At 69.3% G+C, this 54,797-nt stretch carries 59 protein-coding genes and 3 pseudogenes (1 of these 62 running past the window's edge); 32 read left to right on the forward strand and 30 right to left on the reverse strand.

The window, feature by feature from the left end; translation table 11 throughout:
* Positions 1 to 108: 108 nt before the first annotated feature.
* Positions 109 to 987 (reverse strand): ABC transporter substrate-binding protein, encoded by an 879-nt coding sequence (locus ACLML9_RS03810; RefSeq protein WP_411944152.1) that lies wholly within the window; start codon positions 985 to 987, stop codon positions 109 to 111.
* Positions 984 to 1,253, reverse strand: a complete 270-nt coding sequence (locus ACLML9_RS03815; RefSeq protein WP_411944153.1) for a TetR/AcrR family transcriptional regulator — start codon at positions 1,251 to 1,253, stop codon at positions 984 to 986. The genes ACLML9_RS03810 and ACLML9_RS03815 overlap by 4 nt, the downstream gene beginning before the upstream one ends.
* Here ACLML9_RS03815 and ACLML9_RS03820 point away from each other — a divergent pair.
* Positions 1,252 to 1,530, forward strand: a complete 279-nt coding sequence (locus ACLML9_RS03820; RefSeq protein WP_411944154.1) for an MMPL family transporter — start codon at positions 1,252 to 1,254, stop codon at positions 1,528 to 1,530. The genes ACLML9_RS03815 and ACLML9_RS03820 overlap by 2 nt on opposite strands.
* A gap of 148 nt (positions 1,531 to 1,678) precedes the next feature.
* On the forward strand, positions 1,679 to 2,527 hold the full coding sequence (locus ACLML9_RS03825) for an LLM class F420-dependent oxidoreductase (RefSeq protein WP_411944155.1): 849 nt from the start codon (positions 1,679 to 1,681) through the stop codon (positions 2,525 to 2,527).
* A gap of 273 nt (positions 2,528 to 2,800) precedes the next feature.
* Here the strand turns inward: ACLML9_RS03825 and ACLML9_RS03830 are convergent, their stop codons facing one another.
* The 3 genes and pseudogenes from ACLML9_RS03830 to ACLML9_RS03840 all read right to left on the reverse strand — a co-directional run bounded on the left by ACLML9_RS03830 (position 2,801) and on the right by ACLML9_RS03840 (position 5,955).
* On the reverse strand, positions 2,801 to 3,673 hold the full coding sequence (locus ACLML9_RS03830) for a TIGR03619 family F420-dependent LLM class oxidoreductase (protein ID WP_411944156.1): 873 nt from the start codon (positions 3,671 to 3,673) through the stop codon (positions 2,801 to 2,803).
* A gap of 538 nt (positions 3,674 to 4,211) precedes the next feature.
* Positions 4,212 to 5,056: pseudogene (locus tag ACLML9_RS03835) on the reverse strand (dihydrodipicolinate reductase); the annotation flags it as partial.
* Positions 5,057 to 5,127: 71 nt separating this feature from the next.
* Positions 5,128 to 5,955, reverse strand: coding sequence for an SDR family oxidoreductase (locus ACLML9_RS03840; protein WP_411944157.1), 828 nt, complete (start codon positions 5,953 to 5,955; stop codon positions 5,128 to 5,130).
* A gap of 95 nt (positions 5,956 to 6,050) precedes the next feature.
* Between ACLML9_RS03840 and ACLML9_RS03845 the strand changes: the two genes are divergently transcribed.
* From ACLML9_RS03845 to ACLML9_RS03855, 3 genes are all read left to right on the forward strand, one after another.
* Positions 6,051 to 6,668 (forward strand): TetR/AcrR family transcriptional regulator, encoded by a 618-nt coding sequence (locus ACLML9_RS03845; protein ID WP_411944158.1) that lies wholly within the window; start codon positions 6,051 to 6,053, stop codon positions 6,666 to 6,668.
* Between the two features lie 141 nt (positions 6,669 to 6,809).
* Entirely contained in the window at positions 6,810 to 8,375 is a 1,566-nt protein-coding gene (locus tag ACLML9_RS03850) for an alpha/beta fold hydrolase (protein WP_411944159.1), read from the forward strand.
* Between the two features lie 284 nt (positions 8,376 to 8,659).
* On the forward strand, positions 8,660 to 8,830 hold the full coding sequence (locus ACLML9_RS03855) for a hypothetical protein (RefSeq protein WP_411944160.1): 171 nt from the start codon (positions 8,660 to 8,662) through the stop codon (positions 8,828 to 8,830).
* 102 nt (positions 8,831 to 8,932) lie between these two features.
* On the opposite strand, the gene ACLML9_RS03860 is transcribed toward ACLML9_RS03855, so the two are convergent.
* A complete protein-coding gene (locus ACLML9_RS03860; RefSeq protein WP_411944161.1) occupies positions 8,933 to 9,073 on the reverse strand; it encodes a hypothetical protein in 141 nt (46 codons plus the stop codon).
* Between the two features lie 50 nt (positions 9,074 to 9,123).
* On the opposite strand from ACLML9_RS03860, the gene ACLML9_RS03865 reads away from it, so the two are divergent.
* Positions 9,124 to 10,500, forward strand: a complete 1,377-nt coding sequence (locus tag ACLML9_RS03865) for an NAD-dependent succinate-semialdehyde dehydrogenase (RefSeq protein ID WP_411944162.1) — start codon at positions 9,124 to 9,126, stop codon at positions 10,498 to 10,500.
* 56 nt (positions 10,501 to 10,556) lie between these two features.
* On the opposite strand, the gene ACLML9_RS03870 is transcribed toward ACLML9_RS03865, so the two are convergent.
* From ACLML9_RS03870 to ACLML9_RS03885, 4 genes are all read right to left on the reverse strand, one after another.
* Positions 10,557 to 12,008, reverse strand: coding sequence for an amidase (locus ACLML9_RS03870; RefSeq protein WP_411944163.1), 1,452 nt, complete (start codon positions 12,006 to 12,008; stop codon positions 10,557 to 10,559).
* Positions 12,009 to 12,269: 261 nt separating this feature from the next.
* The gene (locus ACLML9_RS03875) at positions 12,270 to 12,713 is read right to left on the reverse strand and encodes a hypothetical protein (protein ID WP_411944164.1); all 444 of its coding nucleotides are present in this window, start codon (positions 12,711 to 12,713) and stop codon (positions 12,270 to 12,272) included.
* 231 nt (positions 12,714 to 12,944) lie between these two features.
* A complete protein-coding gene (locus ACLML9_RS03880; protein ID WP_411944210.1) occupies positions 12,945 to 13,511 on the reverse strand; it encodes a dihydrofolate reductase family protein in 567 nt (188 codons plus the stop codon).
* Between the two features lie 65 nt (positions 13,512 to 13,576).
* Positions 13,577 to 14,623, reverse strand: coding sequence for an NAD-dependent epimerase/dehydratase family protein (locus ACLML9_RS03885; protein ID WP_411944165.1), 1,047 nt, complete (start codon positions 14,621 to 14,623; stop codon positions 13,577 to 13,579).
* A 172-nt stretch (positions 14,624 to 14,795) separates the two neighbouring features.
* On the opposite strand from ACLML9_RS03885, the gene ACLML9_RS03890 reads away from it, so the two are divergent.
* A complete protein-coding gene (locus tag ACLML9_RS03890) occupies positions 14,796 to 15,791 on the forward strand; it encodes a zinc-binding dehydrogenase (RefSeq protein WP_411944166.1) in 996 nt (331 codons plus the stop codon).
* 36 nt (positions 15,792 to 15,827) lie between these two features.
* Here the strand turns inward: ACLML9_RS03890 and ACLML9_RS03895 are convergent, their stop codons facing one another.
* The 3 genes from ACLML9_RS03895 to ACLML9_RS03905 are packed head-to-tail and all read right to left on the reverse strand — an operon-like array spanning position 15,828 to position 17,586.
* Positions 15,828 to 16,373: an SRPBCC domain-containing protein gene (locus ACLML9_RS03895; RefSeq protein ID WP_411944167.1), complete on the reverse strand. Its 546-nt coding sequence runs from the start codon at positions 16,371 to 16,373 to the stop codon at positions 15,828 to 15,830.
* A 1-nt stretch (position 16,374) separates the two neighbouring features.
* Positions 16,375 to 16,713 carry an ArsR/SmtB family transcription factor gene (locus ACLML9_RS03900; RefSeq protein ID WP_030520940.1) on the reverse strand — a complete coding sequence of 113 codons (339 nt, stop codon included), beginning with the start codon at positions 16,711 to 16,713 and terminating at the stop codon, positions 16,375 to 16,377.
* A gap of 48 nt (positions 16,714 to 16,761) precedes the next feature.
* Entirely contained in the window at positions 16,762 to 17,586 is an 825-nt protein-coding gene (locus tag ACLML9_RS03905; RefSeq protein ID WP_411944168.1) for a nucleotidyltransferase domain-containing protein, read from the reverse strand.
* 100 nt (positions 17,587 to 17,686) lie between these two features.
* Between ACLML9_RS03905 and ACLML9_RS03910 the strand changes: the two genes are divergently transcribed.
* Positions 17,687 to 17,944, forward strand: coding sequence for an ankyrin repeat domain-containing protein (locus ACLML9_RS03910; RefSeq protein WP_411944169.1), 258 nt, complete (start codon positions 17,687 to 17,689; stop codon positions 17,942 to 17,944).
* Positions 17,945 to 17,993: 49 nt separating this feature from the next.
* Positions 17,994 to 18,386 (forward strand): hypothetical protein, encoded by a 393-nt coding sequence (locus ACLML9_RS03915; protein WP_411944170.1) that lies wholly within the window; start codon positions 17,994 to 17,996, stop codon positions 18,384 to 18,386.
* On the opposite strand, the gene ACLML9_RS03920 is transcribed toward ACLML9_RS03915, so the two are convergent.
* The gene (locus ACLML9_RS03920) at positions 18,387 to 18,875 is read right to left on the reverse strand and encodes an FBP domain-containing protein (protein WP_411944171.1); all 489 of its coding nucleotides are present in this window, start codon (positions 18,873 to 18,875) and stop codon (positions 18,387 to 18,389) included.
* Positions 18,876 to 19,109: 234 nt separating this feature from the next.
* Between ACLML9_RS03920 and ACLML9_RS03925 the strand changes: the two genes are divergently transcribed.
* The 3 genes from ACLML9_RS03925 (at position 19,110) to ACLML9_RS03935 (ending at position 23,404) form a co-directional block, all read left to right on the forward strand.
* A complete protein-coding gene (locus tag ACLML9_RS03925) occupies positions 19,110 to 20,576 on the forward strand; it encodes a flavin-containing monooxygenase (protein WP_411944172.1) in 1,467 nt (488 codons plus the stop codon).
* 102 nt (positions 20,577 to 20,678) lie between these two features.
* Positions 20,679 to 21,758 (forward strand): cell division protein ZapE, encoded by a 1,080-nt coding sequence (zapE, locus tag ACLML9_RS03930; protein ID WP_411944173.1) that lies wholly within the window; start codon positions 20,679 to 20,681, stop codon positions 21,756 to 21,758.
* Positions 21,759 to 22,273: 515 nt separating this feature from the next.
* The gene (locus ACLML9_RS03935; protein ID WP_411944174.1) at positions 22,274 to 23,404 is read left to right on the forward strand and encodes a nuclease-related domain-containing protein; all 1,131 of its coding nucleotides are present in this window, start codon (positions 22,274 to 22,276) and stop codon (positions 23,402 to 23,404) included.
* A gap of 174 nt (positions 23,405 to 23,578) precedes the next feature.
* Here the strand turns inward: ACLML9_RS03935 and ACLML9_RS03940 are convergent, their stop codons facing one another.
* Positions 23,579 to 23,743, reverse strand: a complete 165-nt coding sequence (locus tag ACLML9_RS03940; protein ID WP_411944175.1) for a hypothetical protein — start codon at positions 23,741 to 23,743, stop codon at positions 23,579 to 23,581.
* A 581-nt stretch (positions 23,744 to 24,324) separates the two neighbouring features.
* Here ACLML9_RS03940 and ACLML9_RS03945 point away from each other — a divergent pair.
* A complete protein-coding gene (locus tag ACLML9_RS03945; protein ID WP_411944176.1) occupies positions 24,325 to 26,493 on the forward strand; it encodes an elongation factor G-like protein EF-G2 in 2,169 nt (722 codons plus the stop codon).
* A gap of 111 nt (positions 26,494 to 26,604) precedes the next feature.
* On the opposite strand, the gene ACLML9_RS03950 is transcribed toward ACLML9_RS03945, so the two are convergent.
* The 3 genes from ACLML9_RS03950 to ACLML9_RS03960 form a co-directional block, all read right to left on the reverse strand.
* Positions 26,605 to 27,273 carry a lysophospholipid acyltransferase family protein gene (locus ACLML9_RS03950; protein WP_411944177.1) on the reverse strand — a complete coding sequence of 223 codons (669 nt, stop codon included), beginning with the start codon at positions 27,271 to 27,273 and terminating at the stop codon, positions 26,605 to 26,607.
* 88 nt (positions 27,274 to 27,361) lie between these two features.
* Complete coding sequence (locus ACLML9_RS03955; RefSeq protein WP_411944178.1) at positions 27,362 to 28,657, reverse strand: RNA polymerase sigma factor; 1,296 nt, start codon at positions 28,655 to 28,657, stop codon at positions 27,362 to 27,364.
* 9 nt (positions 28,658 to 28,666) lie between these two features.
* A complete protein-coding gene (locus ACLML9_RS03960) occupies positions 28,667 to 29,086 on the reverse strand; it encodes a YciI family protein (RefSeq protein WP_030520953.1) in 420 nt (139 codons plus the stop codon).
* A 265-nt stretch (positions 29,087 to 29,351) separates the two neighbouring features.
* Here ACLML9_RS03960 and ACLML9_RS03965 point away from each other — a divergent pair, with 265 nt between their 5' ends.
* Positions 29,352 to 29,813, forward strand: a complete 462-nt coding sequence (locus tag ACLML9_RS03965; RefSeq protein WP_030520954.1) for a hypothetical protein — start codon at positions 29,352 to 29,354, stop codon at positions 29,811 to 29,813.
* A gap of 148 nt (positions 29,814 to 29,961) precedes the next feature.
* On the opposite strand, the gene ACLML9_RS03970 is transcribed toward ACLML9_RS03965, so the two are convergent.
* Complete coding sequence (locus ACLML9_RS03970; protein ID WP_411944179.1) at positions 29,962 to 30,813, reverse strand: alpha/beta fold hydrolase; 852 nt, start codon at positions 30,811 to 30,813, stop codon at positions 29,962 to 29,964.
* 78 nt (positions 30,814 to 30,891) lie between these two features.
* On the opposite strand from ACLML9_RS03970, the gene ACLML9_RS03975 reads away from it, so the two are divergent.
* Complete coding sequence (locus tag ACLML9_RS03975) at positions 30,892 to 31,515, forward strand: TetR/AcrR family transcriptional regulator (protein WP_411944180.1); 624 nt, start codon at positions 30,892 to 30,894, stop codon at positions 31,513 to 31,515.
* A 170-nt stretch (positions 31,516 to 31,685) separates the two neighbouring features.
* Here ACLML9_RS03975 and ACLML9_RS03980 read toward each other — a convergent pair.
* Together ACLML9_RS03980 and aztA are read right to left on the reverse strand one after the other, a co-directional pair.
* Positions 31,686 to 32,024: pseudogene (locus ACLML9_RS03980) on the reverse strand (phosphotransferase); the annotation flags it as partial.
* A gap of 99 nt (positions 32,025 to 32,123) precedes the next feature.
* On the reverse strand, positions 32,124 to 32,795 hold the full coding sequence (gene aztA / locus ACLML9_RS03985; protein ID WP_411944181.1) for a zinc ABC transporter ATP-binding protein AztA: 672 nt from the start codon (positions 32,793 to 32,795) through the stop codon (positions 32,124 to 32,126).
* A gap of 58 nt (positions 32,796 to 32,853) precedes the next feature.
* Here aztA and aztB point away from each other — a divergent pair, with 58 nt between their 5' ends.
* The 3 genes from aztB to aztD are packed head-to-tail and all read left to right on the forward strand — an operon-like array spanning position 32,854 to position 37,019.
* Positions 32,854 to 34,893, forward strand: a complete 2,040-nt coding sequence (gene aztB / locus ACLML9_RS03990) for a zinc ABC transporter permease AztB (RefSeq protein WP_411944182.1) — start codon at positions 32,854 to 32,856, stop codon at positions 34,891 to 34,893.
* The gene (gene aztC, locus ACLML9_RS03995; RefSeq protein ID WP_411944183.1) at positions 34,890 to 35,807 is read left to right on the forward strand and encodes a zinc ABC transporter substrate-binding protein AztC; all 918 of its coding nucleotides are present in this window, start codon (positions 34,890 to 34,892) and stop codon (positions 35,805 to 35,807) included. The genes aztB and aztC overlap by 4 nt, the downstream gene beginning before the upstream one ends.
* 57 nt (positions 35,808 to 35,864) lie before the next feature.
* Positions 35,865 to 37,019, forward strand: coding sequence for a zinc metallochaperone AztD (gene aztD, locus ACLML9_RS04000; protein ID WP_411944184.1), 1,155 nt, complete (start codon positions 35,865 to 35,867; stop codon positions 37,017 to 37,019).
* 99 nt (positions 37,020 to 37,118) lie between these two features.
* On the opposite strand, the gene ACLML9_RS04005 is transcribed toward aztD, so the two are convergent.
* Positions 37,119 to 39,215 (reverse strand): hypothetical protein, encoded by a 2,097-nt coding sequence (locus ACLML9_RS04005; protein ID WP_411944185.1) that lies wholly within the window; start codon positions 39,213 to 39,215, stop codon positions 37,119 to 37,121.
* A gap of 345 nt (positions 39,216 to 39,560) precedes the next feature.
* On the opposite strand from ACLML9_RS04005, the gene ACLML9_RS04010 reads away from it, so the two are divergent.
* The 4 genes from ACLML9_RS04010 to ACLML9_RS04025 all read left to right on the forward strand — a co-directional run bounded on the left by ACLML9_RS04010 (position 39,561) and on the right by ACLML9_RS04025 (position 42,620).
* Positions 39,561 to 40,871 carry a TerD family protein gene (locus ACLML9_RS04010; RefSeq protein WP_411944186.1) on the forward strand — a complete coding sequence of 437 codons (1,311 nt, stop codon included), beginning with the start codon at positions 39,561 to 39,563 and terminating at the stop codon, positions 40,869 to 40,871.
* A gap of 32 nt (positions 40,872 to 40,903) precedes the next feature.
* The gene (locus ACLML9_RS04015; protein WP_411944187.1) at positions 40,904 to 41,605 is read left to right on the forward strand and encodes a FadR/GntR family transcriptional regulator; all 702 of its coding nucleotides are present in this window, start codon (positions 40,904 to 40,906) and stop codon (positions 41,603 to 41,605) included.
* A gap of 162 nt (positions 41,606 to 41,767) precedes the next feature.
* The gene (locus ACLML9_RS04020; protein WP_411944188.1) at positions 41,768 to 41,905 is read left to right on the forward strand and encodes a hypothetical protein; all 138 of its coding nucleotides are present in this window, start codon (positions 41,768 to 41,770) and stop codon (positions 41,903 to 41,905) included.
* A gap of 70 nt (positions 41,906 to 41,975) precedes the next feature.
* On the forward strand, positions 41,976 to 42,620 hold the full coding sequence (locus ACLML9_RS04025) for a pentapeptide repeat-containing protein (RefSeq protein ID WP_411944189.1): 645 nt from the start codon (positions 41,976 to 41,978) through the stop codon (positions 42,618 to 42,620).
* Positions 42,621 to 42,901: 281 nt separating this feature from the next.
* On the opposite strand, the gene bla is transcribed toward ACLML9_RS04025, so the two are convergent.
* Positions 42,902 to 43,843, reverse strand: coding sequence for a class A beta-lactamase (bla, locus tag ACLML9_RS04030; RefSeq protein ID WP_411944190.1), 942 nt, complete (start codon positions 43,841 to 43,843; stop codon positions 42,902 to 42,904).
* A 163-nt stretch (positions 43,844 to 44,006) separates the two neighbouring features.
* Here bla and ACLML9_RS04035 point away from each other — a divergent pair, with 163 nt between their 5' ends.
* Both ACLML9_RS04035 and ACLML9_RS04040 read left to right on the forward strand, forming a co-directional pair.
* The gene (locus ACLML9_RS04035) at positions 44,007 to 44,882 is read left to right on the forward strand and encodes a LysR family transcriptional regulator (RefSeq protein ID WP_411944191.1); all 876 of its coding nucleotides are present in this window, start codon (positions 44,007 to 44,009) and stop codon (positions 44,880 to 44,882) included.
* Positions 44,879 to 45,775 (forward strand): serine hydrolase, encoded by an 897-nt coding sequence (locus ACLML9_RS04040; protein ID WP_411944192.1) that lies wholly within the window; start codon positions 44,879 to 44,881, stop codon positions 45,773 to 45,775. The genes ACLML9_RS04035 and ACLML9_RS04040 overlap by 4 nt, the downstream gene beginning before the upstream one ends.
* 23 nt (positions 45,776 to 45,798) lie before the next feature.
* Here the strand turns inward: ACLML9_RS04040 and ACLML9_RS04045 are convergent, their stop codons facing one another.
* The 3 genes and pseudogenes from ACLML9_RS04045 to ACLML9_RS04055 all read right to left on the reverse strand — a co-directional run bounded on the left by ACLML9_RS04045 (position 45,799) and on the right by ACLML9_RS04055 (position 47,695).
* On the reverse strand, positions 45,799 to 46,227 hold the full coding sequence (locus ACLML9_RS04045; protein WP_411944193.1) for a hypothetical protein: 429 nt from the start codon (positions 46,225 to 46,227) through the stop codon (positions 45,799 to 45,801).
* 194 nt (positions 46,228 to 46,421) lie between these two features.
* Positions 46,422 to 46,529: pseudogene (locus tag ACLML9_RS04050) on the reverse strand (SDR family mycofactocin-dependent oxidoreductase); the annotation flags it as partial.
* The gene (locus tag ACLML9_RS04055; RefSeq protein WP_411944194.1) at positions 46,520 to 47,695 is read right to left on the reverse strand and encodes an erythromycin esterase family protein; all 1,176 of its coding nucleotides are present in this window, start codon (positions 47,693 to 47,695) and stop codon (positions 46,520 to 46,522) included. The pseudogene ACLML9_RS04050 and the gene ACLML9_RS04055, both read right to left, overlap by 10 nt.
* An 80-nt stretch (positions 47,696 to 47,775) precedes the next feature.
* Between ACLML9_RS04055 and ACLML9_RS04060 the strand changes: the two genes are divergently transcribed.
* A complete protein-coding gene (locus tag ACLML9_RS04060; RefSeq protein ID WP_411944195.1) occupies positions 47,776 to 48,531 on the forward strand; it encodes a TioE family transcriptional regulator in 756 nt (251 codons plus the stop codon).
* 167 nt (positions 48,532 to 48,698) lie between these two features.
* Positions 48,699 to 48,995: a hypothetical protein gene (locus ACLML9_RS04065; RefSeq protein WP_411944196.1), complete on the forward strand. Its 297-nt coding sequence runs from the start codon at positions 48,699 to 48,701 to the stop codon at positions 48,993 to 48,995.
* A gap of 128 nt (positions 48,996 to 49,123) precedes the next feature.
* Here ACLML9_RS04065 and ACLML9_RS04070 read toward each other — a convergent pair whose 3' ends face one another.
* A complete protein-coding gene (locus tag ACLML9_RS04070; RefSeq protein WP_411944197.1) occupies positions 49,124 to 49,561 on the reverse strand; it encodes a TIGR03667 family PPOX class F420-dependent oxidoreductase in 438 nt (145 codons plus the stop codon).
* A gap of 211 nt (positions 49,562 to 49,772) precedes the next feature.
* On the opposite strand from ACLML9_RS04070, the gene ACLML9_RS04075 reads away from it, so the two are divergent.
* The 4 genes from ACLML9_RS04075 to ACLML9_RS04090 are packed head-to-tail and all read left to right on the forward strand — an operon-like array spanning position 49,773 to position 51,477.
* Positions 49,773 to 50,027, forward strand: coding sequence for a hypothetical protein (locus ACLML9_RS04075; RefSeq protein ID WP_030521005.1), 255 nt, complete (start codon positions 49,773 to 49,775; stop codon positions 50,025 to 50,027).
* A gap of 30 nt (positions 50,028 to 50,057) precedes the next feature.
* A complete protein-coding gene (locus tag ACLML9_RS04080) occupies positions 50,058 to 50,237 on the forward strand; it encodes a hypothetical protein (protein ID WP_411944198.1) in 180 nt (59 codons plus the stop codon).
* Positions 50,238 to 50,270: 33 nt separating this feature from the next.
* Positions 50,271 to 50,951 carry an alpha/beta fold hydrolase gene (locus tag ACLML9_RS04085; protein ID WP_411944211.1) on the forward strand — a complete coding sequence of 227 codons (681 nt, stop codon included), beginning with the start codon at positions 50,271 to 50,273 and terminating at the stop codon, positions 50,949 to 50,951.
* Between the two features lie 4 nt (positions 50,952 to 50,955).
* Positions 50,956 to 51,477 (forward strand): DoxX family protein, encoded by a 522-nt coding sequence (locus tag ACLML9_RS04090; protein ID WP_411944199.1) that lies wholly within the window; start codon positions 50,956 to 50,958, stop codon positions 51,475 to 51,477.
* Positions 51,478 to 51,990: 513 nt separating this feature from the next.
* On the opposite strand, the gene ACLML9_RS04095 is transcribed toward ACLML9_RS04090, so the two are convergent.
* A complete protein-coding gene (locus tag ACLML9_RS04095; protein WP_411944200.1) occupies positions 51,991 to 52,593 on the reverse strand; it encodes a TIGR03086 family metal-binding protein in 603 nt (200 codons plus the stop codon).
* Between the two features lie 69 nt (positions 52,594 to 52,662).
* Here ACLML9_RS04095 and ACLML9_RS04100 point away from each other — a divergent pair, with 69 nt between their 5' ends.
* Positions 52,663 to 53,115 carry a MarR family winged helix-turn-helix transcriptional regulator gene (locus ACLML9_RS04100; RefSeq protein ID WP_411944201.1) on the forward strand — a complete coding sequence of 151 codons (453 nt, stop codon included), beginning with the start codon at positions 52,663 to 52,665 and terminating at the stop codon, positions 53,113 to 53,115.
* Between the two features lie 330 nt (positions 53,116 to 53,445).
* The gene (locus ACLML9_RS04105) at positions 53,446 to 53,649 is read left to right on the forward strand and encodes a ferredoxin (RefSeq protein WP_411944202.1); all 204 of its coding nucleotides are present in this window, start codon (positions 53,446 to 53,448) and stop codon (positions 53,647 to 53,649) included.
* A 15-nt stretch (positions 53,650 to 53,664) separates the two neighbouring features.
* Here ACLML9_RS04105 and ACLML9_RS04110 read toward each other — a convergent pair whose 3' ends face one another.
* Positions 53,665 to 54,687, reverse strand: coding sequence for a zinc-dependent alcohol dehydrogenase family protein (locus tag ACLML9_RS04110; protein ID WP_411944212.1), 1,023 nt, complete (start codon positions 54,685 to 54,687; stop codon positions 53,665 to 53,667).
* 101 nt (positions 54,688 to 54,788) lie between these two features.
* A protein-coding gene (locus ACLML9_RS04115) for a type 1 glutamine amidotransferase domain-containing protein (RefSeq protein ID WP_411944203.1) crosses the window boundary here: on the reverse strand, positions 54,789 to 54,797 show its 3' portion. The gene runs 684 nt beyond the window's last position; the window shows 9 of its 693 coding nt (coding positions 685-693); its start codon lies off the right edge, out of view — the gene reads right to left on this strand; the stop codon is at positions 54,789 to 54,791.

The following is a 54,797-nucleotide window of genomic DNA, read 5'->3' on the forward strand; positions in this document are numbered from 1 at the left end:
AGAACCCCACACCGTTCGTGTGGACCAAGACCTCTGATGAGATCCTCGAACGACTCGCCTCATATTTACAACGAATTCCAGGCGCGGAACACTAGCTTGAGTTTTAAGCTAGTCGATGGCTTCGGTCAGTCCCTTTGCCGAGATCCAGGACTCGGCGGCTTCGGCCGGGGTCTTGTTCTCGGGCCCGGTGACCAAGTGGTTCAGGATTTGCAGGTCGGCGGTGGTGAGCTTTTCGGAGGCCGCGTCGAGCACGCGTGCCGCGTCGTCGGAGTGTTTGCGGGTGTTGAACACCGGGATCACATGCTGGGCGGCGAAGGTGTTGCGTGGGTCGTCGAGCACGACCAGGTCGTGTTGTTTGATCAGCGCCGAACTCGACGACAGCGTCGTGACCGTGACCTGCCCGCTGGTGAGCATCTGGACTGCGGCTTCGCCGGTGCCGTCGTAGGTGACCGGGACGAACGCCTCGGGCGCGAGATTCAGCCCGTAGGTTGCGGACAGTTTCGGCAACCCACCCGGCCGGTTCCCGAACTCCGGCGGCGCGGCGAACCTGATCTTTCCGGCATGCGCGACCAGGTCCGCGATGGTCTTCACCTTCCATTTCTGTGCGGTGGCTCGCGTGACGACGAGGGCGTCGCGGTCCTGCGCTGCTGCAGGGGTAGCGACCACCAGCCGGTCGCCGAGCGCGGCGGGCAGGGCGGCGTCGATCTGTTCCTGTGATCCCGCGGTCACCGTCGGATCCAGATGTTGCAGCAAGTTGCCGGTGAAGTCCGGCGCCACACGGACCGAGCACTGCGCCAACGCCGGCAGGACCGCGTCACGGCCACCGAGACCCAGCTTCGTTTCGACGTCGAATCCGTTGATCCGCAGCATCTGGGCGTAGATCTCGGCGATCGTTTCCGATTCGGGAAACGCCGCCGAGGCGACGGTCAGTTCGTCGGTGCCCCCGCGCCACCCGTCGATTACCCGGCCCTGGACCCATGCGGTCACACTCGCCGCGACCGGAACCAGTCGAGGTGCATCCGCGCCAGCGCGCGCACCAGATCAGACTTGGTCGGGTAACTGCGGTAGACGGTCGCCTTGCCCACGCCGGCGCGTGCGGCCACCTGCGTGATGGTGGCCCCGATGCCGTACTCGGTGAACATTTCGATCGCCGCGGTCAGCACGCGTTCGTGGTTCTGCCGGGCATCGGCCCGCCGCCCGGCCCAGCTCTCGGCGTCGTAGGTGTTCGTCGCGTCCCGCTCGGAAGTCTGCATGGTGGTCGGCGTCTTCGCCGGGTTCGCGCTCACCGACGATGTCATCCTCGAGACCATCGGTTTCGCGCTCGCGGTCGGCGTGCTGGCCGATGCCTTCCTGGTGCGCATGCTCATCGTGCCCGCGTGCATGTTGATCGTGGGCGAGCGGATCTGGTGGATGCCGAAGTGGCCGGCGCCGCTCGTACCCGCCTTCGATATCGAGGGCGAGAAGCTCACCGAACGGCTCGACGGCGCCTCCGGTGAGCCCGCCGAGGAACGGGTCCCGGCCGTCCACTGATCCGGCCTCCATTGCCCGACCGGTCGGATCGGCCTGCTCGCCACAGTGTTTTGCTGCCGCGGTCGCCTTCGACGGGGCGACCGCGGTCCGGGTGGAGTACCGCGATTCGGCTTGACCTGGAGTGCACTCCAACTTCTAGCCTGTGAGCATGCGATTCGCGTTCAAGACCTCACCGCAGGACACCACCTGGGCCGATATGCTGGCCGTCTGGCGGGCCGCCGACGATATCGAGATCTACGAATCCGGATGGACCTTCGACCACTTCTATCCGATCTTCTCCGACCCCACCGGGCCGTGCCTGGAGGGCTGGACCACGCTGACCGCACTGGCCCAGGCCACCGAACGCCTGCGGCTCGGCACCATGGTGACCGGGGTGCACTACCGGCATCCGGCGGTGCTGGCCAATATGGCCGCCTCGCTCGACATCATCTCCGGCGGTCGCCTGGAACTCGGGATCGGCGCCGGCTGGAACGAGGAGGAGTCCGGCGCCTACGGCATCCCGCTCGGCACGATCACCGAGCGCATGGACCGGTTCGAGGAGGCCTGCCAGGTACTCGTCGGGCTGCTGAGCCGGGAGACCACCGATTTCGACGGCAAGTTCTACCAACTGACCGGCGCCCGCAACGAACCCAAGGGGCCGCAGCGGCCGCATCCGCCGATCTGCATCGGCGGCAACGGTGAGAAGCGCACGCTCCGGATCACCGCCCGCTACGCCCAGCACTGGAATTTCGTCAACGGCACCCCCGAGGAATTCGCGCGCAAACGCGATGTCCTGGCGGCGCACTGCGCCGATATCGGCCGCGATCCGAAGGAGACCCTGCTCTCGGCGCAGCGACGGCTCGACCCCGGTCTCGGCTACGGAGAGCTGATCGAGTGGGCGGCCGCGCTGGGTGCCGAAGGGCTGGATCTCGCGATCGTCTACCTGCCGCCGCCGCACGATCCGGCGGTGCTGGAGCCGCTGGCCGAGGCCATCCGGGATTCCGGGCTCGCGTCGTGAACCGGGCCCGGACGGCTCGCCCCCGTATCTGCTGAACAGTTGTGCGCCGTGGGGGCGAGCCCGCGGCGGGATCGAAGGGGGCGGTGTGCCCCTGAGGTTCGGCCGGAGAGCACGAACAGGTGTCCGGCGACGGCCGACCCCGCCGAGCGGTCGAGCGGCGAGCGACCGAGCGACCGAGCGACCGAGCGACCGAGCGAGCGACGATTCGGCACGGCACCTGCCGGGCCACGGCGGACGATCGGATCGCCCCACGCGGCCTGGACGCCGACCCGTTCAGGTGGTGCGGGCGATAACTTGCTCGGCGAACCGGGACAGGTTCGCGATCTTGGTGTCCAGGCTCTCGGTGTCCTGCTCACGGGTGTAGGGGTTGCGGAAGCCGACGATCACATCGGTGACGCCCTTGTCCTCCAGACGCTTCACGCCGTCCACGGTGAAACCGTCCAGCGAGATGACGTGCACCTCGAAATCGTCGCGCGTTCCGTATTCCGCGCGCAACGCGTCGAGTTCGGCGAGTAGCCGGTCCAGTTCCGCCGGATCACCGCCGGCGTGCATCCAGCCGTCACCGAGCCGGGCCGCACGGCGCAGCGCGGGGCGGCTGTGCCCGCCGATGAGCAACGGAATCGGTTCGGTGGGCACCGGCGCGATCTTGATCGGCGGCAGGTCGTAGAACTCGCCGTGGAATTCGAAATAGCCGCCGGCGGTGAGCCCGCGGACGATCTCGAGGCATTCGTCCATGCGCTTACCGCGCTTGTCGAACGGCACATCGAAGATCTCGAAATCATCGGGCCACGGGCTGATCCCGACACCCAGCCCGAGCCGGTTGCCACTCAGCGCCGCCACCGACGCCGCCTGCTTGGCCACCAGGACCGGCGGGCGGATCGGCAGCTTCAGGACGAACGGGGTGAACCGCAGGGTGGTGGTGGCCGCGGCCAGGGCGGCGGCCAGCACGAAGGTTTCGACGAAGGGCTTGTCCTCCAGGAAATCCCGGCTGCCGTCCGGGGTGTAGGGGTAGGTGGCATCGGAATCGCGCGGATAGGCGATGCTGTCGGCCAGCACCATCGACGTGTACCCGGCCGCCTCGGCGGCCTGCGCCAAGGGGATGTAATAGGACGGGTCGGTCATGGTCTCGGCGTAGGTGAACCGCATAATCGGCCTTTCTGCTGATCGGTCGGGTGAAGTAGAACACGTGCTAGAGAGTGTCCTCAAAGCTTGCGGGTTCGAGGTGCGGGTTTGATTTGATGTGTGGTCGACCTGGCCACCCTGCTCTTGTGGCTTTGAGGACACTCTCCAGCGGCGGGCACCGGCTACGCCGTGCTTCCGCCGGCCTGGGGTGATCCGCGCCGCCGCCCCCATCCCCTGGCCTCGTTCGTGCAGAAGGTCCGGCTCACCGGTGCCGTCGACCAGGTGCGCCGCCGCTAATTCGTCTACTGCTCCGGATGGGAAGACCGCACGCCCTTCACCGGCCTCCGCACCCGGCTCCGAACCGATCCGGACTGGCAGGTGCACGACCTCCCGACCGGCCACAATGCGATGCGTGAGGCCCCGGAGGCCGTCGCCGGACTACTCACCTGAGCCGTCCGGCGGGAGGCGGTGATCTCGTACAGCCGCTGTGCGGACCGCGCGGCACGGACGGCCGCGTGTGTCCGGGCCCGGTCGGCGAACCCGTCCGGCTCAGCGAATCGTGCCCGCCCCCCGCGATCAGCGGTAGATCGAGGGGCGTGACCCAGCCGGGCGGCAGTTCGTTGACGGCCGGGACGGCGTTGAGGGCGCGCATACCGGTGGCCAGGCAGCCCGCGATCGCCGGGGTGCGGCCCGAACCGTCGGTGAAACGGAACGAGGTCTCCTGCGAAATCGACGGACTGCCGACGATATCCACGCGATAGACGTCGTCGCGGGTGCCCGACGGCCAGTCCGGCGCGGCATCGTGACCGGTCCGGTTGACGTGTTCGAGGGTGATCACCTCGCGGCCACGGTGGATACCGTCGACGGTGAACCGGATGGCCGCGACCGTGCCCGCCCGGACGGTGCCCTTCGCCGACAGGCGGTCCACGGGGGTGACCCACTTGTCCCACGTCGTGGTGATGCTGTCCAGCTGTATCCCTCCCCGCACAGGCCCATCAGGGTCATCGGGAACAGGTCGTTGGCGAACCCCGGATCGATACCCGTGGTGAAACAGGAGGCCCCGCCCGCCAGGCAGGCCTCGGTGATCGGGTCCCGCCAGGCGCGGGGCGTCTTGTCCAGCGCCGGCCAGACCCAGGGCGTCATGGCGGTGGAACACACATCTATTCCGGCGCGCAGGAATGCTTCGATCACCCGGATGTTCTCGTCGGCGAACTGGGCGGTGGGGCCGTAGTGCACCACCGCGTCGGGTCGCAGGGCGATCAATTCGTCGATCGAATCCGTCGCTACCGTCCCGGTGTCCGGGGCACCGCACAGGTCACCGGCGTCGCGGCCGACCTTCGCCGGGTTGCTCACGCCGACCCCGGCCAGCTCGAATCGCGGGTGGCGCAGGATCTCGGCCGGCACCATCGATCCGACGGTGCCGGTCCCCCACAGCACGATCCGCTTGTTGTCCTCGGTCACGGTTGCTCCTCACCCGGTCAACGATGGAATTCGCCGCAGTCCACGGTCAGCATCTGCCCGGTGACCGCGCTGGCCAGATCGCTGGCGAGGAAGAGTGCCGCGCGGGCGACTTCTTCCGGTCCGGCGAGACGCAACAGGTCCGTGGGCGCGGCCTTCTCGCGGTAGATATCGTCGTGGGTCACTCCGGCCTGGGTGGCCAGCCAGTCGAAGTACGCCTTGTTGATGTCCTCGTACACGTACGAGGGCGCGACGCTGTTTACCCGGATACCGCGCGGACCCAGTTCCGTCGCGAGCGACGAGGCGAGGTGTGCCAGTGCGCCTTTCGACAGTTTGTACCCGGAGTACTCGGGTTGCGAACTGTAGGACACGCACGAGTTGAGCATGATGATCGAGCCCCGGGTCGCCGCGAGCCCGTCCGCGAACAGCGCCGACAGACGCAACGGCGCGAAGACGTTCGTCTCGTTGGCGGCGCGCAGCGCGGCGAGATCGATCCCGGTGATCGGGTCCATGGGCGGTATAGCGAAGGCATTGTTGATCAGGCAGTCGACCCGGCCGAATTCGGCCTGGACCCGCTCGGCCAGACCGGCCCGCTGTTCCTCGTCGGTGATATCGGCCGGGACCGGCAGCACCGTAGTACCGTCCGCCCGGATCTTCTCGGCCAGCCGCTCGAGCTTGCGCTCGGTTCGGCTCACCAGGACGAGGTGGGCGCCCATGGCGGCGGCCTCCACGGCGAGCGCGGTGCCGAGGCCCGGACCGACGCCGGAGATCACGACGACTCTGTCCGGTAGCAGGGGCACCGGCCGATAGGCCCGATCGGCGGTGGCGGTGGCGGGGTCAGCGGACACGCCTGCTCCTCCCAGTACACAGCGGTTACACCGTGTAACGACTTTGTTGTGACAGACTGTAACGACTCCCGCTCCCGTGAACAAGGACCGATTCTGTGACCGCACGCCATCGTCTGGGCCCGCACCGCGACCCCGCCGTGGACCGGGCGGTACTCGAGGCCGCCCGCGATCTGTTGGTCGAGCGGGGTTACACCGCGACCTCCATCGACGCGATCGCCACCCGGGCGGGCGTCAGCCGGCCGGCGATCTACCGGCGCTGGCCCTCCAAGGCGCACCTGATCGCCAAGGCCGTCTTCCCGGATGTCGGCACGGCGGAGGTCGCCCCCGATCTGGTCACCGAGGTACGCAAGGTCATCCGCGGGACGATCCAGTTGTTCGGCTCGGCCGAAGCCCGCGCGGCCATGCCCGGGCTCATGTCCGATATGCGCGCGGATCCGAGCCTGTACGAAAAACACTCGGCCCGGCTGGATACGCCCACCCGGCAGGAACTGTCGGACTATCTGGCAGCGGGCCGCACCGCCGCCGGACCCACGGCGGATGCGGACACCCTGCTGGACACCATCGCGGGCGCGGCCCTGTTCGCCATGTGTATCCGCGATATCGACGATCTGGACGGTTTCGCCGCGTCGCTGGAAGATCTGCTGCTCCACGGGATCGCCGGACGGCGCGACGAGGCCGCCCGGTCCGGCGATCACGGTGACGCAGCGGGCTAGCGGGCCGGCGACGTCCTGCCGGTCAACGGCTCGCGAGCCGACGCACCCGGCCGCCACAGCACACCGTCCGGCGCGGAATTCGCCGGTGTGACAGGATCGTTCGGTTCGTGACGCCATACCGAGAAGGGCCCTGGATTGGATTTGCGTTTCGGAGCCGACACAGTGCACCGGGTCCGGCGCGCCGTACTGGCGCTCGCGGTCGGCGCCGGGGTCCTCGGTGCGCCGGCGCCGGCCGTGGCCGAGGACGGTATCGACCCCTACCTCGACCGCGCCGCCGAATCGGCGGACACCCCGTCGCTGCACTGGTCCGACTGCCAGGACGGGTTCCAGTGCGCGACGGCCCAGGTGCCGCTGGACTACAACCGGCCGCGGGACGACCGGATCGACTTGGCGGTCATCAAACTGCCCGCCACCGATCCGGGCCGGCGCATCGGCACCCTGTTCGTGCACTTCGGCGGTCCCGGCGCGTCCGGGGTCGACCGGCTGCGTGAACGAGGCCGGTGGCCGTGGCTTTTCTCCGAGGACCTACGGGCCCGATTCGACGTGGTCTCGTGGGATAGCCGCGCGGTGTCGCGGAGCGCCCCGGTGCGGTGTTTTCCGACGGAGGACGAACAGACGGCCTTCCTCGCCGCCATGCCGGCGATGCCGGCCACCCCGGCCGAGGAGCCGCCGTTCTACGACTGGTCCGCCCGGTTCGCCGAGCGCTGCGCGCAGCAGGCGGGGCCGATCCTGAACCACGCGTCCACCGCCGACACCGCACGCGACCTCGATCTGTTGCGCCGCGCGGTCGGCGACCCGCTGCTCACCTATCACGGCATCTCCTACGGCACTCAGGTCGGCGCCGTGTACGCGAATATGTTCCCCGGCCGGGTCCGGGCCATGGTGTTCGACGGATCGATGGACTTCGAGGGCAATGTCAACGGCCACGACGGGCAGGGCGCCGAGGTCCCGCTGGACACCCGGCAGAAGGTGGCCGACGCCATCTCCGCCACCTTCGACGCTTTCCTGCGCCAGTGTTCGGAGGCGGGTCCGCGCTGCGCGTTCTCGGCGGGCGATCCGAAACTGAAGTGGATCGCACTCATCGAGCGGGCCCGGCTCGCTCCCATCGAGCTGGACGGCCACGCGTGGACGTATTCGACAATCGTCAACGCGGCCGCCGGCCTGTCGCAGCCGTCCACGTTCCCCGACCTCGCCACACTGCTGCAGCGATTGTTCGACGCGGGCACCGCCCTCCCGGGCCTGCTGCCGGCCAGTGCCGCGTCCATGGGCAACCGCACCGAGGCCTACCACGCGATCCAGTGCACCGACAGCACCGTACCGACCGATACCGGCATCTACAGTCGCGCCGCGATATCGGAGGACCAGCGGGTACCGTACTTCGGCCGGGTCGCGGTGTTCAGCAGTATCACCTGCGCGTTCTGGCACGGTCACGCCGCCGACCGGTACACCGGGCCGTGGAACCGGCACACCGCCGCGCCGATCCTGGTGCTCAACAACAGGTTCGACCCGGCCACGCCGCTGGCCGGCGCCTACGACGGCGCCGGAGAACTGGCCCGCGCCGAGGTCGTGGTCACCGAGGGGGTGGGCCACAGCAGTATGTATGTGCCCAGTACCTGTACCGAACTGGTCAAACGGGAGTATCTGTTCACCGGCGACCTCCCGCCCGAGGACACCCACTGCGCGGCCGACGGGTCACCGTTCGACTAGGTCCGTCGGCGCCGGCGCCGCCGATACCACACCCGGCGGCGACATCCCGCCGTACTACAGCAGTCCCCGGGCAGCCAGGCTGCGGAACAGGTCGGCGGTGCCGAACTGCCACGGTTCGCAGTCGTCGCTGGTGCGGACCCGGTTGATCAGACTGCCCAGGGCCGGGGTGCTGATGGCGACCAGATCGTCCAGGTGATGGGTGAATCCGAGTCCCGCTCGGCCCGGTCCCGGACCGGGGCGAACATGGTGCCGAGAAAGAGGACCACACCGTCGGGATACTGGTGGTGACGGCCCATGAGCTGGTGGATGAGATCAGCAGCACCACTTCGGGTTCCGGGTTGTTCCAGGTGGAACGCGGATGGACCCCGATATCGGTGGCGGTCCCGACACCGGCCATCGGCGCGGATTCGGTGAAGATCTCGGCGTCGGGACCCAGCCCGGCCTCGAGGTACTGACTCCGCCAGCCCTCGGCGAGCAGTAGCTCCTCGAGCCGGGCGGTTTCGGCGGAGCCCGGGATCAGCTCGGACAGGTCGGTGCCGATGTGTTCGGCGATCTGCTCACGCACCCGGTCGGGCGCCCGCGTCGGCGAGGTCCCGGCGCAGGGCTTCGCGCAGATCCGGGGAACGGCTGCGCCACGACCCGTAGCCGCCGACCTTGCGCACGGCGTCGACAACGCAGGTCACGAATCGAATCGACATAACGGAATCGACCCACCTGTCGCTCACGCGCAGATCCGTAGCATCGTGACATGAGTACTTATGTGACGACGAACCCGACCACAGGTACTACCGAACAAGAATTCACCGGACTGCCCGGCGACCAGATTTCCGTTGTCGCCGAACGTGCGGCCGAGGGATTCGAGGAATGGCGCCGCACCCCGGTGGCCGAACGTGCCCGGGCGCTGGCGCGCACCGCGGATCTGTACGAGGAACGCGCGACCGAGCTGGCCGCGGTCATTACGAAGGAAATGGGTAAACCGGCGCAGGAGGCGGCCGAGGAAGTACAACTCGCCGCCGATATCTACCGCTGGTACGCCGAGCACGGCCCCGATCTGCTGACCACCGAGCGGCTCGACCCCCAGGGCGCCGCGGAATCGGTGGTCCAGACCTTGCCGATCGGGCCGCTCGTGGGCGTGATGCCGTGGAACTATCCCTACTACCAGGTGGCGCGCTTCGCCGCGCCGAACCTGCTGCTGGGTAATTCGATCATCCTGAAGCACGCCTCGATCTGCGCGGCCTCATCGAAACTCATGGCCGATGTGCTGCACGAGGCGTCCGTCCCCGAGAACGCGTATATCAACGTGTACGCGAGTTCCGGTCAGATCGCCGAACTCCTGGCGCATCCGGCGATCCGCGGGGTGTCGCTGACCGGTAGCGAACGGGCGGGCGCCGCGGTCGCGACCGAGGCGGCGAAGAATCTGAAGAAGTCGGTGCTCGAACTCGGCGGTTCCGACCCGTTCATCCTGCTCGACACCGACGATATGGCGGAAACCGTGCGCGTCGCCGCCCGGGCGCGCCTGTCCAATGCCGGTCAGGCGTGCAATTCACCGAAACGCTTCATCGTCCTGGACGACCTCTACGACGACTTCGTCCAAGGGCTGGTGGCCGAGTTCGAGCGCGCGGTCGTCGGCGATCCGTCGGACCCGGAGACCGAGGTGGGGCCGTTGTCCTCGGTCACCGCGCGCGATACCGTCGCCGACCAGATCAGCACCGCCGTGCGGCAGGGGGCGACCCTGCACACCGGCGGTAAACCGTTGGAGGGCGACGGGGCGTTCCTCGCGCCCGCCGTTCTCACCGGTATCACCCCGGAGATGGACGCGTACTCGGAGGAGATCTTCGGCCCGGCCGCGATGGTCTACCGCGTGTCCTCGGCCGACGAAGCGGTGCGCTTGGCCAACGATGTCGAATTCGGGCTGAGCGGGTCGGTGTGGAGCACCGATACCGCACGGGCCGCAGAGGTCGCCGATCGGCTCGATGTCGGGATGGCCTACATCAACGAACACGGGACGACACTGCCCGGTCTGCCGTTCGGCGGGGTGAATCGTTCCGGATACGGTCGTGAACTGGGACGCTGGGGAATGGGCGAGTTCGTCAATGCCAAACTCCGGCGGACCGCCGCTCATTAGCCGTGCCGGGCAGGCCGCCGGGGCCACGAAGAACCGATCTCCCCGGTAGGACGGGCCTACTCCGGTGCCCGGAAGCCGCCGATCTTCTGCTCGAGCAGTTCGGCCAGCCGCAGCGGGGTGCGGTCCTCGAGCATCGGACCGATGAGCTGCACTCCCACCGGCAGCCCCTCGGGGGACCGGCCCACGGGTATGGCGGTGGCGGGCAGGCCGGGCATGGTGGCCACACCGGCCCAGACGAGCTGGTCGAAATACGGGTACTCGACGCCGTCGATGTCGATGCGCCGGTCCTCCAGACCTCCGTTGTGGTCGTGGGGGAAGGCAGGAGTCGGCGTGATGGGGCACACCACGGCATCGAACTCGGTGAAGAGCTGCCGCCAGCCGTGGCGGTGGAGTTCGCGACGGTTGTTCGCCTCGACCCACTCGCGGTGGCCGAGCACCATGCCGCGCAGCCGCGCCGCATCGAGACTCCGGTGATCCGCGCCGAGGGCGGCGGCGTGGGTCCGCAGCTGTTCGTACACGTCGACGGGAAGACTTGCGGCGGCGTTCGACAGCATCAGCGACATGTAGAGCGTCGCCGCCTCGGTCGGGTCGGGCAGCAGCGGACTGCGGCGTTCGACACGGGCGCCTTCGTCGACGAGCGCCTCGGCGACCCGGTTCACGCCCGCCCGCACCGCCGATCCGGTCGGAATGAGCGGATGGTCCTCGACGATCAGGACACGGAAGTCGGCGAGCCGCTCGTGGCGCGCGGGCGGCAGTGCGACGTCGTAAGCGACGCCGTGGGTCAGCGGGTCCGGTCCGGCCATCACATCGAGCAGCAGCGTGAGGTCGCGGGCGGTGCGCGCCATCGGGCCGACGACGGCGAGGTCGAGGTCGATCGGCAGGGCCGGTGCGGGCGGCGCGACCATGCCGCGGGTCGGCGCCAGCCCGAGTGTCGGCTTGTGTGCGTAGATGCCGCAGAAATGCGCCGGGGTGCGCAGCGAACCGGCGAGGTCGGAGCCGATGGACAGCGCGCCGAATCCGGACGCCAGGGCCGCCGCCGAACCTCCGGACGACCCACCCGGCGTGCGGCCGTGATCCCACGGATTGCTGGTGGTGCCGTAGATCTCGTTGAAGGTCTGGATATCTCGCAGAATCAGCGGCACATTGGTCTTACCGAGCACTACCGCGCCGGCGGCCTTCAGCCGTGACACCTGTACCGCGTCCTCGTCCGGCACATAGTTCGCGTGCTGCGGCATGCCCCAGGTGGTGGGCAGCCCGGCCATGTTGTACGACTCCTTGACCGTCACCGGAATACCGAGCAGCGGCCTATCCTCGCCGCGGGCGCGCGCCCGGTCGGCATCGCGCGCGGCGGTCCGCGCCCGGTCGAAATCCGGTACACAGATCGCGTTGATCACCAGATCGTCCCGCTCGATACGAGCGATCGCCTCGGCGGTCAGTTCCGCCGAGGTCACCGCACCGGCCCGCAATGCCGCCAACATTTCTTCTGCCGACCGAAGATTCCATTCCATGAATTCGACGCTATTGGTCCGCCGGGAAGGGCATAAAATGCCGCTTCGCACAATGGAAAGCCGACCGGACCACCTATGCCGGTGAAGTCATCCGCTCGTTCTGCCATCGAGGACGTCCCCTCCCAGGTCACAGCGCCGGAAGCGGACCAACTCCATCAGCACAGGGCATAAGAACGCCGCGCCGGCAACGGGATAGATGTCTCAATACTCGTCCCGCATCGTTTCGGGCGAGGGTTTGAAGTAGCGGCGCAGGTTCTCCGGTCAGAGGGTTTCCGCTCGGGCCTCCACAGCGTCGGCGGCTTCCTTCAAACCGGCGGCGGGGTCCAGTTCGCGGAAACGCTTGACCGCCTCGATCTTCTTGTTCATGCGCAGCAGATCATCGATTTCGGTGAAGTCGAGGGCTTCGGGATCCTCGATCTTCAGATGCTGCATGATCAGATCGAGTTTTCGCTCGAGACGGTTGATCCTGAGTTCGAGGCGAGAGTTGTTACCCAGCACGACAAAACCGTAACAAGTTGCCCATAGCGCGCCAACCGGGGTTCGCTCGCCACCCATCATTACGTCGACGCGGTGCAGCACCCATCGGCCTCCGGTCATCCACTCGTATTCGTCTGTGCCCTCGATATTCACCGTCTGCCGGCCTTGCTCGTCGAGGACGACACCGGAGGTCTTCCACCTGCCGATGAGCGGCTCGAACCGGAGCATCGCGGGGATGAGTGTGGCCATTCGAGGTTCTCTCTTCGGCAGCGGGATGCACCCTCGGCCCCGGGCACGGCATTACATAGATGCCCGGGTGGTGCGCTCGATGAGTAGACGAGCCGGGCCGGTCGAACTCATCGGTACTTTCGATTCTCCCAGCCGACACGGGGCACTGCCGAATGGGCCGGCGAGGCCACTCCCGATGCGCGTAGTGCGTCCGTCGCGCGCCTGGCTGTGTCAGTCGTGTTTCGCCTCGTAGCGCAGCAGGACCGTGCCGCACGGAAAAGTGCGGTTCTCCGACAGTCGCAGCGGTATCCGTGACGGCAGTGTCGGGAAGAACGGGGTGCCGCCGCCCACGGCGGTGGGAGCGATCACGATCCGGTACTCGTCCACCAGTCCGGCCCGCACGATCGGTGCGGCCAGCGTCGCGCCGGCCACCTCCAGCCGGCCGGCGGTTTCGGCTTTCAGCTTCGTCACCACCTCGACCGGGTCACCGCGTTCCAGGCGGGAGTTCCAGTCGACCGACTCCAGGGTGCGGGAGAACACGACCTTGGGCATATCGCGCCAGATGCGGGCGAAGTCGACGGTCCGCGGGGTGGCGTCCGGAGCCTTGTCGGCGGTCGGCCAGTACGCGGACATCAGTTCGTAGAGCCGCCGCCCGTAGAACGACAGGGCGGTCTCCCGCTCGAAGTCGTTCCAGTACCAGAGGAGTTCATCGCTCGGAGCGGACCAGTCGAGATTGCCTTGCGCGTCGGCGATGTACCCGTCCACCGAGACGGTGAACCCATAGATGAGTTTGCCCATGGAGATCAGACTGCACCGGCGGGCAGAACTCATCGCGACGCCACACGAATACTGTCGGATCCTTGTCAGCCGATCGCGGCGCCCGCCGCGGTCGGCCGGAGTGGAGCGGAGGCGAATTCCGCCAGCCCGGCGGCCGGGTCGATACGCGCGGTGAAGCCGAGCAGCTGCCGGGCGCGCGCGGGGTCGGCGACGATATGGCGCACATCTCCCGACCGCACCGCACCGGTGACGACGGGTTCCGGCCCGCCGTGGGCGGCGGCCAGGATCCGCGCGACGTCACCGATGGTGATCGGATGGCCCGAACAGATGTTCAACGGTTGAACCCCGGGCAGCGCGGCCTCGACGGCGGCCACATTCGCCGTGGCGATATCGGTGACGTGCACGAAATCCCGCATCTGCCGGCCGTCTTCGAATACCTGCGGCGCCCTTCCCGCCGCCAGGGCCGACCGGAATATCGCCGCGACCCCGGAATACGGCGTGTCCCTGGGCATTCCGGGTCCGTAGGCATTGTGGTAGCGCAGTGCGGTGACCGTCCCGCCGGTGGCCGCGGCCCAGGCGGTCGCGTAGTGCTCTTGCGCCACCTTGCTCGCCGCGTACAGACTCCGGGGCCGCGCCGGCGTGTCCTCGGGAACCGGAGCCCAGGTGAGTGCTACGCCGTGCCGCCGGTGTTCGAACCGGCCGGCCGCGAGGTCTTCGGGCCGGCGCACGGCCACTTCGACGATCCCGTCCGGCCCTCGGTAGAGCCCCTCGCCGTACACCACCATCGAGGAAGCCAGGACGAGCCGGCCGCATCCGGCGCGGTCCATCGCGGCCAGCAGTACCGCGGTGCCGTAATCGTTGTGTCCGGCATAGGCGGGCGCGTCCTGGGCATCGACACCGGCGCCCACCACGGCGGCCTGATGACACACCACGTCGACGCCGGATAGCAGCACGTCGAGTCCGGCGGGATCGCGGACATCCACCCGCCGCACCCCCTCCGGCGGCCGCGCCCCGGGTCCGTGCGCCGCGGGCAGCATCAGGTCGACCGCCACCACGTCGTGGCCGCGGGCCCGCAACGCCGCGTGGATATGGGAACCGATGAATCCGGCCGCGCCGGTCAGCAGTACTCGCATACCCCGATCCTGCCTCTCCGAGGGCGCCGGACCGGGCAGCCGGACGTGGGTGTCCCGGTTTCGTCGTTCCCGGCCGCGCGCACCCGGCTCCGCCGCTCCGCCTTGACCTGAACCTATGTGAAGGTTTCAGACTGATCGAGTTCACCGGTTGTCGAACCCGAGGAGTGACATCGTGCAGGCAGTACAGGCAAAAGAATTCGGCGGACCCGGTGTCCTCGAGCTGCGGGAGCTTCCGGTCCCCGAACCGGACACCGGCCAGGTCCTGATACGCGTCGCCGCGGCGGATGTGATGTTCCTCGATACCCGGCTGCGGTCGGGATGGGGCACCGACTACTTCGCCGTACAACCGCCTTACGTACCCGGCGGCGCTGTCGGCGGGGTCGTCACGGCCGTGGGATCGGGCGTCGACCCCGCACTGCTCGGTACCCGGGTGACCGCACGGACCGTGGCCAGCGGTGTCGGTGGCGGTCTGCCCATCGGCGGCTACGCCGAATACACGCTCGCCGGCGCCGGGCAACTGAACCGGATACCGGACGGTGTGGGCATCGACCGGGCGACGGCGGTGGTCCACGACGGCCATACCGCGCTCGCGGCCTTCGAACGCGCCGGTGTCCGGCCCGGGCAGCGGGTGCTGATCACGGCCGCGGCCGGTGGTCTCGGCACCCTGCTCACCCAGCTGGTCCACCGGGCGGGAGCTCGGGTGATCGCCGCCGCCCGCGGGGAAACGAAACTCGCGCTCACCCGGCGCCTGGGGGCCGAGACCGCGATCGATTACTCCGAGACCGGCTGGACGGACCGAATCCTGGCCGCGACCGGCGGCCAGGGACCCGATGTGGTGTTCGACGGCGCGGGCGGCGACCCGGGCGATGCCGCGCTGCGGATCGTGGCCGACGGCGGTCTCTTCATCGGGTACGGAGCCGCGGCCGGTGAATTCGCCGCCGCGGGAGCCGACAGCGCCCGCGAGCGAGGGGTGGAGGTACTCAGCCTGTACGACCTGAACACCGGCAACGACAGCCGGGCCCGCTACGCCACCCGGATCCTCGAACTGCTCGCCACCGAGCAGCTCGAGGTCGTCATCGGACAGACCTTCCCGCTCGCCGACGCCGCCGCGGCCCACGCCGCCATCGAGAACCGCTCCGCGCTCGGCCGCACCATGCTGCGGATCTGACGTCCCGCCGCCGAATACTGCGCGGCCGCCGCCGATTCAGCCGATGATCTCGGCGTATCGGCGCTCGAGCGCGAGGATCAGCGCCCGATCCGGCTCACCACCCGAGCCGGTATCGAGCGAATCCACCAGCGCGTCCAGGCAGACGTGGTATCCGGCGGCGGTCCCCGGTATCCCGTGCGGCCCCGGGGTACCGAACCAGACCGTGCACAGCAGCCGGGTTCCGGCACCATCCGGCACGATCTCGAACAGCAGATGCTCGTCGTCCCAGAGGAATTCGAAGAGACGTGGCGGTTCCCAGGTCAGGATCCGACCCGGCAGTACCGGGTCCTCCTGGGCGATTCCCGCTTCGGTCAGTTCTTCGCTCGCCCGCTCGACCGCCTCCGGCCAGAAGCGGAATCGCACCTCCGCACCCGGGCAGCGCTCACCGATGATGTCCGCGGGGAACCAGTGCCGCAGGTGTTCGGATTCGGTGAGCGCCCGCCAGACCTTCTCCGGTGGATGCGCCAGGACGCGTTCGTAGCGGGTGCCCACGCGATCGCCGTCGCGCAGGACTTCACCGAGACGCCGGGTCACGTCGGTCATATCACTCCTCGGGTTCGTGGGGTCCTTCGTCGTCGGGCACCGTGTCCAGATATCGCTCGAACTCGTCGAGACGATCGGCCCAGATCTCCCGGAACGGCGCCAGCCACAGATCGATCTCCCGCAGCCGGGCGGGCGCGAGACCGTAGTGCCGGCGCGGACCGTCCACCCGGACGCGCACCAGTGCCGCCGCGTCGAGCATCCGCAGATGTTTCGACACATTGGGCTGGGCCGCGCCGAGCGCACCCACCAACTCACCGACGGTGCGCTCACCGTCGCGCAGCAGATCGAGAATCCGCCGCCGGGTGGGGTCGGCCAGCACTTCGAAGACATCGCGTACCACCCGGACAATATTTCCCTAGAGGAATATTCCTGTCAAGGCATATTGGACTCAGGGTTCCACGGGCCTCTCGGCGGCCTCGCGTCGTACCGTCGCGGCCACCGTCCGGCCCACCCAGGCCGAGAATTCACCGACCTGCGCCGCGGGCAGCTCCGCCGCCCGTGTCCGCGGCCGCTCGAAACTGCGCAGCGCCTCGCCCACGAGCGCACCGACCCCGTCCCCGGCCGCCGCGATGACCCGACCGGCTTCCCGTTTGGCCACCCAGCGGCCGGTGCGGCAGAAGTGCACGGCCCGGCAGCCGTTGAGCACCCGATTGTCGGCGAGGTGCCCGGTACCGGACGCGTGCTCGTCGACGGACGCCGCCACCGCGGCGAGCAGATCGAGCCGGCGCGGCGCGGCGAGCACCTCGTGCACCGCCCGCCCGAACAGCGGCAGCCCACTCTGGTGGGCGACCGCACGATCGATCACGTACCAGAACGCCGGTGCCCCCGCGGTATCGAAATTCGCGACCGCGGGCAGCAGCGGGCCGGTGTTCAGGTTCAGCAGGTAGCCGGGTTCCGGCGACCCCGACGCGGCGAAATCCGCGTCGTAGACGACCAGCTCCAGTCCCGGGGCGGGGCATTCGAACGCGGGGTGGGCCAGTTCTTCGGCGAGGTCGCGGACCAACCGCTCGGGCCCGCCGGGGGCCGCGACCACCGTGATATCGATATCGCTGCGACCGTGCCGGTAATCCCCGAGGGCCAGGGACCCCACCGCGAACACGCTGAGAAGCCGATCGCCGTAGACGGCGTGCGTCCGCCGGACCAGTTCGGCAAGATACGGCCCGACCTCGACCGGTGTCGGCCGGGAAGTCACCGCCGCGCCGGGGCCGGTCACAGGTCGCGAGGGAGGCGTCCGGTTACGCGGAACACTCCTCGGCGTCGATCGGTCATACCGCCCAGGCTAAACCGTCACCACGTGGGCGGGTACGGAGCGCGTGCGAGCGCTGCTGGCCGCCGGAGCCGATCCGAATACGCCCGAGCCACCACATCCGCAACAGACCGGGCCGGGAACGCCACCGCTGCTGTGGGCGGTCCGCAACGGGCACCGCGAAACAGTGGAGCTCTTGCTGGCAGCGGGAGCCGACCCCGAGATCCCGGGCACTCCGCTGACGATCGCCGCCCAGGGCGGACGCTACGGCATTGTACGGTCACTGCCGGCCCGCGGCGCGGACCCGCGCAGACGCGCGAGGTAGCACTCCCCTGGCCATCGCGACCGGCCTCGCGTCCGCCGACCCGGTCGCCTTGCTCGCGGAGCAGTGGGCCGCCGGACCCGATCGGGAGTACAGCGTGCACCGCCGCCCCGCCGGTGACGGCGCCGACGTGATCACGCTGCGTTACGGGGAGCAGGGACAGGGCGGAGAGACCTCGATGCAGGACGGGCACGCGGCGATCGCCCGACTGCTCGGTGGCCTCGGCGAAAGGCACGAAACCATCGACCCGGGCAAGATGTCCCCGGGCGCATCCTCCCCGACCGGCGCGGACCGGCACGGCCGGGCCGCCTCGGCCGGGGAGGATGCGGAAGGCTCCGGATTCCGCTCTCATGGGGCGGGATCCTGGAACACTTCCCGGGCGGGGTCTCGAGTATCGGCGCATAGCCACTACCTCTTTCTCGTCGAGCGGTATCCACCGCGGTGATCAGCCGCGGACGCGGGTCAGGAACGCGGTGATGTTCTCCCGGATCTGCTCGATCCGGAACTCGGGATCGAAATCGTCGCGATAGGCACGGCCCATCGCGGGCGTTTTCTTCCGGCGCGCGTACAGCGAACACGCCAGATCGTCACACATATAGGTCCCGGTCGAGTTGCCGCGCCGACCGGCCTCGCCCGCCTTCCGTGCCGTCATCAGCACCACACCGCCGTTGCTGTGCGTGGTGGAGCAGATCGTGCACATCTGCGAACGCCGTGGTCCGCCCGTTTCGTACCGCAGTGCGATACCGGCCGGGCCGTGCTCCTCGGGGATCACGAGATAGGCGCGCCCGGCGGCTCCGGGATCGGACCAGCCGAGGAAGTCCAGGTCGTCCCAGGGGCGGACGGCCAGATCGGTGGGTATGGACAGCCGTTTGGCGTCGCCCTTCGAGCAATTGACGAACGACGCTCTGATCTCGCGTTCGGTCAGCGGTTCCATGACACTGCATCTCCTTCGACAGCCGGGAGGGACAAACCGCGATAATTTATCGGCCACGCGGCCGGCGGGCAATCGGTTTTCCGGCGGCGATCGAGGCGTACCCGCCCGGACCCCCGCGCCACGCGCGGCGCCCGCACGCGGCGTCGGCCCAGAAACCGTTCGGCCGAAAGAGCCGATCCGGACCCCCGGCACCGTCCTACAGTGAGGAAAACCACAGCGGCGACAGGAGTCGGTATGAATGCGCGACGCCCGGTGTCCATCCTGATCATCGGCGCCGGATTCGGTGGTATCGGCGTGGCGATCGAGCTACGCCGGCACGGATTCGACGACATCACCATCCTCGAAAAGGCCGCGGACCTCGGCGGCGTATGGCGGGAGAACACCTACCCCGGCGCGGCCTGCGATGTACCGTCCCCGCTGTACTCCTACTCCTTCGAGCAGAAGCCCGATTGGCCACAGCGTTACTCCGGTCAGGCCGCCATCCACGACTATCTGCGCGGCGTGACCCGCCGGCACGGCCTGCTGGAACGAATCGAGTTCGGCATCGCGGTCACCGGCGCGGAGTTCGACGAGCAGGCCGGGAACTGGACGGTGCACACCGCCGACGGCGGCCGGCGGACCGCGCAGGTGCTGATCTCCGCCTTCGGCCAGCTGGCGCGCCCGCAACTGCCCGCCATCCCGGGCGTCGGCAGTTTCGCCGGCCCCGCCTTCCATTCGGCCCTGTGGGATCACGAGGTCGACCTCACCGGGAAACGGGTGGCCTGTATCGGTACCGGTGCGAGCGCCATCCAGTACGTTCCACAGATCCAGCCGGTGGTCGAGCAGCTGACCCTGTTCCAGCGCACCGCGGCCTGGGTGCTGCCCAAGTTCGATACCGACTACTCCCCGGTCCAGCACAAGCTGTTCGCCAAGATCCCCGGCATGCTGCTGGTGGAGCGGCTCGGCTGGTGGCTCGCCGCCGAGATTGCCTCGCTGGGTCTGGTGGAACTGCCGATCATCAGCCGTCTCGTCGCGCGGATCGCCGCCCGGAACCTGACGGAGAACGTGGACGATCCCGACCTGCGGGCCGCACTCACCCCCGACTATCCGATCGCCTGTAAACGCGTCCTGTTCTCCAGCGACTACTATCCCGCGCTCACCCGGCCCAATGTGGAAGTCACCACCTCGGATATCACCGAGATCACCCCGCAGGGTGTGCGGACCGCCGACGGCACCCTGCACGAAGTCGATGTGATCATCTACGGAACCGGGTTCAAGGGCACCGAGTTCCTGTGGCCGATGCGTATCACCGGCCGCGACGGGCGCGAGCTGGCCGAGGTGTGGTCCGCGGGCGCGCACGCCTACTACGGGATCACGGTGCCCGAATTCCCGAACCTGTTCATGGTGTACGGACCCAATACGAATCTGGGCGTCGGATCGATCATCTACATGATCGAATCGCAGTCCCGCTACATCCGGCAGGCGGTCGAGTTGCTCGCCGGCACGCCCGGCCATGCCCTCGAGGTCCGCGCCGACACCGAGCGCGCTTTCAACGACGCCCTGCAGAAACGCCTCGAACGCACACCGTGGAATTTCTGCTCGAGCTGGTACCGCAACGCGGCCGGCAAGATCACCAACAACTGGCCGGGCACGGTCACCCGGTACCGCCGCCGCGTCCGCAGACTCGACCCACGGGATTACACGCTGACACCCGCGGCATGACGCCCGGTCCGGCGGGCGATCATCCTCACATGTGCTCCTGATCTCTGGGCTCGGTGGCGTCGTCCTGCCAGGCTGACCTCCGGGACCGAGGAGGTGGCGAAGGTGGCCGGAACACCACCCGGTTGGACACCGGATGTTTTCGAGGCGGCCGCCCGGACGGCCGGATTCGAACTGGACGCATCGCAGTACGCGGCCGCCGCCCGGCTGGTACAGCTCGGCGACGAGATAGCGCGTCGCCGGAGGCTCTTCGGCTCGACGCCGCGCGGCGTGTACGTCTGGGGACCGGTGGGGCGCGGTAAGAGCTGGCTGACCGATACCTTCTACTCGGCTGTGCCCAGTACCGGGAAACGGCGCATGCACTTCCACGAGTTCTTCCGCGAATTCCACACCCGCTACGCCGCCCACCGCCACGAGAAACACGCCGGGGACCGCGCTGTCCGCGAACTCCTCGGCCACTCCCGGCTGGTGTGTTTCGACGAATTCCACGTCCATGATCCCGGCGACGCCACCATCATGGCCCGAGTCGTGCAATCGTTGCTCGCCCAGCGGATCACACTCGTCGCCACTTCGAACTATCCGCCGTCGGGCCTGCTGCCGAACCCGCTGTTCCATCATCTGATCGAACCGCTGGCCGCGACCCTGCACAGTGCACTGGATATCGTCGAGGTCGCGGGTCCCCGCGACTACCGGCGGGCTCGCCGGCCGGGAACATCCGCCGCCGAGTTCGAACGCGGCGGCTACCTCTGGCCCGGTGCCGACGCCCAGCTGGCGCGAGCCGGCCTGGTGCCGCCGGCCCCGGCCGAACGGCAGCGCGTCCGGATCGGTGCGCGTGCGGTGACCGCCCGGGCGGTGCGCGGCGACGCGGTCTGGTTCGATTTCACCGATCTGTGCGACGGTCCGTACTCGACCATCGACTACCTGAGCCTGGCCGACCGGTTCCGGGACTGGACGCTGTCGGGTCTGCCCCCGCTGGCCACCACCGGCCGCGACGCCGCGCAACGTTTCGCCAATCTGGTGGACGTGCTGTGCGACCGGGACCGCCGCCTGCATCTCGTGGCCTCCGTACCGCGCACCGAATGCCTGACCGGTGATCACCTGCCGCCCGATATCCAGCGCACGGCCAGCCGCCTGGCGCTACTACCGGAGATCGGCGGCGCACCGGTCGCCGTGGCCGATCAGTAGTCGGGGAAGAGCCAGAGGCCCTGCGCCGCGGCCGCCCGCAGGAACACGGCCGGCGACCGCACCCGGGTCAGCGCGGTGCCCGTCGTCGCTGTCGTGGCCGAACAGCGGCACCGGCACCGCGCCGCTCTCCGCCCGGACAAGCCATTCGTCGAGGCCGGCCCGGTGGCCCGTCACGAACGGAACCTCGCCGTGGTGGAACGGAAGAACTCCTGTTCAGCGGTTGTTTCGAACAGCATGCGGTCCTCCGTGCGGCCTCGTGTCGGCTGCGGTGCAGCGCGGGCGAACGCCGCGACGACGGACGGTCCGAATCGGTGCCGCCACCGTCGGCGCTCCCTGGAGTCGAATACCGTACGTCGGGCCGCCCCCGCAATACCCGGCGCTGATGATGCAGGTAGGAGGCCCGGCCGGACGGGCGCGCCGAGGATGAAGACTCTCTGTGGCAAAGGGTTTCGCGTCCGGCGGTGCGACTACCGATATCGTGTCCACATCACCGGCGACAGGGAGGGGGATTCGGGATGCTCGTCATCACCGACAAACTCAGATCGGGCGCGGAGAGACGGGTTGTCGGCTGGCTCCGGAAATGGGAAGGGGACTACCGGGTTCCCGGAGTCGCGATCACGAACTGCTTCATCTCCGGACAGGAGGTGGACCTGGTCATCATCACCCCGTACACGACCGTGGTCGGAGAGGTCAAAGGTGTCGACCCCGAGATCACCGGCAGCGTCCTGCAGTGCACCACCAACAGCCGCTGGCGCGTTCCGGGCTCCGCGGGCGACCCGGTCAGCGTGCGGGACAACGACACCACGCCCTACGACCAGGTTCGCGACGGGGTGTTCAAACTGAAGGCCGCCGCCGGGCAGGTGGGCGGGAGCGCGTTCGTCACCGGTCTCGTGGTGGTGCTCCCGCCGCGCGGATCGACCATGCGGCTCGAGAAGAAGTCGGCACCGCCGCCGGGTTGCGATGTGCTGCTGTGCAACACCCAGAATCCGCTGCGCGCCTGGTTCCATCGGGCTCATCACCGCAGCGCCGTGGTCTGGACCGCGGAACAGGCCTACGCGGTGATCGAAGCGCTCGAATACGGTGACCGCACCACCATCGCCGAACTGGCCGAAGAGGGTTTCCCGCTGGATTCGGCCCTTCCCGCGATCGAACCGCTTCCGCCTTACGCACCGGATCCGGTACCGGCCCCTCCCCGTGCCGTCGCCCCGCCGCCGTCCGCGCCGGCCCGCGAAGCGGTTCCGCCGCCCGCGGTCGAGGCAGACAGCCCGTCCGCGGCGGCCCCGGCCGACCCCGCCCGCCCGCCGGAACCACCGGCTGCCCCACCACCGCCGCCACTCGAACCGCAACCGCGACCCCGGCCGGTGAACGAACCGCTCCCGGAGCCGGAATCCACCGATCGGCGTCGGGCTCATTGGCAGACCGCGGCGGCATTCGCGGTGATCGCCGTTCTCGGTGGCGGCTTGTGGCTGGTGGCCCGCGGCGGCGACGATCCCGCACCGCGGGAAACCGGGAATCAGCAACAGACCAGCTCCGTCGCGGAGGTCCCCGCTGCCCCACCGCAGCCCGCGGCGGGAGTCCCGCAGCCGCCGCCGCGCCCCGCACCGCCGGCGACACCGGTCTGCTACCCGTTCCAGCCGCGCTGCTGACCTGTCGAACCGCGCCGGACCCCGGTCGGTCTGCACCCGATCCGCCGTCCGTCGACAGAAGCACTGTCGCGCACGTTTCCGAGATCGGATCCTTGCGGTCCGAGCGCGATGACCGGCCGTGCGGTACCGGAGACCGGCTGCCTACTCCCCGCCCGCGGCCCCCGAACACCCCGCCTACGCGTACGGACCGGTGGAGGTCTGTTCGGAGACGAGCCGGCCGCCGATGAGGATCCGGCAGGTCACTTCCCCGCCGTCGCCGTCGTTGACGGCGATCAGCGAGACTATCGTGCCGAAACTTTCGATGAGCACATCTCGCCGCCACGGCAGTCCGGCCGCCATTTCCCGGGCCCTGCCGAGGTCGTGACCGAGGTAGGGATCGAGACCTCGCCGGCCGTACCCGCGACCTCGTAGCTCACCGCGACCTCGCGGTCGGCGTCCTCGCCGCACTTGTTCGCGATCCACGCCACCACCGCGAGGCACCCTCCGACCAGACACACGACCGTCAGGACGAGCCCCGCCACGACCCACGGCCATCGAGAGCGCCCGCGCCGGGACCGGCGACCGGCGGGCGAGGGGCCGGCGTACGGGTCCTGCCGGTACGCGGGGGCCGGGCGTTTCCCGGAGCGGCGCCGGTGCTCGCCGGGCGGTTCGATCAATGCGAACTCCTCGGGTCGGGGGACGGCCGGCGCACCACCAGGAGGTGGATCACATTCGGGCAAATTGATGTTACATAGCTATTTCTGCTGCTCGATATCCCATTACAGGGCCGTTGAGGGCCCGCTCTCACAGCCCTCTGCCGACTCCTCCGGGGTCCGCGCGGGCACCGCGGGAGGGGCCGGGCGGAAGAGACCGTGGACCACGGGCAGCGCCGGTGGGAAGCTCATAGATGACCGCATGCCGATTGCCGAGGACGGTGAGTCATGGGTGTCAGAGCGAACGGGGTGACGAGCCCGGAGAACATCCGGAACGTGGCACTCGTCGGAAGTAGCGGATCGGGTAAGACCACTCTGGTGGAGGCGCTGGCGCTGGCCACCGGCGCGGTGAACCGGGCGGGCCGGGTCGAGGACGGGACCTCGCTGTCGGATTACGACGAGATCGAGCAGCGAAAACACCGGTCCGTGCAGTTGTCGGTGGTGCCGGTCCGGTGGAACGGAGTGAAGATCAACCTTCTCGACACGCCGGGCTACGCGGATTTCGTCGGCGAACTGCGCGCCGGACTGCGGGCGGCCGACGCCGCACTGTTCGTGGTGTCGGCGGCCGACGGCGTAGAAGGCGTCGGCGGGGCGACCCGGGCTCTGTGGGAGGAATGCGCGAGCGTCGGAATGTCGCGGGCGATCGTGCTGACCCATCTGGACACCGCGCGCGCGGATTTCGAGGAACTGCGCCGCACCTGCCAGGCGCTGCTCGGCGGCGGGTCGGCGGAAAACGTACTGGCACTCCATCTGCCCGTGTACGGGCCGGCGGGCGCGGACGGGCACCGCCCGGCCACCGGCCTGATGGAACTTCTCGAACAGCGGGTGGCCGACTACTCGGGTGGCGAGCGGACCTTGGTCGATCCGGCACCCGCCGATCGGGCTCTCGCCGAACAGGCCCGGGAGCGGCTCATCGAGGGCATCATCGCCGAAAGCGAGGACGAGACCCTCATGGACCGCTATCTGGGCGGGGCGCCGATCGAGCTCGCCACCCTGGTCACGGACCTGGAGCGCGCGGTGGCACGGGGTAGCTTCCATCCGGTGCTGTTCGCGGCCCCGGCCGCCGCCGACGGACGGCACGGCCTGGGCACCCTCGAACTGCTCGACCTGATCACCGCGGGGTTTCCCGGCCCGGCCGAGCACGCGGTACCGGCCCGGCGGCTCGTCGACGGGTCCACAGCGATCACCCTGCGCTGTGATCCCACCGCCGATCTGGCCGCCGAAGTGGTCCGGACCTCGTCGGACCCGTACGTCGGCCGGGTCTCGATGGTCCGCGTTTTCTCCGGCACGCTGCGCGCCGACGACACCGTCCACATCTGCGGGCACGGCTCGGGCGCCGAGCACGACGACGACGAACGGATCGGCGGACTCACTGCCCCGTTCGGCCGGGAACAGCGGCCGATGAACGAGGCAGTGGCCGGTGATATCGCCTACGTGACCAAACTCGGCCACGCCCGGACCGGCGATACTCTCTCCGCTACCGGCGACCCGCTGCTCATCGATCCCTGGCCGATGCCGGAACCCCTCCTGCCCACGGCCATCCGCGCCCACGGTAAGACCGACGAGGACAAGCTCCCGCAGGGGCTGGCACGGCTGGTGGCCGAGGATCCCGCCCTGCGGGTGGAGAACAACGAACGAACGCATCAGCTGGTGCTGTGGTCGCTGGGGGAAGCACAACGCGATGTCGCACTGGAACGGTTGCGCAGCCGATTCGGCGTCGAGGTCGACGTGGAGGAGACCCGCGTGCCGCTGCGGGAAACATTCGCGGAGAAGGCCGATGGGCGCGGGCGGCATGTGAAACAGTCCGGCGGGCACGGCCAGTACGCGGTCTGTGAGATCCGGGTGGAACCGCTCACCGAGGGATCCGGGATCGAGTTCGTGGACAAGGTCATCGGCGGCGCGGTGCCGCGGCAGTTCATCACCTCGGTGGAGAAGGGCGTGCGCGCCCAGGCCGAACGCGGGGTGAGCAGCGATAATCCGCTGGTCGATGTGCGGGTCACCCTGCTCGACGGTAAGGCGCATTCGGTCGACTCCTCCGACGCCGCCTTCCAGACCGCCGGAGCCCTGGCCCTGCGCGACGCGGCGGCGGGCAGCCGGATGGCGCTGCTCGAACCCATCGCGCTGGTGGAGGTCCGGGTTCCCGACGAGCACCTGGGCGCGGCCCTGACCGATCTGTCGGTGCGCCGCGCCCGGATACTGGGCACCGAACCGGCCGATCGGGGTCGCACACTGATCCGCGCCCAGGTACCGGAATCCGAGCTCGTCCGCTACGCCACCGAACTGCGTTCGCTCACCCACGGGGTCGCCCAGTTCACCCGCGAATATCTCCGGCACGACCCGATGCCCGCCCAGCTGGCGGAGAAGGTCCGCGACCGCTCGCCCGCGGCCCGCGCCTGACCCGGCCGGTACCCCGCCGGGCCTCGACGCGCTGCCCGGCCGCTCGACCGGGAGCCGCCGCTGCTGCGCCCTCACCCGTCACGGCCCCCACACGCGACAATGCCGACAGCCCTACTCCGGTGCGGCACGCAACTCCTCGATCCGCTGCCGCAGCTGTTCGAGGAACTTCTCCGGGTCCGTGCATCCCGCGGGATCGAGTGGGGTGCCGAAACGGACTGTCATCACCCACCGCCGGTCGAAGGCCGGACGGTCACCGCGCAGCCGCCGCATCGGCATGACCTCGTCCGTGCCGGCGGTCCCCACCGGCACGACCGGAACTCCGGTCGCCAGAGCCGATTTCGCCACTCCGGGCTTGTACGGTTCCACCTCGTCGGGCGCGACCAGCCGGCCCTCCGGGTAGATGAGGAGGACTCCCCCGTGGCGCAGGATCTGCTCACCCTGGGCCAGCGCGGACTGTCCGGACGCGCTGTCGCGGCGCACCACCGGGATCTGCCCCAGTCGCCGTACCAGCCACCCCACGACCGGCCACGACCAGAGTTCGGCCATGGCGATGGCCACCGCCCGCCGTCGCAGCGCGCCCCACAGGAAGACCGCGTCCAGCATGGAGATGTGGTTGCTCGCCACGATCACCGGACCGGTGCGGGGTACCAGTTCCCGTCCGACCACGGTGACGTGGACGAACTTCGACCACGCCAGTGCCCGCAGGACCCGCCGGACCAGTTTCGTGGTCACCCACGCCCGCTTCCCGAGACCGCTGGGCCGCCCGGCTCTCTTCTCCATATCCACCCCATCACTCGCTGCCGCCGCATCCCGCACGCCGGTACGGGTCCATCATCGTCGCGCGGTGTGGGGCAGCGGAACCGGGAAACTACTCACCGCATCGGTCGAGCGACTCGATCTTGCGTTCGAGCACGATCCGTTCGCCCGCATTGGCGCAGCGCGCCACCGCCCGCTCCAGTTCCGCGCGTGCCTCGGTGTTCCGGCCCAACCGGATGAGCAGTTCGCCGCGCACGCTGGCCAGCAGATGGGTGTTCGCGAGTTCGCCCGCCGCCTCCAGCTCGTCCACGATCGGGAGGGCGGCCGCCGGCCCCCGCGCCATGGCGACCGCCACCGCGCGGTTCACCTCGACGACCGGCGAAGGCGCCAGGCGGCCCAGTGCTTCGTAGAGCAGGACGATCCGATCCCACTCGGTGTCCCCGACCGACAGCGCCACCGCGTGGCATTCGGCGATCGCGGCCTGCAACCCGTAGAAGCCCAGCCCGCGCCGGGCCCGTTCGGCGCGGGCCAGGGCGGCCCGCCCGCGGCGGATCGCCGACCGGTCCCAGCGCCGGCGATCCTGGTCCTCCAGCAGGACCGGCTCCCCGCCGGGTCCGGTGCGCGCCGGGAAACGGGCCGCGGTCAGCTCCAGGAGCGCCAGCAGACTGTGCGCCTCGGGCTCGTCCGGGACCAACCGGCTCAGCACGCGGGCCAGCCGCTGGGCCTCGGCGGCCAGGTCGAACCGGATGAGATCGGTACCGGAACTGGCCGACGACCCTTCCGTGAAGATCACGTAGATCACCCGCAGCACCGAGACCAGGCGGGCCGAGCGGTCCGCGGCCGGCGGGATCTCGAACGGCACCCGCGCCGCGGCCAGGGTTTTCTTGGCCCGGGTGATCCGCGCCTGGACCGTAGCCGTCGGGACCAGGAAGGCGCGGGCGATCTCGTCGCTGGTCAGACCACCGATCACTCGGAGGGTGAGCGCCACCCGCGCCTCCGGGGAGAGCACTGGATGGCAGGCGACGAACATCAGGGCGAGCACATCGTCATCGATGCGGTCCGGATCCCACAGGATCTGCTCGCCTCGCGCCGGGTCCGCGGGATCGCTGCCCGCGGCGACGCCGCCCTCACCCAGGTCCCGGGCGAGAGCGGCGTACCGATCGTCGAGGGCGGCGCGCCGCCGGAATCCGTCGACCGCGCGCCGGCGGCCGACGGTGAGGAGCCAGCCCGCGGGATTGCGGGGCACCCCGTCACGGGGCCAGGTCACCAGGGCCTCGGCCAGGGCTTCCTGGGCGAGATCCTCGGCGAGGCCGAAATCCCCGGTGTAGCGGGCGAGCGCACCGACGATCCGCGCCGATTCGATCCGCCACACCGCGGCCACCGCGGCCCGGCCGTCGTGCCCTGTCACGGCCGCCGGTCAGAGCTGGCCGGTGGCTTCGCGCCAGGCCCGCTCCTTCTGGATCCAGATATTGTCCTGGGGAAATTCGTCGATGGTCGGGACCCGGCGGATCTCGGTCTTGAAACCCGCGCCCGTCATCGGCATCCGTTTGGCCCATTCCACGGCCTCTTCCTTGGACGCGACGTTCAGGATGTAGTACCCGTTGAACAGTTCCTTGGTCTCGCCGTACGGCCCGTCGGTCACCACCGGATCTGCCGACGAATAGTCGACGACGACCCCCTCGGCGGCGTCTTCGAGGCCCTCCGCGGCGAGCAGCACCCCGGCCCGGATCAGTTCGTCGTTGAACTTGCCGATCGTCTCCAGCATGTCGGTGAAGTCGATATCGCCCATCGCGGCGAAGGCTTCGTCGGTGGCGCGCATGATCAGCATGTATTTCACGGTTCGGTCTCCTTGTCTCGGGGTCCCTCCTGGACCCTTTCACCCATTGGTCGAACGGGGTGGCCGGCGGATCGACAACCCGCGGGATATTTTTTCGCCGAAAGTCGCGACTCGGTTCCGTTTCGTCGTCGAACCGGTTCGAACGCACCGGCCGGTGGCATACTTTTCGATCAGGACAAAGGAATCGAAGTGTGGCGTATGAGGGCGTCACCGGCGATCAGTTCTCCAGGTCCGGTGTGGCCCCTCCCATCCGAAGGGAGTTGTTATGACCACCGACCCCGCAGCACCGACGTCCGGAAGGCCCGGCACCACCGGGGCACATGCGGCATCGACCGCCGATAATTCCACCAAACAGGCCGTCGCGACCGGCACCTCCATCGCGGCGGCGGCGCTGCTGCTCGTCGCCGGGTTCATCACCCTGTTCCAGGGCATCTCGGCGGCCGCCAACGACGACGTATTCGTCGCCGGGCCCAACTATGTCTACGAACTGGACCTGACCAGCTGGGGCTGGATCCATATCGTCTTCGGCATCCTGTTGATCCTGGCGGGCCTGGCGCTGATGACCGGGGCGCTGTGGGCGCGGATCGTCGGGATCGGCCTGGCTGCTCTGTCCATCATCGTCAACTTCCTGTGGATCCCCTGGTATCCGCTGTGGTCGATCCTGATCATCGCCATCGATATCGTGATCATCTGGGCCATCGCCACCTGGCGGCCCGAACGGGTCTGAACCGATACCGCCCGGACCGGCGTCGCAGCGCGCCGGTCCGGCCGGCACGAACCTCCACCGAGCGGGTGGCCGAGCTGTTGGCTTCGGGTACACCCTGCCGCTGGTCGCCCGCTACGCCGATGTCTGGAACTTTCCCGGACGGCACCGGTCACCGCTCGCTGCCCGCCCGGTCGGCGGTGAGGAAGTCGGCCATTGCCGCCGCGACGGCCTCGGGCCGGTCCAGCATGGACAGCACGTAAGCGTCGGAGATCTCGACCAGCCGGGCACGGGGGATCAGTTCCGCGAGGCGGCGGCCGTGTTCGCGGGGCATGACCTTGCCGGCCGACGACCAGAGGATCAAGGCGTCGCCGGTGAACCGGCGCAGCGCCTCGGTGTCGGCGATCAGTTCGCGGGCGTGGAAACCGGACCGCGTATAGGTCAGCAGGTCCCGGCGGATGCGACGGTCCCGTAGGCCCGGCTCGGTCCAGCCACGTACGAGTTCGTCCGGCAGCGGTTCACGAGCCATCCAGCCGAAGATCAGCGGCAGACTGCGCAGCCGGCGGATCCGCAGCTGCCGTAGGGCGAGAACGACACCACCGGGTAGACGAGTCGCGACCGTCGCCGTCTTGCCCGGCAGGCCGGGCGGGAAGTTGTCGAACGCTTCGCAGGGCAGCACGATCAGCCGGCCGACCCGGTCGTCCAGACCGTAGGCGGTGAGGAACAGGGCCCCGCCCCAGTCGCTGTGCACCAGGACGATGTCGTCGAGGTCCAGTGCCGCGAGGAAATCGGCGACGAGCCGGTTCAGCCCGCGCAGGCTCAGGTCGGTCCCCGGTTCGAGCGGGATCGGATGCGCGCCCAGCGGTAGGTCGGGCCGGATGTACCGGAACCCGGTAGGGAGCAGGTCGAGCACTGCGTCCCACACGGTGTGGTTCATCAGCAGGCCGTGCAGGAGCACCACCGGCGGCCCCGACCCCTGCTCCACATAGTGCACCCGACCTGCGGGAATTTGTACCGTCGGCATCTGCTGACCCTTTCGAGCGATCGCTCTAGAGTGATTGCTCTAGAGCGATTGCTCTAGTCTGGAACGGTGACGGAGAAGATGTCAACCAGCACTCGTGACCGGTTGATCACCGCGACCGCCGAACTGCTGCGCACCCGCGGCTACAGCGGCACCGGCGTCAAACAGATCACCGTGTCGGCGGGTGTGCCGATGGGATCGCTCTACCACCATTTCCCCGGTGGTAAGCCCGAACTCGCCGCCGCCGCGCTGCGCGCGGCCGGCACCGCCTACGGCGAATTGATCCCGCTGCTGCTCACCCCCTACCCGGATCTGCGCGACGCCCTCCCGGCGGCTTTCGCCGCGGCGGCCGAGCAGATCGAGCAGACCGGGTGGATCAATATGTGCCCGGTGGGGACGGTCGCCGGGGAGATCGCCGACGCCGAGCCCGCGCTCCGGGAGGTCCTCGCCGAGATCATCGGCGACTGGATCAGCGGCGGCACCGCGTATTTCGCCGAGCGCGGACTGCCGCCGGATACCGCACGCGAGCTGATCCTCGGTATCGTCACCGCACTCGAAGGGGCTTTCGTCCTGAGCCGCACCCTGCGGTCCACCGAACCGCTGCTGGCCGCGGGCCGTGCCATGAGCGCGCGGCTCACGGAACTGCTCTCCGACCCGGCACGCGCCGGAGCCGTCGACACCGGGCCGGGACGCGTACCGGGGTAGCGCTGGTGGGATACGACCGACGCAGCTCCTACCTCCACTCCGGCCCGGCTCCCACGCGGGCCCGGGACGACGCTACGTCGCGCCGCCCCGCCGCGTCCGCGGTGCGGTATCCGCCCCGTCATCCCCGTTCGGGCTGCCCGGATCCGACGCCCTTCACGCGCGCGGGCGGCGGCCTCGACCTCGGCGTTGCCGGACGCAGCGAGCGTTCGTAACACTCTACGCGGCACCGTTTCTCCATCGATGTGCGCGGAGACGACGAACGGTTCGCCGACGTAGCGGGTATCGGTGCAGACCGCGACCACCGCCGGGACCGGGACACCGTGCGCGCGGGCCAGTTCGCGGACCCCGGCCTCGCCGTCGACCGGCATCAGTTCGACGGCGGGCGGCACAATGGTCGCCACCAGCCGCCGCGGTGTCTGCGCGACGGTGGCGGTGAAGGCGATATTGCGGCGGCGCGCTCCGGCGGAGAGGAACTGGAAATCGGTGATCGTGACCGGACCGCCGAGCACGCCGGTCAGATAGTCGGTCAGGCCCCCCGACCGGATCGGCGCTCATTCGCCCTCCCAGCTGTCATAGCCGGGGGGATGTTCTCATCGTCGCACCAGGAATCAGGCGGCTGCGGCCAGGACTGCCACGGGTTCGCCTTCTTCCACCACGCGTCCGTCCCGCAGCAGCACGCAGTGATCGGCGTCCCGGGCCGCGGCCGGATCGTGCGTGGCGTGCACCACCGTGACCCCGGCGTCGGCGGCTTCCCGGATCGCCGCGCCGATCGCCGCGCGCGCGGCGGCGTCCAACCCGGTACCGGGTTCGTCCAGCAGCAGCAGCCCGGACTGCTGCGCCAGCGCGCGGGCGAGCAGGACGCGCTGCCGCTGCCCGCCGGACAGGGTGTCCAGACGACGCCCGGCCAGATCGGTGATATCCATCCTGGCCAGGCAGTCCGCCACGATCGCGCGATCGGCCCGGGTGATCCGGCGCCACAGACCCCGGTGCGCCCAGCGCCCCATGGCGACCGTTTCACCGGCCGTGATGGGCAGCGTGGCCGGGACCGCCTGCTGCTGGACGACCAGCGCCGGACGGGATCCACCGATCCCGGTGACCGTGCCGGCGGTCGGCGCGATGATCCCGCCGAGCACACCGAGCAGGGTGGATTTTCCGGAGCCGTTGGGGCCCAGCAGCGCGGTGACCCGCCCACCCGGCACTACGGCCGTGACCTCGTGCAATACCCGGTTTCCCGGGTAGCCCGCGGATAAGCCGGTGATCTCGATTCCCGCCGTGCGCATTCTGTGACTCCCGCCAACAAGCTTGTAATGACAATCGTTATCAGTTTAAGTCTTGTCCATGGATTGGCTGATCGCCCCGTTCGAAGTCACCTTCGTACAACGAGCTCTGTGGGGCGGACTGCTGGTCTCCTGCCTGTGCGCACTGGCCGGAACCTGGGTTGTGGTGCGCGGCATGGCTTTTCTCGGTGAGGCCATGGCACACGGCATGCTGCCGGGAGTCGCCGTCGCGGCCCTGCTCGGCGGTAATCTCCTGTTGGGCGCGGTGGTGAGCGCCTCCGCCATGGCGGCCGGCGTCTCGGTACTGAGCCGGAACCGGCGGCTGTCCACCGATACCGGCATCGGACTGCTGTTCGTCGGCATGCTCGCGATCGGGGTCATCCTGATATCGCGATCCCAATCCTTCGCGGTGGACCTGACCGGATTCCTCTTCGGCGATGTGCTCGCGACCCGTCCCCGTGATCTGCTCTTCCTGCTGACGGCACTGGGCGCGGCCCTGGCGATCACGATCCTCGGGCACCGGGCCTTCCTCGCCCTCGCCTTCGATCCGCGTACCGCGCAAACCCTCGGATTGCATCCCCGCCGGGCGCAGATCGCACTACTCGCCCTGCTGACCCTGGCGATCGCCGCGTCGTTCCACGTGGTGGGGACCCTGCTGGTCTTCGGACTCCTGGTCGCACCACCCGCGGCCGCCACCTATTGCACCCACCGCATCCCGCGGATCATGCTGCTGGCAGCCGGTTTCGGTGCCCTGGCCACCCTCGCTGGCCTGGTCATCTCCTGGCACGCGGGTACCGCGGCGGGCGCGACCATCGCCGCGACAGCGGTGGGTCTCTTCTTCGCGGTAGCGACCGGCGCCCGGCTGCGCGCCGCACTGCGCGACAGGTCCTCCGGCGGGCCGGGCGCCGGGCGCGCTTCCCGCTGGATGAGCACTACCAAGAACCAGGACGGCCGGACAGCCGCAGTGGTTTCCGCGGCACTGCTGCTCGTTCCGGTCGCCGCGTGCGGGGGCGAAACCGGCGAGGCGCCTGCCGAATCGGTGCCGCACGGCTATATCGCGGGCGCCGAGGAGAGCGCGAGCGCCCAGCCGCGACTGGTGCTCGCCGACCGGTCCGCGGGGTCGGTGCGCATCCTCGACCTGGTGACCGAGGAAGTCCTCACCCAGGACCCGGCGCCGGGCATCACCCATCTCGCCGACGACGGCCGCTACGCATATCTGGCAACGGCCGGCGAGACCACCGTGCTCGACAGCGGCAGCTGGGTGGTCGATCACGGTGATCATGTGCACTACTACCGCGCCCAGCCGCGCCGGACCGGCGCACTACCGGGATCGGTCCGGTCCGCGCACAGCGATCCCGTCGTCGCCGCGGCGGTGCGGCGGGACGGTTCGACCGTCCTGGTGGACCGTGCGGCACTCGACGAAGGCACTCTCGCGCCCGGCCCGGTGCTCGGCGGAGCCGCACTCCCCTACGGTGGTCACCTCCTCGTCCCGGACGCCGGGCGTATCCAGGTGCGCGACCGGGAGAACCGGCCCGCCCAGACCCTGGAACCACGCTGCGAACAGCCGGGCGGGCAGACGGTGACCCGCCGCGGCGCCGTGTTCTCCTGCGCCGACGGTGCGCTGGTGGTCACCGAACGCGACGACCGGTTCACCGCGGAGAAGCTGCCGTACCCGCCGGGTACGACCGGCAGTGCCGCACAGTTCTTCCACCGCCGGGGCAGCGATGTGCTGGTGGCCGTCCGGGATTCGCGGGCCCTCGTCCTCGATATCGCCCACCGCGCCTGGCGGCCGATCGGCCCGGGGCCCGTCGTCGCGGCGACCACGGCGGGTGCGGGCACCGATGTGCTGACCCTGGACGCCGGTGGGGTCCTGCACTCCTACGACCCGGAGACCGGGGCCGAGACCGGGCACCGCGCGCTCCCGTCGGGGCCCGTGGACCCCGCGACACCACCGGTCCTGCTGGTCGACGCGGAACGCGCCTACGTCAACGACCCGGCCGGGCGGCGAATCCATGAGATCGACTACGCCGACGGACTGCGCATCGCCCGCACCTTCGATCTCGACATCACCCCCGACCTGATGGTGGAGACCGGCCGATGAACACCGCACTCCGAATCTGTGTAGCACTGCTCGTCGCGCTACTGCCCGTCGCCGGATGCGGCGTCACCGACTCCGGTGGCGGCGGAATCGTCGTCACCACCGATATTCTCGGCGACATCACCCGGACGGTGGTCGGTGACGCGGCAGCGGTCACAGTCCTGATGCCGCCGAATTCCGACCCGCACTCCTTCGCCCTCTCGGCGCAGGAAGCCGCCGTCCTCGACGACACCGACCTCATCGTCGAGAACGGCCTGGGCCTCGAAGAAGGATTGGCCCGCCATGTGGCGACGGCCGCGGACGCCGGAGTCGCGACCCTGCCGGTGGGCGCCGAGATCGATCCCCTCCCCTATCGCGGCGGGGACGCCCCGGGGCAACCCGACCCGCATTTCTGGACCGACCCGCAGCGGGTGCACCGCGCGGTCGAGGTGATCCGCGACCGGGTGATCGACACGGTTCCCGGGATCGACGCCGAGACCGTGCGCGCCAACGCGGACGGCTACCTCACCGAACTCGACCGGTTGCAGCAGTGGATGTCGGACCGGTTCGCCGGTATCGCGCCGGAGCGCCGCAAACTGGTCACCAATCACCACGTGTTCGGTTATCTCGCCGCCCGGTTCGACTTCGAGGTGGTGGGCGCCGTCATCCCCGGCGGGACCACCCTCGCCTCGCCGAGCGCCGCCGATCTCGCGGAGCTGGCCGCGGCCGTGCGCACCACCGGCGTACCGGCGATCTTCGTGGATTCCGCCCGGCCGGACCGGCTGGCCCGCGCCCTCGCCGAACAGGCGGGTGTGCAGGTGCGCATCGTCGGTCTGCACTCGGAATCACTGACCGCGCCCGGTGCCGGCGCGGCCACCTACCTGGAAATGATGCGCGCCAACACGACCGCCATGGTCGAGGGTCTGGCTTCCGCGTAACCGGGAACGCTGCGATATCTCGCTGCCGCAGCCAGCAGAAAAGAATGAGGGAGCGTTATGCACATTCGGACCGGCCCGATCCGGGCCGCGGCCCTGACCGGCCTGCTCACCGTGGTCGTCGCCGCGAGCGGCTGCGGTACCGGCACCACCGGGGAGACAGCGATCGCCGATCCGCTGGCGGTGACCTATGACGGTGGTATCCATCTCCTGGACGGCAACACACTGGTGCGCGGCGGCGGTGTCGAACTCGCGGGATTCAACCGGGTCAATCCGGCCGGCGACGACCGGCACATCATCGTGTCGACCTCCGCGGGCTTCCGGGTGTTCGACGCCGTAGGCGGACAGTTCACCGATATCGAGTTCCCCGGCCCGAAACCGGGACACGTGGTGCGGCACGCCGGTCGCACGGTCCTGTTCGCCGACGGTACCGGCACCGTGACCTCGTTCGACCCGGCCGAACTCGCCGAGGGCGCCCCGAAGACCAGCGAATACCGCGCCGCCGAGGCCCATCACGGGGTGGCCGTGGAACTGGAGAGCGGCGAACTGGCCGTCACACTCGGTACCGAGGAGGAGCGGGTCGGGCTGGCGATCCTGGATGCCGATCGCAAGGAGATCACCCGCAGCGAGCAGTGCCCGGGAGTGCACGGCGAGGCCACCGCGGCCGGCGATACGCTGGTCGTCGGCTGCCAGAACGGGGTCCTGGTATACCGCGACGGCAAACTCACCAAGGTCACCGGCCCGGACTCCTACGGGCGGATCGGCAACCAGGCCGGTAGCGAGGAGTCGCCGATCGTGCTCGGTGACTACAAGAAGGACGAGCACGCGGAACTGGAACGTCCCGAACAGATCTCGCTGATCGATACCCGAACCGGCACCATCCGCCTGGTCGATATCGGCACCAGCTACACCTTCCGGTCGCTGGCACGCGGACCCGAGGGCGAGGCGCTCGTCCTCGGCACCGACGGCGGGCTGCGGGTGATCGACCCGGAGACGGGCAAGGTCGTCCGGACGATCGATGTCCTCGACCCGTGGCAGGAACCCATCGACTGGCAGCAGCCGCGTCCGGCGCTGTTCGTCCGGGACGGTATCGCCTATGTCAGCGATACGGCGACCAAGCAGATCCACCGCATCGATCTGGCGTCCGGCACGGTGACCGCGTCGGTGACCCTGGCGGAGACCCCCAACGAGATCAGCGGCGTCGTCGCCTCCTGATCGGGGCGCGGAGGTCCGCCCGGCACGGCATGAGGGGCCGGGCGGGCCTCCCTGTCGCGGGCTCCCGGGATCGGGACCGCCTGCGACCAGGGGGTGTGGTCACGGATGCCACGGATCGAGCCCTTCCGCGGGAACCAGGTGATCCAGGTTGGCGACCCGCATGGCCGAACGCAGCAGCCGAGCGCGGTTGACCTCCGTCGGATCGTCGTAGTAGGCCTGTGCCGCCCCGAGATGTTCCGCCGACAGCCGGCTACCGATCGACCATCGGGTATCGCGCCCCACGGTATTCCATTCGCCGGGTGAGATCGCGGCGCGCAGCGCGCTACCGGAATCCCAGGTCCGCTCGATCCGGCGGATGAAATCCCGGTCCAGAACGGCCGTTGCGGCGGGTGCGTTGCTGTGCCGGGCGAAACCCTCCGCCGCGACCACCGCCTGCGCCGCGAACGCCCGCGCGCCCGGTTCTCCCGCACGGTTGTATGCCGCGTACGCGGCGGCCACGGCCTTCTGCAGGGGCAGGAATCCGTACGGTCCCTGCGATCTGGTCGTCTCCTGCACCGAGAACGCCGCCAGCGCACCGGTGACCAGATGATCGGGCACGCCGATCGCCCGCAGTACCGGGACCAGCTGGGAGTCGGGGATCCGGTTGTCGCGCATCATCTTCAGCGTCCGCGCCACCCCCATCTCACTGCCGGTGCCACCGAACCGCTCCGCTTCCCGCAGCGCCACCAGGCGCCAGTTGTGCCGGGCCAGATGACTCCACCGGAAGGATTCCTCCATGCTCGGGCCGGAGGCGATAGCCGCCCGCTGCGCCTTTGCGCGGCCGCGGGCCAGGGGGTCGAACGGACGCACGGTGCCGGCCGCCGCCCACGCCACGAGGGGCGAATCGTCGAGGGTGTTCAGGCCCCCGAGCGCCCTGATGATCCCGGGCTGCGATCCACCGGATCGCCCGCCCGCACCACCGGCCGACCCCGGCGTGGCGCGACCTCCGAGCGCCACACCGATCCGCTCGGTCACCCGGACCGAGCCCCGGGAGAGTCCGCGACGGAGCCGGGACAGTTGCGAGATCGCCACGACCTCGACGAGTGCCGCGAGCATGAGCACCGGGATCACCTGCCCCGGGGCCCGGCGGAAAAGGTTGCCCAGGAAGAGCAGGTAGACACCGAGGAACACCGTGAACGCACACATCCGGACCGCCGCGAAACCACAGGTGACGAGGTTGCGGACGAGGAAGGTCTGGGTGGGCCCGTAGATGTAGCCGCCGGCGGCGAATCCGAAGATCGCCAGGAACCCGTGGTAGATCGCGTCCAGCACGCACCGCAGTACGAGCCCGGCCAGCAAGACGGCGAACACCAGCAGCACGGTGGCACAGACGAGCAGCAGCAGACCCGCGCCGAGCTGACCCATCGTCGGCCGCGCGATCCGTTCCGCGGCGGCGGGATCGCCGCATCCCGCGATACCGGATTGCAGGGCGTCGATATCTCCGGCGGTGACGCCGGCGCTCCACACCGCGTCGCACCGGTCGTCGAGCACATGCCCGAAATTCCAGACCTGTACCGGATGCCGGGCGAAATCGTCGGACATACTCGCCGACAACGTCTCGACGAGCCGGTCGGGCTCGGTGCGCGCACCGTTCAGGCCCGCCACGATCGACATCCCCACATCACGACCGCGGGCCGGCAATCCGTCCGCGGACAACAGGTCCGCCCCCGGACCGAAAACCAGCAGCCCGCCCAGCCCGGCGACCGCGAGCATCGTCACGGTTTGCCGGGCCGCCCTGCCCGGACTTCCGCGAATTATGAACCACGCCACTATAAATGCGCCCAACGTTGCCGCGGTGAGCGATATCACCGGATCGGCGAGCTGCCGGGAAAGCGCTTCGGCGACACCGTGTATTGCCGCCGAAAAAAGGTCCAGCCAACGGAAACTCAACGAATATCCGATGAACCATATCGCCGTCGTCACGATAACCATGTAGCCGACGAATTCCAGGCCGATCAGCGTCCACAAGACGGTGGCACCCGGGTTCGACAGTCCGCCGCGGTCGACCAGGAACGGGTAGTCGGCCAAGGCGACGCCGTCCGAGTCCACCACCCCTGTCCAGGCAAGACCATCCATACGGGAGAGCGCCGGGCCGGGTTCCGCGGCCGTCGCCACGGCGCCGATGCCGCCCGGAAGAATCAGTATTACGTAAAGCAATGCAGCGCAATACTTCCCACGCCGCCACCATGCATTCGCCGCAGATATCCGCCCGCGAAACGACGGAGATTTCGGACCCACTCGGGTCAACGCTCGAACAGAACTGACACGATATAAGAGCTCTTTTCCACATTCGACCCCCGTTTCGGCGTACCGAAGGATTATCCATTTCGATTCCGGCTCGGCAATCAATGAATTCTCGGTGGTGGAAATTGTTGCCGGATGGGCCGGTGCGTACGTACACCGCGATGAGCGCCCGCGGGCCCGGTGCCGGGAAGCCCGCACCGGGGCGAGCGCCGGGACCTAGGCTGGATGGGACAACCGAGTCGAGCGACCGGAGTACAGATGTCCCGAGTGATCAGCAAAGGCGGCAACGTCGCCGTCGCGGGCGGCCCGTTGCGGATCACCGCGGCGCCGGCCGGTATCGACCTGACCGTGCTCTGTCTGCGCGCGGATGGCAAGGTCGGCAGCGACGACGATTTCGTCTTCTACAACCAGCCCGCGTCCCCGGACGGCGCCGTCCGGCTGGCCGGTACCGCGATCGAGATCGACCTGCCGCGGGTCGCCGCGAGTACGGACCGGCTCGTGGTCGCCGCCTCGGTCGACACCGGAACCTTCGGCGGTATCGCGGTGAACGTGGCGATCACCGAGCGCGACGGCGAGACCTACGATCTGCCCATCACCGGGCTCGACACCGAGACGACGGTCGTCCTCGCCGAGGTGTACCGGCGGACCGGTGCCTGGAAGCTCCGCAATGTGGGTCAGGGATACGCCAGCGGCCTGGCCGGTCTGGCCACCGATTTCGGGATCACCGTGGACGACGACGCACCGGCCCCGGCTCCCGCGCAGGTCGCCGCACCCCCACCGGTGACACCTCGCACCGCCCCGGCATCCGGATACCCATCGCCACCCGTTCCGCCTCCGCCGTCCGCACCCTCGGCACAGCCCACGGTCCCGCCCGCGGCGCAATTCGCCCCGCCCGCGCCGGGTCCCGCCCCGTATCCCCCGCCCACCACCTCGCCGGCGTCGGGGGTGTACTTCTCCAAGGGGGCCGTCACTCTCACCAAGGGCGCACCGCCGGTGCTCCTGGAGAAGGCGCCGCTGGTCCGGCTGCGGGTGGCCTGGGCCAGCGGGACCGACTACGAGGCCTACGCGCTGGTCGTCCTGGCCGACGGGAACATCGTGCACGTCGCGACGTTCCCGGCCGCCGGCATTCCGGCGAATCCCCGGTACGGCGATCTGGTGCGCCATCTCGGGGACCGTGGCCGCGGTGACATCCAGCGCGGCGGCGGCCACACGGAGGAGATCATCGAGGTCCGGCTCGCTCCCGAGATCGTGGCGGTGATCCCGGTGGCGTATTCGGCGATCAACAACGGCACCGGATCGTTCCACAAGTACCGGGTGACCCTGGCGATCGAGAACGGCGCCGACAGTGTGTCGATTCCCGCCGATCAGGCCAAGAAATCCAGCTGGATCTTCACCTGTGTGCCGGGCATCGTCTACAACCGTCCGGAGGGTGTGCTGATCGAACGGCTCGAACTCTACAGCCGGCGGTTCTCCGAGCACCGGCCCGCCGCCGTCCTGCAACCGGACGGACGGGTGGAGGTGCGGATGGACAAGGGCCCGGTGAACCAGTTCAAGGCGGACAGTACCTGAGCTCCCACCTCAACGGCACCGACGACTACCGGTTGCCGACCCAGGATCAACTGGTCCAGGAGTTCGGTGTCTCCTATCCCTCGATCCGGGAGGCCATCCGCATCCTGGAAACCGAGGGCCTGGTCACCGTGCGGCGGGGAAACGTCGGCGGCGCGGAAGTCCACCGCCCCGACGAGACCTCGGCCGCCTACCATCTCGGGCCGGCCCTGCAGGGCGGCCGGGTGACGCTGCGAGATCTGGCCACCGGCCTGCAGATGCTCGAACCCGTGTGCGCCGCGGAATGCGCGCGCCGCGAGGATCGGCTCGAGGTGGTGGTTCCGGCGCTCACCGCGAATATCGAGAAATCCGCGGAAGTGATCGACGACGGTGTGGCCTTCACCCAGACCGCCCGCGAATTCCCCGATCTCGTGGTGTCCTTCACCCCGAACGCGACGGTGCGATACGTGGTGAGCAGTCTGGTCACCCTGTGGTCGGCGCAGGAGGAGGCCTGGGCCGAGGCCCTGACGGGCCGGGGCGAGTATCCGTGGCCGGAGCAGGCCCGGGCCGCGGTACGCACCCACCAGAAAATCGTCGACGATATCGCCGCCGGGCAGGCGTCGGCGGCCGAGCACATGGCCTGCGCGCATCTGGCCGCCACCCAGTCACTGCTGCTGCAGCGGTTCGACGACGGCCTCGTCAACGCGTCGTCGACGCTGGCCCAGCAGGCGATCCGGCCCGGTTCGGGCCGGCGCTGACTACAGCCGGGCCGCGCTGGGGATCTCGCGTACCGACGAGGTGTCGAACGCGCGAATCATGGCGTCCTGCGTGAACGACGCGATCAGCGATCCGGCCCAGCCCCGGAAGCGGCCGCAACGCGGTGGAGATTCCGAGATGACCGGTGATATAGGACGACAGCTGTGAGAGCAGAACAGCACCGCGCCGGCCTGTTCCGCGGGCCGGCCGCGGCGACCCATTACGAATCGACCACACTGCGCGGCCATTTCGCCTCGGCACGACCCGATCACGCGCCCACGGTGACCGCGGCACGGCGCTGAGCGCGGCGCCCGCAGGTGTAGCGTCGCGGAGGTCCACCGCGTTCGTCTATTGCGATCTCGTGAGGGTGCCATGCCGCGGGAACTGACCGACCTGCCGTTCGCGAACCTGCTGGAACCGGCCGGTGCGATAGAGAGGGAGGGTGAGTACGACTGCCTCCGCTTCGACGACACCGTCCTGACCGCGCCGGACGCCGCGCACACCGTGTTCGACCAGTGCACCTTCCGGTCGGTGCAGGTGGACGGCGGTTCGCTGCGCGGCGCGCGGTTCACCGAGGCCTGGTTGCACGGGGTGCGGATCACCGGCACCGATCTGGGGGACGCGGCCTGGATGGACGCGGAGATCGTGGAGGGCGCCTGGTCCGGCGTCGAGGCGAGCGGCACCGAACTGCGCCGGGTGGAGTTCCACAACTGCAAACTCGATTCGGTCAATTTCCGGGGCGCGGCCTTGACGAAGGTCCGGTTCGTCGACTGTGTGCTCCGGCATGTCGATTTCGGCGGGGCGACACTGAACGAGGTCGGCTTCGCGGGGTCGGAGATCTCGGCACTGATGGTCCGTGCCGCGCGTTTGACGAAAGTGGACTTCCGTGGGGCGGAGGCACTGCGGGTCGCGGAGGGGGTCACCGCCCTGCGCGGTGCGATCGTCACCCCGGACCAAGTGCTCGACCTCGCCCCGGCATTCGCCGCGTCCGTCGGACTGCTGGTCCAACCGGAGTAGACCGACGCCCGTCAGCGCGGCGCGTGGGTGACGGCACGGGCCACGGTCGCGGCGATTTCCGCGTCGGTGAGACCGCTGTCCTGGATGAGCGCGTGCGAGAGCACGGTCCGGACCACGACTTCGGCCGCCAGGCGCGGCGGCCGGCGAGCACTCGATGTGGTCCGAGCCGATTACCGCGCCGGCAGCGCAACGGTGACGGCATGCCAGGATGAAGGTTCATTTCTCGTCGGCTTCGATTCATTGCGACCGCCGGTTCGGTAACAGACGATGGCGTGCCGAACTCACTGCGTCATGGTGCCCAGCACCGCCGCCGTCGCGTCGGCGACCGCGGCATCGGCGCCCGCGGCCATCGGATACCCCGTGGTCGAGCGGCTGAAGACGACCAGCACCAGTGAGCTGCCGGTGGGACTCCACACCACACCGGCGTCGTTGGCCGTACCGTAGGCGCCGCTGCCGGTCTTGTCCGCCGCCACCCAGCCGACCGGAAGACCCGCGCGCAGGCGCTGGCGTGAGGTGACGCTCGACCGCATCCAGCTGGTGAGCATGCGCCGATACTCGATACTCAGGCCGTCACCGAGGATCAGCTTGCGGTAGCCGGCGGCGAGCGCGGCCGCGGTGCCGGTGTCGCGGGGATCGCCGGCGCGCGCCTCGTTGAGCTCCGGCTCCCACCGATTCAACCGGGTCTGCGAATCGTTGATCGACCGCGCGAATTCGGTGACGGCGCCGGGCCCGCCGAGCCGGCGCAGCAGCAGATTCGCCGCCGTATTGTCGCTGCGTACCAGCGCGGCCCGGCTCAGCTCGTAATAGCTCATGAGCTCGCCGACGTGATCGCTGACGACCGGCGAGCTCATCACGATGTCCTGCCGGGTTATCGGCACCTTGTCGTTGAGGTCCAGCTCCTTGCGCTCGGCGAGCCGCAGAATCGCGGCCACCGCGTACACCTTGAAGGTGGAGCACAGCGCGAATCGATCGTCGGCGTTCCACTCGAAGGTCCGCCCACCCCGGGTATCGACCGCGGCGATCCCGAAGAGCACACTGTATTTCGCCTGCAGCGTCATCAGCGTATTGCTCAACTCCACGGTCTTCTGCTCGACCGTGGGGGGAGCGGCCGGTGTGCCGGTATCGGCACCCCCGCAGGCGGCGGACAGTGCGACCGCGGTCAGGACGAAGGCCAGTGATCGCCGACTCGCCGGGACGCGGTGTGCGGATCGGTTCGGTTTCACCCCCGCAGCAGACACCGGCCGATCGGCGGCCGCCAATATCCGACACTCCCGCATACCAGTCGAATTTGATATGTATGCAGGTAGATACCGGTTTCATCGCTTGAAATGGCCCAGGAATCCGCAGTTCGGAAGCCGTTCTCCGGGTCGCTGGTTCAATATCGCTATGGACCTGATCCGACACCTCGGCTATTTCGTCGCGATCGCCGACGAAGGCCATTTCGGGCGGGCCGCCACCGTACTGGATATGACGCAGCCGCCGCTCTCCCAGGGCTTGCGGCGGCTGGAGAGCCGGTTGGGCGTCGAGCTGGTGCACCGCACCCGGCAGGGCGCGGTGCTCACGGCGGCCGGCCGGCAATTGCTGCCCCGGGCCCGGTTGCTGGTCGACGACGCGGAAAGGCTGCTCGCCGAAGCACAGCGGATAGCCCGCACCCGCGGCACGGTGCACTGGGGCGCCACCTGCGCTCTACCCGACCGGATCGTCACCGCCTGCGTCACCGCGCTGCGGACCGGAAACACCTCCGGCGAAGCGGTTTCCACCGATACGGGTACGACGGTGGACCTGGTGGCGGCCGTCCGGTCCGGGCTGTGCGATCTGGCGGTGATCGAACATCCCGCACTGGTGGACGGGGTGGAGGCCCGGTCGGTGGTGAAACTGCCGCGCTGGATCGTCGTACCGGCCGATCATCGCAGCGCGGCCACCGAACGACCCACCTTCCCCATGCTGGCCGATCTGACACACGCCGCGTATCCACGTGCCGCGAATCCCCCGGCCTCCGACACGGTCCGCGACCTGCTGCGTGAACGCGGACTCGACGCGCAGACGGTCACCGTCCACGACGACCGCGCGGTGCTCGCCGCCGTCGCCGCGGGCGCGAGTTTCGGACTGACCACCACACCGCCCTCCGATATCCCGGGTGTCTCCTGGCTGCGGATAGCCCCGCAGGCGGTGGCGTTACGCTGCCGGGTGATCCACCGGGCCGGTGCGGAGGACCAGGCGAACGCGGTCGACCGGGTGCTCTACCGGGAGCGCCTGCGATGACCACGGCCGCGCGGATCCGGGCTGTGTTCGCCGACGCCGGCTGCACCGGACGGCTGCACGCCCGCCGCTGCGACGGCAGCGCCGCGGAGATCTCCATCGGCGGGACCGATCGGGTGGTCACCGCGTCCGTGTACAAGCTCCCGCTGCTGCTCGCGTACTGCCGCGCCGTGGACACCGGTCGCCTGGACCCGCTGGCGCGGCTCACGCTCACTCCATCGGAATGCACACCCGGCCCCACCGGGATCTCCGCCCTGCACGATCCGGTCACCATGAGCCGGCGCGATCTGGCGACCTCCATGATGACCGTCTCCGACAACGCGGCCGCGGATCTGCTGCTCGGCGAGATAGGGCTGGCCGCGATACACGAGCTGCTGGAATCGCTGGGATTGGCGTCGACCCGGCTGGTCGGCGGTACGGCCGATATCCAGCGCAGCCTGGTGCGCGATACCGACACCCACGGTACGGCCGAGGCGTTCAGCGCGCTGGCCGACAACGACGAGGCCTGGACGGTCTCCGCTTACGATCCCGCGTATACGAGCGCGACCACGCCGGAGGAGATGACCCGGCTGCTGGCCGCGCTCTGGCGCGGGGAGGTGTTGTCGGACGAGCAAACCGATTTCGCCCGTGCGGTCATGCGCCGCCAGGTCTGGCCGCACCGGATAGCGGCCGGATTCCCGCATCGCGGGGTAGCGGTGGCCGGGAAAACAGGCACGATCGGCATCATCCGCAACGAGGTCGCCGTGGTGGAGTTCCCCGGAGAACACCCGGTCGCGGTGGCCGTTTTCACCCGGGCCGCCCGCGCCGACCCCGCCCTCCCGGCCGTGGACGCCGCGATCGCCGAGGCTGCGCGGATCGCGGTGACCGAGTTACGCCGGGCGCTACCCACCGAGTGAACGCGCGGCGGATCACCCGCGGGTCATTCGCCGGTGATCAGCAGATCCGCCCGATAGTCCGCGGCGGGCACCGACCCGCTCGCCGGCGGTGACGGCCGGAGCGCGACCAGTGCGATCCGGTACCGGCCCACGGTCACCCCGGTGGCGAATCGCTGATTCGTATGGAGTTCGTGCCGGGAACGCTGTGCGCCGAAGATCACTTCGGTGACCACCATCGCGTCGCCTTCCCAGACACACGCGGTCCCGGCCGGGCACCGGCCGTCGGCGGACACCTCATCGAACGACACCGTCAGCCGGTCGTCGTCCAGCCGGGCCGTTTCGCCAGGTGCCAGCGTGAACTCGGTACCGAGTTGCGGCGAGACAGGAGGCGGCTCGGCCGAGGCACCGCACCCCGCCGCGGCCGCCAGTACCCCGGTCACGACCGCCCATCGGCCGATTCTCTTGGCGCGCATGGCAGCCGATCATCCCACAACACCGGACCGGGGTCCGGCACAGGCCGCCTCGAGCTCGGCGGTGGAGGTTGTTGCGCGTGGTGGGCAAGCCGCCGAGATGATCGGTGCAGCCGGTCCGCGGTACGAGGGCGCGGACTCCCGCGGGGCGGCCCGGACAGTGACACATCCGGACCGCGACCGCGCGGACCTCTCGGCTACTTCAGCATCGACCCGCAGTCCACGGGCAGTGTCACGCCGGTGAGATGGCGGGCTTCGTCGGAGGACAGGTACAGCACCGCGTTGCTGATATCGATCAGGTCCACGGTCGCGGGTCGCCCTCCCCGGCGCCGCGGTAGCCGGCGCCGTCGTGGATGTGCAGGATCGCATCGGCGGCATCGATCGAGGCTCGGTCGAGCGGGAAGTAGCCGTGCGCCGGGGTGTGGTCGTCGCGGGTGCGGGCGGTGGGGATCTCGGTGGGTGCGATCAGGCCCCGATCCGGGATGCGGGTCTGCAGGAACCCCTCGTAGGTGTCGGGTTCGGGTTCGAGCAGGTCGAAGGTCTCGTCGCGACCCAGGCTGCCGAGGATCAGAGCGTAGCCCGTGCCCACCAGAGAGTGCACGACGGCGCCGGCGCTGTGCCAGTCGAGTTCCATGGGCCCCATGGTCATATGGCTCGGATTCCGTTGCAGATGCGCGTTCTGGGCGAATATCAGCGTCGGACCCCGGTCGGCCTCGACGCGGCGGATATCGAGGAGGTTCTGTGCCATCAGCGCGTCCCGGGCGGCACACATCCGGGTCCAGCGGGCAGCCTGTTCGACGCGGCGGGCCGCCAGCCCGTGGTACCGCAACAGACCGAGTCCGGCGGTGAGATACGTTTCGGCCCGGAACCATTCGGCACGTGAGGTCTTCTCCATCAGCTCCGGCGCCCGCAGATAGAGCTCGGTGAGCATATCGTCGGCGTGCACCCGGAGGGCGCCGGCCGCCGCGGTCGCACCGATCGATTCCTCCGGATCCATCACCGCCTCCGTGCGATGCCACCGTTCGTCCGCACCGAGCAGGCCGGCCAGCTCGAGGTCGAGGCCCAGGTAGTCGCGGGCGTATTCGAGGTAGCGGCGCGGACTGAACGCGCTCATCGTCTCCGCGGAGATATCGAAGCCGTGGAATGACAGGCGCTCGGCGGCGAGCCGCCCCTCGTTGTATTCCCGCATCCAGGCGACCAGCTGCCGGTTCGCGGCGAGACCGCCGAACCCGTGCGAGAAACCTTCGTCCAGGGCCGTATCGAGGGTGCCCACACCCTGCTGGACATAGTCGTTCACGGTGAGGGCGGCCACCCGATCGGTCTCCAGGGCGATCGAGCGATAGCCGCGGCCGGCCAGTTCGGCGAAGAGCTCGTTGCGGGTCCAGGCGAAGGCGGGTTCGAGATGGGTCGGTTCGCCGAATGCCAGCAGCTCAGGGGAGGTGGTGAGCAGGGTATCGATGTCGAAGTTCATTTCTTCGATCGTATCTTTGAAGGCTCGGTTGAAACTTTCTTCACATCTACGAGTTGATCGGTCGGTAAAGTTTCAAACCGATGATCACCCTGCGACCGGCCGACCTCGCGCGCGAGCACGGACTCTCGACCCAGGCGGTCCGCAACTACGAACGAGACGGATACCTCCCGGCCGCCGAACGCACGGCGAGCGGCTACCGGGTTTACACCGAGGTCCACGCGGCGGCCCTGCGCGCCTTTCTCGCCCTGGTCGCGGCATACGGGTACGCGCTCGCCGGCCGGATCATGACCGAACTGCACACCGGCGACCTGGACAACGCCCTGACACTCATCGACCGCGGGCACCAGCAACTGCTGCGGGACCGCGAAACCCTGGAAACGGTCCGCCGGGCCATCGCGCACCTGCCTACCGGGTACGACCCCGACCCCGGACGTGCACGTGCACGTGCGACCACCGACCGCACTGTGGGCGAGCTGGCCCACCACCTCCGCCTCACCCCGGCCACCCTGCGCGCGTGGGAAGCCGCGGGAATTCTCATCCCCGGGCGCGACCCGGGCACCGGCTACCGGATCTACCGCGCACCCGATATCCGCGACGCCGAACTGGCCCACCTGCTCCGGCGCGGAGGCTACGGGCTGGAACGTATCGCCACGGTGGTCGCACAGGTCCGGACAGCCGGCGGCACCGACGCCCTGACGACCGCGCTGGCCGCCTGGCAGCGCCGGCTCACCGAGCAGGGGCTCGCCATGCTGCGGGCAGCGGGCCGGCTCGACGACTATGCCCCACACGCGGCTCGGCTCCGCCCGGCGCGCCCTCGATTCTCGCCGCAATCGTGAGGCGACACCACGGCCACGGCGGAGCATCGAGGCCCGCCGATACCGCCGCGACACTCCCAGAAGCCGGCGATGACCGGCGGTAGCGGAGCGCACGCCTGCATCCGGCGGGCCGGACGTGGATACTGCGAACAGGACAGCCGTTCCCCGAGACGAGAGGAGCAGCGACAGTGCGATACATCGCGAACACCGTGGGCGTCCTCGCCACCGGCGCGGCGCTCACGCTGACCATCCCGCTCACCGCACACGCCGTCCCCGGCGAGTTCGTCTACGTGTCACAGCAGGGTGGCCCGGCCGTATTGAGTGACCCGGTGCCCGATCGATGCCACAACACACCGGGCGCCGCCGGGATGGTCGCCAACAACACCCGGTTGCGGGTAGTCGTGTTCCCCGGGCCGAATTGCGAGGGCGTCCCCTCGGCCCCGGAGCAGCAGTCGGCGTTCGAGAGCGTGGTGTTCAGCGAATAGGCCATGCCCGGAACCCGATGAGTATCGAGCCGCGGACAACGCGCGAGGCCGGCCCGCTGCCGGACGGCACACTGCGGCGCCCCGTTCCCGATCCGGATTCCGTGGTCGGACCTGGAGTTGCGACCGGGTCAGAAGCCGCGCAAGCGGTCGGGCACCACGCGGAGGGGCACCGAGTACTCGGCGCGGAACCGATCTCCGGTCATGGACAGTTCGGCCAGCCCCGACTCGTACTTGTCCAGGTAGGCCGCGATCTCGTCCGCGTCGATGGAGGGCTCGAGCCGGGCCGCACCGCCGAAGACCACCACTTCTCCCCCGCTCTCGGTGCTGTTGAAGTGCAGCGCCACCCGGGGGTTACGGGCGATATTGCGAAGCTTGGGACGGTCGGGCTGACTGAATATCAGAAAGGCGCTCCCGTCCCAGCGGAACCACACCGGGTTGGGCTGCGGGGTCCCGGTGGGGCCCACGGTGGTCAGCCAGATGATCTGCTCGCGGTCCAGCCGCTCGGCCACCCGGGCACCGAAATCCGTTGTGGGGTCGAACAATTCGTGTGCGCGCGGTGTCGTCATGAGCGGCCTCCGGGGGGGTGGGCGGACGGGATGCGCCCGGCAGAACATCCGGGCCCACGCGAGGATTCCCGCCCGAGAACGCGGTTGCCCTGCGTTCCGGTAAGTATCCGGTAACTATTTTTATAGGTCACTTTTCCATTGAATCCGGGCTCGCCCGGCCGGGTCCGTGCAAAACTTCAGCGATTCATCCTCCCCGCTGAAAGAAGCCTGAATGAAAACCCTGTCCATCCTGGGCACCGCCGCCCTCGCCGCCGCCTCGTTCGGCCTGATGGCAGCCGCGCCGGCCGGCGCCGCACCGGCCGGATGCCACGCCTCCTACGACCCCTGCGTACCCATCACCAGTGATGTCGACTGCGCCGGCGGCAGCGGTAACGGGCCCGCCTACACCGGGCGAGTGCGGGTGATCGGACCCGACGAGTACGACCTGGATCGCGACGGCAACGGAATCGGCTGCGAGAGCAGCTGAACGGACGCGCAGTGGCGCCGGCGCCCTCGGATGCCGGCGCTACTGCGTGCCGGATCCGATCTGGCCCCGGCCGAGTCCACCGGCCCGTTGCCGGTGGTCGCCGAAGTGCCCGATGTCGACGGGATCCCCGTCTCCGGACTGCTGGCCGAGGTGGCCGACCCGCGGGCGGTCCTGGTCGCCTTGCACGGCGGCGCCGTGGACTCTCGGTAGTTCGACTGCCCCGGACATCCGGAGTACTCGCTGCTGCGCACCGGGCAGCGGCTCGGCTACACCGTGCTCGCGCTGGACCGCCGCGGATTCGGCAGTTCGGCCCCGCACGCCCGGCTCCTGGGGCCACCACAGCGCCGGGTGGACCTCGTCTACGGCGCCGTCGACGCACTCCTGGACGGCCTGCCGCGCGGCGCGGGCGTCTTCCTGCTCGCGCATTCGGCGGGTTGCGAACTCGCGGTCCGGATGGCGGCCGCCGACCGGATCGCCGGCCGGCGGCCGCGTGGGGTGGGGCGGCTGATCTGGGAACCGTCCCCGCTGTATCCCGACGACGTCCTGGGCGGCAGTACCGTGTCCGCGCAGGGCTCGCACCTGGAGTCGCGGGCGCTGCACGACTGGGCCGCGCGGGAATTCCTCGGCCTCGCCCCCGATATCGGTGTTCCGGTGCGATACAGCCTGGGTGAATACGAGCGGGTGTGGCGCAACGAGCCCACGGAGATGGTCGCGGTGGGCGGTTTGTTCACCCGGTCGCCGCGGGTTGTACTGAACCGGATGCCCAACACCGGTCACAACGTCGGCCTCGGCCGGACCGCACCGGCCTACCACCTCACCGTGCCGGCCTTCGCCGAGGAGTGCATCATCGCCCGCGGGACCGGAGAATTCTCCGGCCCCGCCCTGCAATTCGACGGCGGCGCGGCGGCGCGGCCGGAAAGGTAGCCGAATGGACGTCACCGATATCGCACTACTGCTGCTCCGCCTGGTCGTGGGCGGCACCATGATCGCCCACGGGATCAACCACTGGATCGGCGGCGGCAAGATCGCCGGCACCGCCGGCTGGTTCAGCGGCCTCGGGTTACGCCACGGCGTACTGCAGGCCTGGTTCAGTGTGATCACCGAGATAGGCGCGGGGGCGCTGCTGGTCGTCGGGCTGCTCACCCCGCTGGCCGCCGCGGCGGTGATCTCGGTGATGCTGGTCGCCGCCCTGCTCGCGCACCGGAAGAACGGCTTCTTCGTGTTCAAGGACGGCTACGAGTACGTCCTGGTCCTCGCGGTCGTCTCGCTGGCGCTCGGGATTCTCGGACCCGGATGGCTGTCGGTGGACCACGCCGCCGGGATCGAGCTCACCGGCTGGGGCGGCGGCGCCGTGGCGCTGGGGATCGGTGTGGTCGCCACCGCCGGTCTGCTGGCGGTCTTCTGGCGACCGGCCACCCCGGAACCGGAGTCGGCGGCCGCCGACTCCTGAGCTGTGCGAGAGAGGAACATCATGCGCGTCGGATTCATCGCGGCATCCCGCTCGTTCGAACAGCGGTCGCTACTGCGCCGTTCCGTCGCGGAGGGGTTTCCGGGCACCGCGTCTTCGGTGGTGGTCGACGGGACGGGCGACCATGTCACCGGCCCGTCGTGGCGCACACTGCTGCGACCACCTGCTCGTGATCCTTTGCGCGCCGCCCGATGCGGTGAGATCTCGATGACCCGTGGAGAGGGCACCGATGAGTTTCGCCCCTTCGATTTGCTCCGGCAGGCTGTCCGGTCGTTCCTCACCGGCCAATCCGCTGCCGCTCCCCCGTTTCCCCCTCGGACACATCAGCTGCTCGGTGAGCTCGGTCAGGGGCTACGGATCGGACTGGGCCGAGCCGGGGCGAGGCGCCGACTTCCTCCTCGAGCGCGGCCGGCTCGGTGCCGCCAGCGCGGATTTCTCCGCCTTCGGCAACGCCGCCGGAGCGCGGTTGACGCACGGGGCCGGCCCGGAGTTCTGCTACTCGATTTCCGGCCAGGCGGGCGAACGACCGAGCAGGCGGAGGATCCGGTCCAGCGGCGCGCCCGGGTCGCCACCCGGCAACGCATGGGCGAAGGGGGACCCTGGCTGCTCGCGTTCCGGGCCGTCGGGGACGGATTCGGCGATACGCAGCACCGGCTCGGCCGTGGCCGCGTCCAGTTCATAACCCACACCGAGGGCTCGCGCGAGATCCCAGCCGTGGACGACATAGTCGACCAGGTGGAATCCGAGGGCCTGATGGCCCGGGACCATCACGTCCGGCCCGAATTCCGGCAGCGCGAAGAGGAGTTCCGCCGTGCCCGGCTCGGCGAACGCCCGTAGGACCTCGGCCGCCGATTCGGCGTACTCGGCCGGGGTGTGCGGTCCCGGCGGCCGCACCTGCCAGTGGGCGAGGTCGGCGCCGTCACCACGCGCACTGGCGGCGAAGCCGCGATGCTGTGCGGCCATATGCGCCAGCAGGTCGCCCACTGTCCAGCCCGCGCACGGGGTCGGCAGGCCGAGTCGGTCAGAAGTGACGAGTTCTGCGGTGGTCACCGTGGTGAGCACGGCGCGGCGGTCGAGTTCGACGAGGTCTGTGGTCATACGGCAAATAGTATGTACACGATTATCATACGTCAACGCTTACCATTTTCTAGTGGGTAGGTTCTACTCATGGGAACCACGGACCGTCCGGATCTGGCCGCGATGCTCGCGCCGCTGACCCGCGCCCTCATCGCCCTGGAACGCCCGATCCTCGAAGCCCACGGGCTGACCATGTGGGCGTACACGGTCCTGATCGCGCTGAGCCGGGGCTCCGCCCGCGGGCAAGGCGTACTCGCCCACGAGATCGGCGCCGACAAGACCCGGATCATCGCGGTCCTCGACGACCTCCAGGAGCGCGGTCTCATCGAACGCACCCCCGATCCCGCCGACCGCCGAGCCCGGCTGCTGGCGCTGACGCCGGAGGGCCACCGGATCGCGGCCGCGGTACAAACGGAGATCCAGGCACGCGAGAACGAACAGGTACTGGAACAGCTACCGGCCGCCGACCGCCGCGGTTTCCTGAACGCCCTACGCATTTTGACCGAACTCCCCCGGGATTCGGCACCGGACGGCAACGGCTGACGGCGATCGCCCGCTCTCACCGGGATGGCGGCGTCGAAGCGAACATCGGCCCCGCGTCGAGCGTTTTGCCGCCACCCCGCGGCCGCCGGTTCCGGAATAGTGGAAGCTAACCCTTCCCCGCCCGCAGATATCCTTTTGGACGGGGCCTGTCCACGGGGGCGATGCCGCCGCGACATCTTCCGCTGCGCCTTGGCGAGTTCGGCGGCACACCGTTCCCGGAATTCTTGATACGGCGGCCGACGCGCGCAGATACCAGTATCTGACGACCTTCATCCTCCGCGGGATCACCGCACTGCACCTGGAATTCGACCGGACGGAAGGGTAGGCCAGATGAAGGTCATCGTCGACGAGGACTCCTGCAAGGGGCACGGTATCTGCACCACACTGTGCCCGGAAGTGTTCGCGCTCAACGACTACGGCTACGCCGAGGCGGTCGCCGAGGACATCCCGGAGGATCTGCACGAGGCGGTGCCGACCGCCGAGGACGCGTGTCCCGAATGGGCGATCAAGATCGTCGACGAAACGGAGGATTGACCACCGAGCGGGACTTCAGACAGTGAGCAGGACCTTGGTGGCGCGACGCTCGTCCATCGCGCGGTAGCCCTCCGCGGCCCGCTCCAGCGGCAGGGTGAGATCGAAGACCTCTCCCGGGTCGATATCGCCGCGGACGATGAGGTCGATCAGCTCGGGCAGAAAACGGCGCACCGGGGCCGGCCCGCCGTGCAGATGGACGGTGGAGAAGAAAAGCCGCATACCGTCGAGTTCGACGCCGTGGGCCACCCCGACGTAGCCGACATGGCCGCCGGGACGGGCGGCGCGAATGGCCTGCGTCATCGATTCCTGGGTGCCGACCGCCTCGACCACCGATTGCGCGCCGAGCCCGTCGGTGAGTTCCTTGATCCGGGCCACCCCGGCCTTACCACGTTCTTCGACGATCTCGTCGGCGCCGAACTCGAGGGCCAGCGCCTGCCGGTCGGCGTGGCGGCTCATGGCGATCACCCGGTCGGCGCCGAGTTGTTTCGCGGCCAGGACGGCGTGCAGACCCACCGCACCGTCGCCGACGACCACCACCGTCTTCCCGGGGCCCGCCTCGGCGGCGACGGCGGCGAACCAGCCGGTTCCCAGCACATCGGAGGCCGCGAGCAGACTCGGATACAGCACCGGATCCGGAGATCCCGGGACAGCGACCAGGGTTCCGTCGGCGAGCGGGATACGGGCCCGCTCGGCCTGGGTGCCGATCGAGCCCATCGGGACATTGTGCACACAGCGGCTCTGGTATCCGGCCCGGCAGATCTCGCAGGTGTTGTCGGAGGCGAAGAACGATCCGACCACGAAATCGCCGACCGCGATATCGGCCACCTCCGGGCCGACCTCCTCCACGACGCCGATGTACTCGTGCCCCATCGGGGCGGGGCCCTCGACCGGTTCCACACCGCGATAGGGCCACAGGTCCGACCCACAGATACAGGTGGCGGCGATGCGGATGACCGCGTCGGTGGGCTCGACTATCTCGGGATCGGGCCGATCCTCGACCCGGATGTCGCCGGGGGCGTACATGATGACTCCACGCATGTTCACCGTCTCCTGTTGTTTTTCACTCAGGTTTCGACTTTCCGGAGCACGTCGCGGATATTCCCGCACGCGGGATGATGCGGCCGAGCCAAGTATTCGCGTCAGGCGAG

It is taken from the genome of Nocardia sp. NPDC002869 (assembly GCF_046764065.1).
Lineage (GTDB): Bacteria > Actinomycetota > Actinomycetes > Mycobacteriales > Mycobacteriaceae > Nocardia > Nocardia rhamnosiphila.

Excerpts from the sequence above, each read along its gene's own strand:
- ACLML9_RS03820 (WP_411944154.1), top strand. The coding sequence starts at position 1,252 with ATGGTGGTCGGCGTCTTCGCCGGGTTCGCGCTCACCGACGATGTCATC.
- ACLML9_RS03815 (WP_411944153.1), bottom strand. The coding sequence starts at position 1,253 with ATGCAGACTTCCGAGCGGGACGCGACGAACACCTACGACGCCGAGAGC.
- ACLML9_RS03825 (WP_411944155.1), top strand. The coding sequence starts at position 1,679 with ATGCGATTCGCGTTCAAGACCTCACCGCAGGACACCACCTGGGCCGAT.
- ACLML9_RS03830 (WP_411944156.1), bottom strand. The coding sequence starts at position 3,673 with ATGCGGTTCACCTACGCCGAGACCATGACCGACCCGTCCTATTACATC.
- ACLML9_RS03860 (WP_411944161.1), bottom strand. The coding sequence starts at position 9,073 with ATGTCGATTCGATTCGTGACCTGCGTTGTCGACGCCGTGCGCAAGGTC.
- ACLML9_RS03865 (WP_411944162.1), top strand. The coding sequence starts at position 9,124 with ATGAGTACTTATGTGACGACGAACCCGACCACAGGTACTACCGAACAA.
- ACLML9_RS03870 (WP_411944163.1), bottom strand. The coding sequence starts at position 12,008 with ATGGAATGGAATCTTCGGTCGGCAGAAGAAATGTTGGCGGCATTGCGG.
- ACLML9_RS03875 (WP_411944164.1), bottom strand. The coding sequence starts at position 12,713 with ATGCTCCGGTTCGAGCCGCTCATCGGCAGGTGGAAGACCTCCGGTGTC.
- ACLML9_RS03880 (WP_411944210.1), bottom strand. The coding sequence starts at position 13,511 with ATGGGCAAACTCATCTATGGGTTCACCGTCTCGGTGGACGGGTACATC.
- ACLML9_RS03885 (WP_411944165.1), bottom strand. The coding sequence starts at position 14,623 with ATGCGAGTACTGCTGACCGGCGCGGCCGGATTCATCGGTTCCCATATC.
- ACLML9_RS03895 (WP_411944167.1), bottom strand. The coding sequence starts at position 16,373 with ATGACCGACGTGACCCGGCGTCTCGGTGAAGTCCTGCGCGACGGCGAT.
- ACLML9_RS03920 (WP_411944171.1), bottom strand. The coding sequence starts at position 18,875 with ATGGAACCGCTGACCGAACGCGAGATCAGAGCGTCGTTCGTCAATTGC.
- ACLML9_RS03925 (WP_411944172.1), top strand. The coding sequence starts at position 19,110 with ATGAATGCGCGACGCCCGGTGTCCATCCTGATCATCGGCGCCGGATTC.
- ACLML9_RS03935 (WP_411944174.1), top strand. The coding sequence starts at position 22,274 with ATGCTCGTCATCACCGACAAACTCAGATCGGGCGCGGAGAGACGGGTT.
- ACLML9_RS03940 (WP_411944175.1), bottom strand. The coding sequence starts at position 23,743 with ATGGCGGCCGGACTGCCGTGGCGGCGAGATGTGCTCATCGAAAGTTTC.
- ACLML9_RS03945 (WP_411944176.1), top strand. The coding sequence starts at position 24,325 with ATGGGTGTCAGAGCGAACGGGGTGACGAGCCCGGAGAACATCCGGAAC.
- ACLML9_RS03950 (WP_411944177.1), bottom strand. The coding sequence starts at position 27,273 with ATGGAGAAGAGAGCCGGGCGGCCCAGCGGTCTCGGGAAGCGGGCGTGG.
- ACLML9_RS03965 (WP_030520954.1), top strand. The coding sequence starts at position 29,352 with ATGACCACCGACCCCGCAGCACCGACGTCCGGAAGGCCCGGCACCACC.
- ACLML9_RS03970 (WP_411944179.1), bottom strand. The coding sequence starts at position 30,813 with ATGCCGACGGTACAAATTCCCGCAGGTCGGGTGCACTATGTGGAGCAG.
- ACLML9_RS03975 (WP_411944180.1), top strand. The coding sequence starts at position 30,892 with ATGTCAACCAGCACTCGTGACCGGTTGATCACCGCGACCGCCGAACTG.
- aztA (WP_411944181.1), bottom strand. The coding sequence starts at position 32,795 with ATGCGCACGGCGGGAATCGAGATCACCGGCTTATCCGCGGGCTACCCG.
- aztB (WP_411944182.1), top strand. The coding sequence starts at position 32,854 with ATGGATTGGCTGATCGCCCCGTTCGAAGTCACCTTCGTACAACGAGCT.
- aztC (WP_411944183.1), top strand. The coding sequence starts at position 34,890 with ATGAACACCGCACTCCGAATCTGTGTAGCACTGCTCGTCGCGCTACTG.
- aztD (WP_411944184.1), top strand. The coding sequence starts at position 35,865 with ATGCACATTCGGACCGGCCCGATCCGGGCCGCGGCCCTGACCGGCCTG.
- ACLML9_RS04010 (WP_411944186.1), top strand. The coding sequence starts at position 39,561 with ATGTCCCGAGTGATCAGCAAAGGCGGCAACGTCGCCGTCGCGGGCGGC.
- ACLML9_RS04025 (WP_411944189.1), top strand. The coding sequence starts at position 41,976 with ATGCCGCGGGAACTGACCGACCTGCCGTTCGCGAACCTGCTGGAACCG.
- ACLML9_RS04035 (WP_411944191.1), top strand. The coding sequence starts at position 44,007 with ATGGACCTGATCCGACACCTCGGCTATTTCGTCGCGATCGCCGACGAA.
- ACLML9_RS04040 (WP_411944192.1), top strand. The coding sequence starts at position 44,879 with ATGACCACGGCCGCGCGGATCCGGGCTGTGTTCGCCGACGCCGGCTGC.
- ACLML9_RS04045 (WP_411944193.1), bottom strand. The coding sequence starts at position 46,227 with ATGCGCGCCAAGAGAATCGGCCGATGGGCGGTCGTGACCGGGGTACTG.
- ACLML9_RS04055 (WP_411944194.1), bottom strand. The coding sequence starts at position 47,695 with ATGAACTTCGACATCGATACCCTGCTCACCACCTCCCCTGAGCTGCTG.
- ACLML9_RS04060 (WP_411944195.1), top strand. The coding sequence starts at position 47,776 with ATGATCACCCTGCGACCGGCCGACCTCGCGCGCGAGCACGGACTCTCG.
- ACLML9_RS04070 (WP_411944197.1), bottom strand. The coding sequence starts at position 49,561 with ATGACGACACCGCGCGCACACGAATTGTTCGACCCCACAACGGATTTC.
- ACLML9_RS04075 (WP_030521005.1), top strand. The coding sequence starts at position 49,773 with ATGAAAACCCTGTCCATCCTGGGCACCGCCGCCCTCGCCGCCGCCTCG.
- ACLML9_RS04080 (WP_411944198.1), top strand. The coding sequence starts at position 50,058 with ATGCCGGCGCTACTGCGTGCCGGATCCGATCTGGCCCCGGCCGAGTCC.
- ACLML9_RS04090 (WP_411944199.1), top strand. The coding sequence starts at position 50,956 with ATGGACGTCACCGATATCGCACTACTGCTGCTCCGCCTGGTCGTGGGC.
- ACLML9_RS04095 (WP_411944200.1), bottom strand. The coding sequence starts at position 52,593 with ATGACCACAGACCTCGTCGAACTCGACCGCCGCGCCGTGCTCACCACG.
- ACLML9_RS04100 (WP_411944201.1), top strand. The coding sequence starts at position 52,663 with ATGGGAACCACGGACCGTCCGGATCTGGCCGCGATGCTCGCGCCGCTG.
- ACLML9_RS04105 (WP_411944202.1), top strand. The coding sequence starts at position 53,446 with ATGAAGGTCATCGTCGACGAGGACTCCTGCAAGGGGCACGGTATCTGC.
- ACLML9_RS04110 (WP_411944212.1), bottom strand. The coding sequence starts at position 54,687 with ATGCGTGGAGTCATCATGTACGCCCCCGGCGACATCCGGGTCGAGGAT.